This is a genomic window from Psychrobacter sp. UBA3483, from assembly GCF_002377905.1.
Taxonomy (GTDB): domain Bacteria; phylum Pseudomonadota; class Gammaproteobacteria; order Pseudomonadales; family Moraxellaceae; genus Psychrobacter.
In genome coordinates this window covers 1-57,671 of sequence record NZ_DFQS01000038.1, presented here as the reverse complement: position 1 = coordinate 57,671, position 57,671 = coordinate 1, and the positions used below count along the sequence as shown (strand labels likewise).

Here is a 57,671-nt window from a genome sequence, read left to right as displayed (position 1 = left end):
CTGTCTTGCAGCTATTAGATGAAAAAGGTTATTTATACGAAAAAGACGGCAACATTTGGTTTAAATCGACGGATTTTGGCGATGAAAAAGACCGGGTGGTACGCCGTGCCAATGGTCAAAGCACCTATTTTGCCTCTGATATCGCTTATCATAAAAATAAGTTCGATCGCGGTTTTGATAAGGTCATTAACGTTTGGGGCGCTGACCATCATGGTTATGTGCCGCGAGTAAAAGCGGCATTGACGGCGCTTGGTATCGATGCCGACCGCCTTGATGTAGTATTGGTACAGTTTGTTGCCTTATGGCGCGGTAGTGAAAAAGTACAAATGTCATCGCGCTCGGGTAAATTTGTTACCTTACGTGAGCTGCGTCATGAAGTCGGTAACGATGCTGCACGCTTTTACTATGTCGCTCGTAAGCCTGAGGTTCATGTTGATTTTGACTTAGAGCTGGCCAAATCGCAAAGTAAAGACAATTTGGTTTACTATATCCAGTATGCGCATGCACGGGTTTGCCGTGTGTTAGAAAAACTAGAAACCAGTGGTCTGCAAGTAGACGATATTACTGGCGCTGAAAAGCAAGCGTTACTAGTCGCCCCAAGCGAAGAAGAATTGATTAAATTACTTGCCGCTTATCCGGCAACCTTACTACGCTCAGCGACAGGCTATGAGCCGCATATCTTAACCAACTATCTAAAAGAGTTGGCGGCGTTATTTCATGGTTGGTATGATGGCAATCGCATCTTGCCAGTTAGCTTAACCTCAGGTGAGACGCCAAGCCAAGATGAGATGGATTTGATGCAAGCGCGTTTACGCTTATCTAAAGCCGTGCGTCAAGTATTGGCTAATGGACTGAGTTTATTGGGCTTGTCTGCACCGTCTAGCATGTAGTATAAAGGAAGACGGCTGTAACGATTATTTGATGATAATTCTTCAATTCTAATCTAATCGACAGTGCCGATTCGATAAAGACAATTCGATAACGACAACTCGACAACGACAGATATATTCAGTAGGGAGAACGAGATCCATGTTAGCCAAAAAACCAAAAGGTGCCACTGAAAAACGCAAAACCAGTAGTGTGTCAGGCTTATTATGGATGTTTGTTGGGGCGGTATTAACGCTCATGATTGGGGTGTTTTTATACCTCTCACCATTGTTTAATTTTAGTCCTGCGGGCAGCGGTGAGGGCACCGATGCCGATAGACAGGTTCAGCAGCGAGTCGATACTGATACCGATAATGGTGATTATGAGTTCTACGATATTTTGCCCAATCAAGAGATGGCAACCATTCCCGATGAAGACTTCGGCGAAGGCAACAATAGCCAATCCGGTCAAATCACTGACTTTGAGCCAGATGTAGTCGTCAATCAGCCAGAAACCACCACGCCAAGTAATAATGATGCGGGTAACTTTGGTATCTCTGAGAGCACCACGATTGAGCCTAGTCGTAGCAACAACGCGAATAATGCAGCAAACAGTAGTAATGACGACGATATTGTCATCGTTGAAGAAGATGCGACTTATGATGGCACGCCGCCAGCTGCTAGCAATACAGGTGCGGCTGCAAACAGAGCTAATACGGCGAACGCCAGTAATGCTAGCATTCAGCCAGCGAAGCCTGCGGCGACTTATATTTTGCAAATCAACAGCTTTGGTGATGCCGACGAAGCAGACCGTCGCCGTGCGCAAGTATTGATGGCTGGTGTCGATGCTAGAGTGGTGAAAAACACTACCGGTAATGGCCTGCCTATTTATCAGGTGATTTCACGCCCGATGAATAATCGTCAAGCGGTTGCAACTGCCCAGCAGCGCCTGCAAAATAATGGTATTGATTCTATTATCGTAGAGCAGCGCCGTTAAACCTAGAGTATTGATAAAAAAAGCGTCAGAGGACGCTTTTTTTATCCCTTTTTTTTGATATGTTTTTTAGCTCCTTTCGGCAAACTCAATATAAGAGCATCATGATGACTGTGAATTCTTCAGAAACTGCGTCCGTTGGTATGATGAAAGCTTTTTTCCAAAAGTATTTTATCGATGCTTTTACCGGCATGGCGTTAGGGTTGTTTGTGACCCTTATCGCTGGCCTTATCATCTCGCAAATTGGTGGTTGGTTAAGCTTGCCCGCCCTGATAGCGGTCGGCAAGCTGGCGTCAGTATTAATGGGGGCAGGTATCGGCGTTGGTATCGCTCATTATCTTAAAGCGCCAACTTTGGTGATGCTAAGCTGCTTGGTTGCAGGGATGCTTGGTGCACACTCTGAAGCTTTGATGGCAGGTAACTTATTTATCGTGCAAGAGGCCGGTCCAGCAACCTTTGCTGCCGTGCCCGGTAATCCGATTGGTGCTTATTTGACCTCAGTCTTTGCTTATCGTGCTGGTACTTGGGTCGCGGGCAAAACCAAACTCGATATTTTGCTGATACCGTTAGTAGTATGTACGGTGGCCCTAATCGTCTGTGCGCTGCTTAATCCTCCGGTCGTTGCTGCGGTCAATGCGATTGGTCAAGGCATTCAAGCCGCAACTGAATTGCAGCCATTATTAATGGGTATCGTGATAGCAGTCGTCGTTGGAATTCTATTAACACTACCGACCTCAAGCGCTGCTATCTGTATCGCTATTGGGCTTGGCGGCTTAGCGGGCGGGGCGGCTGTCGTTGGCTGTGCGGCGCATATGATTGGTTTTGCGGTGGCCAGTTTTAAAGACAACGGCGTCAGTGGTGTCATCTCTCAAGGGCTTGGCACCAGTATGCTACAAATACCTAATGTCCTTAAAAAACCGCTAGTACTATTGCCTGCTGTGATTGCTAGCGCCATCGTTGGTCCTATCGCAACCGTTGGCTTTGGGCTAGCTTGCACAGCAACTGGTGCGGGTATGGGAACGGCAGGACTGGTTGGAGTGTTTGGCGTCATTGAAGCATCACAAGAAATCATGAGCAGTACTCAGTTATGGACAGCGATTGTCTTATTGATGTTTGTATTACCAGCGCTCATTGCTGGTATCGTAGCATACGTGATGCGCCGTCTTGGTTGGTTGGTCGATGGCGATATGAAACTGCCTTAAATTAAAGATAAAGATAAAGGACGCAAATTATCCTAATCACTTATTCTAACTAGCGAAAATGCAAAAGCCCAACTATTCAATCACTGGGCTTTTTATGGTTTAACTTATCATTGTTTCTTTACCACTATATTAATGAGTAGTTACCGCTTTACGGTGGGCATTTTTCGCGTGCTTTTTGCCTTTTAATTTACGTGATAATTTGTTGATATCATTGAGTACCTGACCATAACGAGACGGGAATACGCGCTGAACGGCATCCATCATTTTTGCATCGTTGCCAATCAAGCAGCGTGGCTGGTCGGTGGCGGCGGCTTGTAAGATAATCCAAGCGGCGGCGCTGGCATCGAATTTTAAGAACTTATTAAAGCTACTAATGGCTTTGCTACCGCTACGCATACCGAGGTCGCTGATACTGTCGTTACCGCGGGCGCTATTGGCAATATTGGTCTTGATACCGCCGGGATGCACACAAGTTGCCGAAACGCCGCAGCGCTGAATGTCGAGCTCTTGACGCAGACTTTCAGTAAAGCCGCGTACGGCAAATTTGCTAGCATTATAGGCAGATTGTGACGGCTGCGCGGTCAAACCAAACAAGCTTGAGATATTAATAATATGACCATGCTCGTTAAACTGGCGTGCTTTGCTGTCTTTTTTACCAGTATCAATTTCACTTTCTTTGACACTGTTTTTAATCAAAGGTAAAAATGCCTTGGTGCCATAAACCACACCCCAAAAATTAATATCCATCACCCATTCAAGCTCGCTAATGCTGCTGCCTTCTACCGTTGAGTAGAGCGCTACGCCTGCGTTATTAAAGATAAAATTCACTTTACCATGTTCCGCCATCACGCTATCCGCCCACGCTTCGACGGCTTTATTGTCTGAGACGTCGAGTACGGTGGTGGTGACTTTGACAGCATAGCCAACGAGCAGCGCTTTAGTCTGAGCCAGTGGTTCAGGATTGATATCCGATAGCGCCAAATGGCAGCCCATTTTTGCTAAATGCAGGGCAAGCTCGCGTCCCATGCCAGAACCTGCACCAGTGATAGCGGCAACATGATTGGCATAATAAGGGGTAATATCGTGGTCTTGCTGCGAGGAAAAAGGCAGATGTTGGCGTAGAGAGTTTGCTACTGCAGAGACATTGCTAGAAACGTGATTAAGCATGATAAACAGTCCTTTGTATCATTGATTTGAAAAGTGTGGTCGTCGATAAGGATAACGTATAAAAGTCGCTTTACCTTAGCATGATTTCTGCCTGTGGCTGCTATCGATTGATAAACGCAGCTGTCATTTTTAACCCAATTATAATAATAACGCCCAGACATAAAAAAGCGCCTGAATAGCTATCAGACGCTTTTTAAATAAATAGACCATTGAGTACAATGAAGTGCTTTTACCCAATCATCACTTATGCAATTTTAGGGGTTTTGCCTTCGTTAATCACTTGCTCGTCAACCAATACCGTTTTGGCATTTTTCATCGATGGCAGCTCGTACATGGTTTCAAGCAGAGCGTTTTCGACGATAGAGCGCAGACCACGTGCACCGGTTTTACGCTCCATGGCTTTTTTGGCAATCGCATCAAGCGCTTCTTTGGTAAACTCAATTTCAGCGCCTTCCATTTCAAACAAATACTTATACTGTTTTACCAAGGCATTTTTCGGCTCTGTCAAAATCTGTACCAGTGCTTCTTCATCAAGCTCTTGTAGCGCTGCAAGTACAGGTAGACGACCGATTAGCTCTGGGATAAGCCCAAACTTAATCAAGTCTTCTGGCTCAACTTGCTGCAGTAAATCTGAGCTGCGGCGGCTGTCGTCTTTTGAGCTGACATCAGCATTAAACCCAATACCGCCTTTTTCCGTACGCTGCTGAATGACTTTATCAAGACCGGCAAACGCACCACCAACGATAATCAAGATATTGCTGGTATCGACTTGGATCAGCTCTTGCTGTGGGTGCTTGCGACCACCATGTGGTGGAATAGCGGCAACCGTGCCTTCGATAAGTTTCAGCAAGGCTTGCTGTACGCCTTCGCCCGATACGTCACGCGTGATAGAAGGGTTGTCGCCTTTTTTACTGATTTTATCAATCTCATCGATATAGATGATACCTTGCTCCGCTTTACTGACATCGTAATCTGATGCTTGCAGGAGCTTTTGCACGATGTTTTCAACGTCTTCACCGACATAACCCGCTTCGGTTAAGGTCGTCGCATCAGCCATCGCAAACGGCACATCAAGCAAGCGTGCGAGTGTTTGCGCCAGTAAAGTCTTACCAGAACCCGTTGGACCAATTAGTAAGATATTACTTTTTGCCAACTCGACCATGGCATCATCAGCACCGATTTTGGCTTTTTTGCTGTCATGGGCCAACGTTTGGCTGACTTTTAGGCGTTTATAATGGTTATAAACCGCGACCGCCAAGGCTTTTTTCGCCGCATCTTGGCCGATGACATATTCATCAAGTTTGGCACGCAGCTCTTTTGGCGTTGGCAGCTTTTTATTGACCCAAGAGGTGTCAATGTCGCTGTCGTCGTCGCCATCTTCGTCGCTATCAGCAATCAGGTCTGTACATAGCTCGATACATTCATTACAGATATTGGCGTCGTCAGCGGCAATCAGCTGCTTTACTTCACTTTTTTCTTTGCCGCAAAACGAACAATGCGGGGTGTTATCTTCTGCCATATACAGGCACTCCTAAAATTTAATACTTGGCGATATTTTGATTATGGACATCAGCGCCAAAGCGTAGGGCAGTGGATATATTTCTTCTACCGTATCGCATGTAGGCCACTGATGTTTTAAAGTGTTTTAAACGTCTACTACTACAATGTTTACAAAGAAGCAGGGCGACGTTCTAATACTTCGTCAACTAAGCCATATTCTTTGGCTTCTTTAGCATCTAGCCAATAGTCACGCTCAACGTCTTTTTCGATTTTCTCAACCGGTTGACCGGTACGTTCAGCCAAAATCTCATTCAAGCGTGCGCGAGTTTTTAGAATTTCACGTGCATTAATTTCTATATCGGTTGCTTGACCTTGCGCGCCGCCTGATGGCTGATGAATCATCACGCGCGAGTTGGCTAGAGCATAACGTTTGCCTTTTTCACCCGCTGCCAGTAAGAACGAACCCATGCTATACGCGCCGCCCATACAAATGGTTGAGACTTCAGGTTTGATAAAGTTCATGGTATCAAAAATAGCCAAACCCGCACTGACTGAACCGCCGGGCGAGTTGATATATAAATGAATGTCTTTATCAGGGTTTTCGGCTTCTAAAAACAATAGCTGGGCGACGATAAGATTGGCCATGTGGTCTTCAACTTGACCGGTCAAAAAGATAACGCGCTCACGTAATAGGCGTGAGAAAATATCAAACGAGCGTTCACCGCGCGCTGATTGCTCAACCACCATTGGAACCAATGCGGCTTGAGTCGTGCTTTGTACATTGTCATGCGCACTCATCAACATATTAAAATGCGGGTTAGCAATGATGCGATCATAATCTGTCATAAAGATATCCTGTTTATAAGTCCATAAAATAAAAATAGAGGCTAGCTGTTGGCTACAGTGTTATTGATGATTATCATTGTAAACATTATCGCTGGGTAATAAAACCTACTAGAAAATAAAACCTATTCGCGCATACATTTTATTAAATTAATCCGGCGCCAAAATATACTCAATAAAGCAGATTGGCTATGGCTGCTAAAATAGTGGGTAATAAATAATGGTCGCCGCTAGAAATAAGTGAGCCAATGGTAACTTTTTTATCAAAGCAATAGTAACGGTTTAATGTGACAAATGATAAACGACTCCCTATTAATAAGGCGTCTGTGTGCACTTATCAAGGGCAGCATGAATAATCTGTTTATAAAAAATGCTATATTCAAAATATCTTAAAAACGCTACGGTATTGCTGATATCAATTTTTTGTAGCCTCTGTCTGCGCAGGCACAGCAAGCAAGAAAAATTGATAGCAGCAGTGTGTGATGTATCAATATTACTTTTCACTCACTATATTAAGACAGTAGTTTATAACCAAGCAATAAAAATGCCCTAACAAATGTGTCAGGGCATTTTTGATAAGTTAGGTATTGAACCAGCCAATATTTACTGGCGAAACGCTAAATTACATCGCTTGTTGCTGCTGAGCGGCCAATAGGTCTTGATAGCTCACTTCTTTGTCCGTTACTTTGCCTTGCTCGATTAGATAATCGACCACTTGGTCTTCTAGCACTACTGACTCAATGTTAGCGCGTTGCTGCTTGTCATTGGTGTAGTACTCGATGACTTCCGCTGGGTCTTCGTAGTTTTCAGCCGCTTCTTTGATAAAGCTTTCAACACGCTCTTGGTCAACTTCTAAGCCTTTGGTGTCGATAACGCGAGCAACGATGATGCCAAGACGGGCAGCACGTAGCGCCTGCTCTTCAAACAGCTCATTTGGTAGCATGTCTTTATCGAAGCTATCAGCATTAGCACCGAACTGCTGAGAAAAACGTTGCATCATCATGTTGCGTTGACGATCGATTTCTTGCTCTAGCATGGCGTTTGGTACGTCAAACTCGTTCTTTTCTAATAGTGCATCAAAGGTCGCTTGTTTTACTTGGCTACGCGCCGCATTTTTGATTTCGCGTTCCATGTTTTTACGCACGTCTTCTTTTAATTTCTCAACGCCGCCTTCTTTAACGCCGAATAGCTCAAGGAACTCGTCGTCGATTTCTGGTAGTTTTGATTTTTCAACCAATTTTACGTTGATTTTAAATTGTGCTTCTTTACCAGCCAAGTTTTCAGCTTGGTAATCTTCTGGGAAAGTCACATCGATAACTTTTTCTTCGCCCGCTTTCATGCCTTTGATACCATCTTCAAAGCCTGGAATCATCTGATTGCTACCGATAACCAATTTGAAGTCTTCAGCAGAGCCGCCTTCGAATTTTTCGCCGTCGATTGAACCTTCAAAATCAAATGTGACTTGATTGTCTTTGGCCGCTTTGCCTTTTTTCTCAACGAACTCTTGACGCTGCTTTTGTAGGTTTTCGATCATGGTGTCAACATCTTCGTCGCTGACGGTCGCAGTGTGGCGCTCAACTTCGATTTCATTGATACCTTGGACATCGATTTCTGGGAAGATTTCAACAGTCGCTTGATAAACCAAGAAGTCGTCTTCTAGTTTAACGTCGTCGATGTTTGGCATGCCAACCGCACGGATGTCTTCAGATTTGATCGCTTCAAATACAGTATCACGGATCACATCGTTGATGACTTCTTGCTGAATGCCGGCCCCGTACTGTGAACGGATATGCGACATCGGTACTTTACCTTTACGAAAACCGTCAATCTTGGCAGTTTTCGCCACTTGGCTGATACGGCCTTCAACTTTGTTTTGAATTTTTTCAACGGGTACTTTAACCGTTAGCTGAGTTTCTTTGTTAGACAGCTTGTTGGTTGTGACTTGTAAATCTGTAGCCATATTCGTTACACCTTTAGGATTAAATAGAAATAGACAACCAGGCCGCAAAATACGCATGTGCTACTGGTTGCCGTTGGAATAAATAGGGGATATTGCTAGCGCGCGATTTCGCAATCTGTGAGCGTAGCAATCGCTGACGGCACAAAAATATGAAACGCTTTATTCCAAATAAACGCTCTCAGATATCAATATTAACTGCTAATCGCCCGCATAATAACGCTTTTTGCTCAATTATACAGACAAATAACGGCTTTCAACAAAATTTTAAAAGTAGAACAGTATAATCTATCTGTTTATCAAAGTAAAAATTATCTGTTTAATTGCCCCGTCAGTGATTTATAAGCTTAGCTTTGCCGTAATCTGCCCGCTTATTATCATCAAATACGCTTTATTATCGAATACGCTTATAACGGCAATTGTAACAATAACTGCTCAATGGCCTGACCACGATGACTGATGCTATTTTTGTCCGTAGCACTTAAACTCGCCGCCGTCGCTTGCAATTCTGGCAACCAGAACAGCGGATCGTAACCAAAACCACCCTCACCATGCGGCGCGTCTAAAATCTCACCGTGCCATAAACCTTGGGCGATAATCGGTAGTGGGTCATCGGCATGGCGCACCATCGCCAATACACACACAAACATGCCTTTTATAGCGGCATCAGGTTGCTGGTCGCGGATAGGCTGCAAGTCAGCGATAAGCTTGGCGTTGTTTTTGGCGTCATTGCCATGCTCGCCGGCATAGCGAGCAGAGTAGATACCGGGCCCGTTGCCCAATATGGGCACACAAAGCCCTGAATCATCAGCAATCGCTGGCAGTCCACTTGCTCGGCTGGCATGCCGCGCTTTGATAATAGCGTTCTCAATGAAGCTCAAACCGTCCTCGATGGCATCATCGATATCAAGCTGACCTTGCGGGACAATCGTCACAGCTAAATCTGCCGCTGCAAATAAGCGTTTAAACTCAGCAAGTTTGCCTTTATTATTACTGGCAAGCACCCATTGATTGGCGAGGGTCGTTTGCGTTAAATGCTCTTGTGGAGTAAGGTTTGCGCTGCTGGCTTGCGTCATATTTTCTGTCCGTCATTGATTCACTGATACTGCTATATTCTAGGCTAGCATGAGCTAAATTACCAATTAGCATAACGAATCGTTGATTCATAACATTTGGTAACTGATATTTGTCACCACTCTTGCTATAATAGGCGACAAGCTACAGTGAATTATATCTTATAGCTTGTGAACTTTTAATTAATAATTCTTATAAATATCTATCATGGTTTTTGCCCATTATATATTTATAGGTACATTAACTAATAAGTGATGCGCGCTTAAGATAATTTTAGCATGCAAGCCTTTTAGGTTTACCGCAATATGTTTAGCATATTGAGTAATGACTTTCACTAACAATAAACTAAGCCAATTTAGTCCGATAATTTATAGCGTTGATTTAAGCTATACCTAATACTAATGGCTAAACCAGCAAGGATAAAATAACTATGTCAAATATTACTTTACCAGACCTACCTTATGCAAAAGATGCGCTCGAGCCACATATCAGTGCTGAGACGCTAGAATACCATCATGACAAGCACCATGCCGCTTATGTAAACAAGCTAAATGAATTGCTCCCGGGTTCTGGTCTAGAAGACAAAACATTGCCAGAAATCATCGTAGCGACTGCGAAAGATGACAGCAAAAAAACCATGTTTAACCAAGCAGCGCAAGTATGGAACCATACGTTCTATTGGAACTGCATGACGCCTGACAATGGTGGCGGCGAACCTACTGGTGATTTGAAAGCGAAAATCGAAGAAGATTTTGGTAGCTATGACAAGTTCCGTGAAGAGTTCAAAAACGCAGCATTGACTCAGTTCGGTTCAGGTTGGGCATGGCTAGTGGCTGATAAAGTCGGTGGCAAATTGTCTATCGCCAAAACAGCTAACGCTGATACGCCACTTGCACATGACCAAGTAGCGGTATTGACTTGTGACGTGTGGGAACATGCGTACTACATCGATTATCGTAACCGTCGTCCTGACTATGTGGACACGTTCCTAGACAAGCTAGTGAACTGGGACTACGCAAACGCTAAATATAAAGGTCAAGACGCTGGTGTTGAAGAGTAATCTTTAACCGCTAAGTATTTGATTTGAAAAAAGGACGCTGAGAAGTGTCCTTTTTTGGTTTTGCTCCTATAAAAACTTAGTCGGACTTTGGTAAAGTTTTTCATTTAATTTCTTAATTACAAATTGACCTCGTTCTGATACTGCATTGGATTTATCCAAAGCAAACTGCTCTGCAAAGAATTTAACTTCATCTTGTTTTAGGCGGTCAAGATTTATAATAAGAAATTCTGCTGATACGCTGCGAACAATTGAAGATCGGTCAAACGCTGATCTATTAAGCAATTCGATTAGAGGTATATACAAATCAATTTTTCGTTCAGCAATAACAGGTATTAATTTTCTTCTGCCATAAGCTTTATCAATCCACTTCCATTCATAACCACTAATCCATGTCATTCGGGCTTCAAACAAACTACGAAACGCTTTAGCTCTTACGTAAGGCTGGATGGCATTATGAGCAATTTGATTGAGGTAATCATCAAAAATAGGCAGCTGACCAAGTTGGGACAATAAACTAGGAATAGCTCCTGACGCAAATGTGATTAAATTATTTTTCAATGATAAAGTGACATCTTTTCTTAAAGCAGTATTTAAAATGACATTTCTATTTTCTTGTCCTATACGACCCCATGAATTCCAATTTGATAAAATGGTTATCAAAGCTTCTGCAATAATTTTAGAGTCAGTTTTGCGGCTGACTAAGATAAAAGCTTCTTTGGCAGCCACACGAACTTCTGGCACCCAATCATTTAATCTGCGAGCAATTAATATAAGAAAAAAAGCATTAGGGGCGCTCTCTGACAATAATTTTAGACTTTTTTCGCGTTCGTAGCCGTCCCAACTGACCAGTCCTAGCCAAGATGCTTGCTCAATAAATAGTGATTTGATAGCTTTTGACAAGCTTTCCCACTTTGGTTGTGATACTAAGTATTTTGTTACTTCCTCACGTATGAGGCGTTCCCAGTAATCTAAATTAACTAGCTTCAGCTGTGAAGTAACTTCAATCATAGGTGTCATGTCACCTTTTGACTTTAAAACATTATTAATTGCTAAGATAAATTTATCAGTCATTTCTATTGATGATTGCATGATTTGCTTACTCCAAGCAGCAATGATTTTTCTATTAAAGCACCTCAAACCCAAACTTACTCAACGCTGCTCTAAGCATCGCAATATTATAATACGCATGAGCATTGACGGTATTTTGGAAGAAGATATACAGCGTATCAAAGTGTTGACGCTGATTGGCAATCGCCTGCGCCCAGTCCTGCATCTCCGCTTCGCTATAGCGATAGTCGTGGCGATCGCTGGCACTCATGGCATCCCACCAGTTTAGATTATTGCCATGCATGCGCAGATAGCCAGTACGCTGAGTGAATATCAGCCGTGACGGCGGCAGGCCGCTGACTTTAGGATAGTCAACGCTACACCAAATCAAACCTTGCTCGATAAAGCTATCGACCACTTGCGGCGTATGCCAGCCGTTATGACGAAATTCAACGGCTAATGGATAATCTTTAAACCAACTGACCAGATTGGCGAGATACAACCGATGCTCGCGACTACGATCAAAGCCATGTGGGAATTGTAGTAGTAATGGTGCAAGCGCATCCGCTTCAATAAGGGGCGTGAGCGCAGTGATAAAAGCTTGCGCATGCTCGCTTGTGCCTTTACGCGCATGGGTAAAGTCTTGATGCAGTTTGACTGCGAACTTCAACTCACTATCCGCTTGTACGTAGGCTTTATCAACCATACCAGCAAAGGCTTTTTGCCCGATGGGCGCATAGAAGGTACTGTTAATCTCAACCGCGCCATATTGCTTGGCGTATTCGCGTAAGAAGTCAGTTTTTTTGGTGCCGGTTGGGTACAGCGTACTAAGCAGATCGGTATCGCTATAGCCGCCAGTGCCGAGGTAGATACGCTGAGTAGGGGTACTATCCATGTTGACCACCCTTTATCGTTTTTAATGTTTATTGCTGAGCTTATTTTTTACGTGACCATAGCCATTCGATTAATGCCAATAAGGCGTTAGTGTCTGCACTGTCTTTTTTACCACTCAGCTCACGGCTGCTTAACTCGCGGATAATGGCTGCGCGGCCGTCATTAAATAGCGATTGCGCATAGCGGGTCGCTTGCTCGACGCCCATCAGTTTCACATAGGTAGATTTGTCTAACTTTTCATCACTGCCAGCAGGTTTGCCAAGGGTATCGGTGCTGGTGGTCACATCTAAGATATCGTCTTGGACTTGAAAAGCCAGACCAATATGCTGCGCGCACTCTTGTAGGGCAATACGCTGCGGCGCCGTCGCACCTGCACAGATACCGCCCATGAGCATCGCCGCTTCTATTAATGCACCCGTTTTATCACGGTGGATGGCTTCTAACTCGCTTTGCGTGATATCAGTGCTGGCTTCAGCGTTCAGATCGAGCATTTGACCAGAAACCATGCGTCTGGCACGCGGCGCAAATATCGCGATCAGCTGGCTTGCAATAGCAGAGTCATAGGGCGCAAAAGTTGGCAGCTCAGCGGTCAGTACTTCAAAGGCAAGTGTTTGTAGCACGTCACCGGCGAGTAGGGCGGTCGATTCTGCAAAGACGATATGGGCGGTTGGCTGACCACGGCGCAGCGCATCATCGTCCATACACGGCAAGTCATCATGCACCAATGAATAGGTATGCAACAGCTCTACCGCCAATGCTGCACGGCGCGCCATATCATAATCGGAGTCGTTTTCTAGTAGCGATTCTAAATCGCTATTTTGCTGAATTTGCTTAGCTTCTTTATCAGTGCTTTTATCGACATATTCATCAGTCCTATTAACATCGTCATTCGCATTGCTTTGATTGACACTGTCAAAGGCGCTGGCGACCAATAACGGCCGTACCAATTTACCTTGACCGGTCATCACATAACGGCAGGCATCAAGCAGTGGACTTGGCAGCTCAGCATAAGCAAACAGCATCTCGATATCTTGTGCCAGTTGCGCGCGCACGGCACTATGAAATTGCTCAGTATTATTATCAAAGCTTGTGAAAGGCACCGTTGTTGAAACAGCGTTTGAAGCCATTGTTGAAGACATAGGGCTTGGCATAGAAGTAGCAGAAGTGGAAACAGTCATAATCCAACCATTAATCAGGTGAATAATAAAAATAGCGCTAGTGTAACATGATAGATTATATTCCTTATGCTGCGAGTATTATCAATGACATATTTTTGGCGGTTTAATGTTAAAAATTGGCGTAAAAAAGTCCGTTGAATAATCGTAATAATACAACAAGTCCTTGTTACCTATTATTGATTTAACTTGGCGGTTAGATGTGCTTTGATAATAAAGGTTAATTCTTATCTTACACCTCAGTATACAGGCAGCCACTTAAAGCACCTTGGCAGCAAGGTAAAGGGTTGGTGTCGACTTAAGAGTGACTTGCGAGTATGGTATTAGCTTGTGACAGTCAGGGGCATAATCCCCTACACTAATTGGCGTGAAAATGGTCTGGCGCTTAAAAAGTGGATTTTTGATCTGATTTAAGTGACCTGTCATCTCAATGCTCAGTCAGTATTTATAATATCAGTACCGGTAACAAACGTATATAAATGAAGCGCCGTATTCATATCTGCTCATGCTTGATAGCGTTGCAAGAAGATGAATACAAACATGAGCGCTGGATAATAAAGACATCTTCACTGCTCACTTTATACTGACTTTGTAAGACAGTATATTGGCAGTGTTATTACTCGTTTTTCTAACAATAACTGGCTATGACCTTTAATTTTAAAGCTTTTAATTTTAAAACGTAGCTTTCGTTATATAGCAAGGAGTTTCAAATGGTATACCAAGGAAATCGCATTACGGTGACAATGCTAGAGGATGGCATCGCCAACATGCAATACAACGCCGAAAATGAGAGCGTGAACAAGTTTGATGCTGAAACCAATAAGCAATTTGCTGAAGTTGTGACAGCGCTAGAAAAAGCGGATGACGTGAAAGGCTTAATCGTCACCTCAAGCAAAGGCGTGTTTATCGCTGGTGCGGACATCACAGAATTCGTCGGTTCATTTAAGAATCCAGAAAACGAAATTAAAGATTGGGTCGTCAATATCAATGACGCTTTCAACCGTTTTGAAGACCTGCCATTTCCAAAAGTAGCGGCCATCAATGGCGCCGCGCTTGGCGGTGGTTGTGAGATGACCTTGGTTTGTGAATACCGTGTCATGAGCGACAAAGCCATCATCGGTCTACCAGAAACCCAACTCGGTATCTTCCCAGGTTTTGGTGGTACGGTGCGTAGTACGCGTGTGATTGGTATCGACAATGCCCTTGAGCTAATTGCCACTGGGACGCCGAAAAAACCACTTGATGCGCTAAAATTAGGCTTAGTTGACGCAACGGTTCCTGCCGATGATTTGCAAGATGCCGCTATTGATTTGGTCAAAAAATGTATCTCAGGTGAGCTCGATTGGCAAGCAAAGCGTGAAGAGAAGCTTGCGCCTGTAAAGCTAAACCAGCTTGAGCAAGCGATGGCGTTTAACAGTGCCAAAGGCATGATCTTTGCCAAAGCCAATCCTAAGCAGTACCCAGCGCCAGCAATCGCTATCGAAACCATTGAAAAACATGTCAATCTGCCACGTGATAAAGCAATCGAAGTCGAAGCGGCTGGTTTTGCCAAAGCGGCGAAAACTCCACAAGCAGAAAGCTTGGTCGGTCTGTTCTTAAACGATCAATTGGTGAAAAAACTTGCCAAGCAGCACAGCAAAAAAGCACATGAAATTACTGAAGCGGCCGTACTAGGCGCCGGTATCATGGGCGGCGGTATCGCCTATCAGGCAGCTAGCAAAGGCTTGCCAATCATCATGAAAGATATCAAGTCTGAGCAATTAGACCTTGGTATGGGCGAAGCCAGCAAGCTACTTGGCAAAATGGTCGAACGCAAAAAGATGACCCCAGCAAAAATGGGCGAAACGCTAAGCCGTATCCGTCCAACTTTGAATTATGGTGATTTTGCAGAGACTGATATCGTTATCGAAGCAGTCGTAGAAAATCCAAACGTCAAGCGTGCGGTACTTAAAGAAGTTGAAGGCTTGGTTAAAGACGATTGTATCCTAGCGTCAAACACCTCGACGATTTCTATTACGTTCCTAGCAGAAGCACTTGCGCGTCCGGAGAACTTCGTCGGCATGCATTTCTTTAACCCAGTACACCGTATGCCACTCGTTGAAGTGATCCGCGGTGAGAAATCATCAGAAGAAGCGATTGCGACTACGGTTGCGCTAGCGTCTAAAATGGGTAAAGTGCCAGTTGTGGTCAATGACTGCCCAGGATTCTTAGTAAACCGTGTGTTATTCCCATATTTTGGTGCCTTTGACTTGCTACTTAAGCAAGGCGCTGACTTTGCTCATGTCGATAAAGTCATGGAAAAATTCGGCTGGCCAATGGGTCCTGCTTATCTAATCGACGTGGTTGGTTTAGATACGGGCGTACACGGCGCAGAAGTGATGGCAGAAGGTTTCCCTGATCGCATGAAGCCTGATTATAAAGGTGCTATCGAGCATCTATATGAAAACAAACGTTTAGGTCAGAAAAACGGCGTTGGTTTCTATAAATATGAGATGGACAAGCGCGGCAAGCCTAAAAAAGTGGCGGATGAAGCGACTTATGAGCTACTAAAAACCACAACGGATAGCGATAAGCAAACCTTTGATGATCAAACTATCATCGACCGCACTATGCTGGCGTTCTGTAATGAGACTGTACGCTGCCTAGAAGACAACATCGTCAGCACGCCATCAGAAGCGGATATGGCGATGATTATGGGCGTTGGCTTCCCGCCATTCCGCGGTGGTCCTTGTCGTTATATCGACCAAATGGGTCTAGATAACTACTTGGCACTGTGTGAAAAATACGCATACCTTGGCAAAGCTTATGAAGCGCCGCAAAAGATTCGCGATATGGCAGCAGCAGGCGAGACCTTTTACGCCACAGCGTAATAGGCAGTCGTTACTAGGATGAAGTGCAGTACACATGCTCGATAAGATTACTGGTAATTTATTTATTTATTATCACTAACCTTCTAAATTAGATAGGCGAGCATTACGGTACTGCCACTGACAATAAAAATTGAAAAGGAAGATAGTATGACAATTTTAAGTCCAAAAGACGTGGTCATCGTAGATGGCGTACGCTCAGCAATGGGTAAAACCAAAAACGGTATGTTCCGTCATGTCCGCGCTGATAGCATGTCTGCTGAATTGGTTCGTGCATTGGTTGAGCGTAATGACTTTGACCCACGTGACGTCGAAGACATCATCTGGGGTTGTGTCAATCAGACCCTAGAGCAAGGCTTGAACATCGGTCGTAACATCGGCTTGCTAGCTGATATTCCAAAGACTGCTGGCGGCCAAACCGTGAACCGTCTATGCGGCTCATCTATGCAGGCGCTACACACAGCTGCTGCACAAATTATGACCAACCAAGGTGAGGTTTTCATCATCGGTGGTGTTGAGCATATGGGTCACGTTGGCATGATGCATGGCGTTGACTTAAATCCTGAAGCTTCAAAACATTATGCAAAAGCGTCAAACATGATGGGCTTGACCGCTGAAATGCTGGGCCGTATGAATAACGTCACCCGCGAAGATCAAGACGCCTTTGGTCTTGAGTCGCATCGCCGTGCATGGGCTGCCACCACTGAAGGTCGTTTTGACAATGAAATCATCGGTATCGAAGGTCATGATGCTGCCGGTCGTTTGCAACTATGTACTGTCGATGAGGTGATTCGCCCAGACGCTACGATGGAGCAAATGCAAAAGCTACGTCCAGCCTTTGATCCAAAAGGCGGTACAGTCACTGCGGCAACTTCATCAGCTCTATCTGACGGTGCGTCAGCGATGCTCGTCATGAGCGCGCAAAAAGCCAAAGATTTGGGTCTAAAACCCCGTGCGCGTATTCGCAGCATGGCAGTTGCTGGTTGTGATGCGGCTATCATGGGTTATGGTCCAGTTCCTGCGACCCAAAAAGCCCTAAAACGCGCTGGCATGAGCATCGATGATATGCAAACCATCGAGCTTAACGAAGCGTTTGCAGCTCAAGCACTATCGGTACTGAAAGCCTTGAACTTGACCGACAAGCAAGACATTATCAACGTCAATGGTGGCGCGATTGCCCTAGGTCATCCGCTTGGCTGTTCAGGTGCTCGTATCACAGTTACTTTGCTAAACGCTATGGAGCAGATGGATACAGAGATTGGCCTTGCGACCATGTGTATCGGCCTAGGCCAAGGTATCGCGACTGTGATTGAGCGTGTGTAAGCTTTTTAACGAGCGATTTTAATCTTATTATTTTTACTAGAGACCCTAATTGTCGTGATTGGGGTCTTTTTTATGGTGAATACTAAAAATTGCATTATTAGCTTATTTTTATAACGTGTGCAGAAGTTGTTAATAAAGAGGATGTCGATTGACGCCCTCACAAATCTATGACTAAATAACAATAAAGTTAGCTAACCTATTTGAGCAACTCTCATTCAGAAAACAGATGAGCCACTACCATTATTTAGTTATCAATGTCAGTCGTACAAGGAGTGTACTATGTCTACCATGATTACCGATCGCACTTATCGTATCGCCCGCGAAAATACCCAAGCAATGATTATCGACATCCAAGAACGCTTGACGCCGCATATCTATGACCACGAAAATATCGTCAAAAAAACCGTCACTCTCATCAAAGGTTTGCAAGCGCTTGACATTCCTATCATGCTCAATGAACAGTATAAAAAGGGACTCGGCGAGACCTTGCCTGAAATACGCGAAGTATTAGAAGGCGATAACGCTAAAAGTTTTGAAAAAGTGACGTTTAGCGCCTGCGATAATGATGATTCGTGGCATTATCTAGCGCAGCAGAATCGTAGTATCGTTTTATTGTTTGGGGTAGAGGCGCATGTCTGTGTCATGCAAACGGCGCTTGATTTACTCGATAATGGCATGCAGCCGGTTATCATTGGCGATGCAGTCGGCTCGCGCTTTCCTTATGATAAAAAGCAAGCGATTCGCCGTATTCGCCGCGCTGGTGGGGTCATTAGCACGGTAGAATCCATTCTTTTTGAATTATGCCGCAGTAGTAAAGACCCTGCTTTTAAGACCATTAGTAATTTGATTAAGTAGCTTACTTCTTCTTGCAACGATTTTAAACCATGAATAAAAAAGATAGCGCTTAAAGTTTAGGCACTATCTTTTTTCAATACTCACTTTTTCGCTTTTAAACAACATCTGAAGTTGGTTTAACAGTAGCTTTAATGACTGGTTTGTCCTTTATTTTTAAGACTAGAAAAGTGGCCAAAGCAACGGCAATAATCAGTACCCAACCAGTCGGCGTCCAACTGCCTGTCAGTCCTTTCACACCCTGCATCAGCAACACCATCATAACGCCACCGAGATTGCCCATCATCATTAGCATAGCAACTGCTTTAGCCGCTTGTGAGGCGTGTACGGTATCTTCAGCGGCGGCAATCAGTAATGGATAACCTGCCAATAAGAAAAATCCTAATATAAAGCTCAGCAGTAAAGTCGTCATTCCTGTGGTTAAATAGAGTAAAGGATAGGTGGCGCTCGCACCAATTAGCGTTGCCAATATTAAAAAAATGCGCCGTTTTTGCAGGTAATCTGATAGTAGCGGAATCAGTAGTGCGCCTAAAATACCGCCGACGATTAGCATGGCGGTAATGATACCTGCCGTCGCCTCATTAATACCGCGCGGTGCAAGTATAGGTGCAATCCAGTTACTTAGCCCATTAAAATAACCCATCGCAATAAACACCGCTAATGAGATAAACCATAGCCGTTTGTTTTTTAATAGCGATTCGATTTCATGCAGTGAGATAGCGCTATCTTGTTGTTTGGGTTTTTCAGCGACGACCAACAAAAATCCTACTACTGCCACCGCCGTAATAACAACATTGATAAGTAGCATGCCAGAGAAACCAAATGCCTTTATTAATGGGGCAGGGGCAAAAGCACCAAGAGCAGTCGCCAAAAACATCCCGCCCATAATGACGCCCGTTACCGTGGCAATTTGCGATTTATCAAACCAGTCAGAAGTCACTTGATTGATAGCATTGGTGATATACGGCTGAGCAATGGCGATCAGTAATTGCCCTGCAAATACTAGCCAATAATGATCGGCACCCAACCAGCGTATGATTGAGCCTATCAGCATAAGCAGCGCCGCTAAGCTGACGATTTTTTTATAGCCGATATTATCGAGCACTTTGCCAGAATGAATCGCGAGCAGCACAAAGACAATAGGGAACATCAAGGTTAATAAATTGGCGAAAAACTCATTAACGCCAAAATGCGATTCGGTGCTAATCACAATGGTTGCAAAGGTCAGCCATAAAAACTGATTGACCCCCAGTAAAAGAGAAAAACCTGCGATAATAAGCCACTTATTGGGCGGTTTTTGCTGGGAAATTATTGAGGTCGCGGTTGATGAATTAGCACGCGTTGCAGCATCAGTGGTGGGTGGCATCGACATATCCTTGTCTGGTGTAGGTTATTATCTATTATTTTATAACCTGCCTATCGACTTATTATGAGCATTAGTTGAGTCTTAAACAATAAAAAAATTAAGTCGCTTGCCATTATCCATGGTTTTAGAAAAACCTATATTCTTATGAGCCTAATATAAAGTCTATTATAATAAGCATCTTTGCGTAAAAATGAGATAAAGCGCTAACCATTTACCTGTTAAATTAGAGAAAGCCATGCCTTCAAATGCCACCTTAGCAACCAAGCAAAAACCATTGCCCGACCCAACGCGTGCCTCAAATATCGATATTGATGACATCACGCACTTTTTGCTAGAGCTGGATGCCCTTAAACGTGTCAATCGGCGCAGCTATGTAACGGGGACAACTCGCTTAGAAAACTCCGCCGAGCATTCTTGGCACTTGGCGATGGCATGTTGGTCAATCGCTGAATTGTTTGAGCTTGAGGTCAATCATGAAAAATTGCTCAAGTTGGCATTGATACATGATTTGGGTGAGATTGATGCCGGTGATACTTTTTTATATGCTGAGACGCGAGTTGATGCGCACAATGAAGAACGTGCCGGCATCGCGCGCTTGCAAAGCGAGCGAGGTAATGGGATTGCTGATTTAAGTGAGGTTTGGGAAGAGCAGGAAACGGGTCATAGTAAAGAAACTCAGTTGCTGAGGGTGGTTGATCGTTTATTACCGTTTTTGCTTAACTTAAACACTGAGGGAAAAACTTGGGTGGATGCTAATGTCACGCGCTCGCAAGTGGCTGGTGCGCATGGCTTTATTAAAGACAGTTTTCCGAGTATCCATGAGTGGCTAACAAAACAGATTGATTATGCGACTAAGCAAGGGTGGTTGATTGATGTTTAGGTAAATAGAACTATAATTTACCATTTAAATGCTTATAAATAGCCCGTTATTTTTAAGCATTTATAGTTAGGGCAATGAGCTGTAAAGCCCATTAAAAAGCCCAATTAAGCATGATGATTCATCCTTAATTGGGCTTATGTTTTCATCCTTAATTGGGCTTATGTTTTCATCGTTAAACAGAGGGCTTATTTAGCGTGGGCAACGCCCAATAACTGTCCCATTTTTACCATACTGTTGGCTTGTAAGCTGTCTTGCCAATCGGCTTTTGCGCCTTTTGGTAGAACGACAATCGCCGTTGAGCCTAAATAAAAGCGTCCAAGCTCATCGCCTTTGGCAAAGCTCATATTGTGTACCATTTCTTGGATATCCTCAGTGCGGCTGATTTTACCCGTCGCGACGGTTTCGATACCAGCGACAATCATCGCTCCAACCATGACCACCGCCGCTTTGCCGTACTCTGTGTCAAATAAACAGACCAAACGCTCATTACGGGCAAATAAATCCGGCACGTTTGCCGCCGTGACATTATTGACAGAAAATAGGGTACCCGGTATATAACGGGTCTTGGTCAAGGTACCAGCAAATGGCATGTGCACGCGGTGATAGTTACTCGGCGCGAGGTACACAGTGGCAAAGCTGCCATCGGCAAAATAGCTGCCATCTTCGCTATCAGCGAGTAGTTGCCCAATATCATAATGACGGCCTTTTGCTTGCAGCAACTTATGGTCGCGGATTTGCCCTAACTGCGAGATAACACCATCAGCAGGACTCACAATACCGTTTGCACGGCTATCAATGATACGCGCGTCGTCTTTTAGCTCACGGGTAAAAAAGTCATTAAAGCTTTCATAAGCGTTAAAGCTTTGGCGCTCGTATTCATCTAAGCTCACATTGTAAGCTTTGGCAAAGCTGCGGATAAAGGTGCGCTTAACATAAGGATGGCGGCTGGCGGCCAAACGTCCAGCGACTTTACTCAATTGCTGCTGCGGCACAAATTGTTGAAGGGTGGCAAATAAATTCATAATGAGGCTACCAAAATAGGGTTTGATGTAATAATTAATTAGGCAAGTTAATGGCGGTATTTTATCATGGTCAGGGTATGATTGTATGACCATAAACGGTAAGCTATTTATAAATAAGGAATGCTATAAATGAGAGCACTGATACAAAGGGTGCAGCGCGCCAGTGTCACTGTCGATGCACACTGCGTTGGTGAGATTGAACATGGTCTATTGGCCTATATTGGCTTGGGTCATGATGATAATTTGCAAAGTGCGCAGCGTATGATTGATAAAATTCTCACTTATCGCATTTTTGATAATGATGATGACCCTGCTAAGTTTGGTAAATTGGATAAAAATGTTCAGCAAGTAGGCGGTGGTTTATTACTGGTCTCACAATTTACCTTAATGGCAAAAACCGATAAGGGTCGCCGTCCTGACTTCGGCGGAGCAATGGCACCCGATGCCGCGCAATTGTTATTTGAGCAACTGATAAATTATGCCAAAACTCAACATCCCAATGTAGCGACGGGTCAGTTTGGCGCTGATATGCAAGTATCGAGCGTCAACGATGGACCGTTAAATTTTATATTAGAAGTTTAGAGATTTAACGTTTTAGAAATTAAAGCTTTAAAGGCTAAAAATTTAAAAGCTAGCGTTCAGGCTTTTGTAGCAAAGGATAGGGGTTGACAGCGCTGCCATTGATATAAATCCCGTAATGGACGTGCGGCGGCGTGCCTTTGGCATTCCCACTGTCGCCGACGTAACCAATGATATCGCCGCTATTGACCCAGTCGTTCGGTCTAATATCGGCATAATCCTCTAGATGGGCATAATAATGCCCGGCGCCGCCCGGTCCAATGATAACCACCACGCGACCGCCTAAGCTATTTTCGCCAACTTTACTGACGATACCTTGCGTCGTTGCCTGAATCGGCGTACCTCGCGTGGTAAATATATCGATGCCTTCGTGAGAGCGACCTTGGCTACGCGCAGCGCCCCATGTATCGGTTAGGTGCTGTTCTGGTAATGGCGAGGGCAGACTGTTTTCTGTCGGTAATTCTTGTTGTAATAAACTAAGCTGTTGCCATTTTGCTAGTACAAACGTCTGAGTCTGCTGACTAATACTGGGTAACAGCCTATCAAATACAAATAACAGCATCAGTAACACCGCCGCCTTAATGAATACGTTTAGTATACGGCGTAAAAGGGTTGGCTTTTTACTTGGGCTTGGCTGCGGATTATTGCCATCTGCTAGCATTGATATCTCTTTTTTAAAATTAACGCTCATAGATAGTATAAGAGCTGTCGTCGATATTCTTTGTATACCATTGTTATATTTAGCTTTTATCCCCATAAATACATCGTTGCTTTTAAAATCCACCTGTTTTTTAGATCGATGTAGAAAACCTATATTGCTACCTGTTTTTAAATAATGATGGCCAAATCTTTATGACCGATACTGCGCTGATTATCGATACCGAAACCGACCAAGGCCGTGATCCTAGGCCTATTCAAGTGGCGACAATCAATGTAGCGACAGGATTTGAGTGGATGAAATACTTTAATAGTGGGCGCTCGATATCACCCGTAGTGATTAGAATCCATGGTATTACCGATGACGATGTCGCCGGTCTTGAGCGTTTTGAGCTTGAGCAGTTTGAGTTACCACAGTATTTGATTGGCCATAATGTGCGCTTTGATTGGCGGGTGATTGGTAGTCCGTCCGCCAAGCTGATATGTACGGTGCGGCTGGCGCGCGTGGCATTTCCAGAGTGGAGTGCTTATGGTCAGTCGAAATGCATCGAGCAGCTACTAGGCAAAGGCGAAGCAAGCAGAATGACGATTGCCGCTCATGATGCGCTCGGTGATGCGCGTATGTGTTATCTGCTGTATCAGGCCTGCTGTGAGCGCCTAGAGATTGCGCCGACAGATTTTGCAGCGGCTCACGCTATCGCCAATAAAGCCAATCCGCTGAGTAAAATGCCTTTTGGCAAACATAAAGGCATGCCGATTAAAGACGTGCCAATCAGCTATGTAAAATGGATGCTGGGTAACATTCATAATATGCAGCCGTCGCTGTATTCTGCTTTAAGCAAGCGTGTTAAAGCAGAACAGGCAGCAAAAAATACCCAAGATTAAATACAGTTGCGCTTAAACGGCTGCCCTAAACAGAACTTATGGCTGCTTGGCTAGCCAGTCGACCGCCATTTGCCAAAGCTGCGGGGCTTTAGCGTTGGTTTTGCTACTAAAATAGCGCATATGACCTATACCATTTAAGCCAAATTCTTCGGGGTCAAAATAGCGTTTTTCGACTGGCATTTTGCTAAAGACGCGAATCATATCATCGATATTTTTGCTGTTGGCAATCTCATCATCGCTAAAGCCGAGCCATAATGCTGGCATATCAAGCTCATCGTAAAAATGGGTATGAATACTCTTACCAAAAGCAGTTTTAATATAGCCTGCGCCGTTGCACCACTCGCGCCATTGACGAGCGACGCCACGTGGTAGTGGCTCACCCATGCCGATTTTATCCGCTGGCGTATAGCCTAGCGTTAAGTTGGTGAGCGGAATAAAGGCGTCCATAAAACCCATCGCTTTGAGCTTATAAGGCATGTCCATATTTTTAATTTGCCCTGATGAACAAGCAACATTAAATACTGAAGTAAGCGCCTTATAATTTGGCATCAAACCTATCAGCTGACCGCCGGCGCTATGTCCAATTACATGGTAAGTGCTGTTGGCAAATTCGTCTTGTAAGGCATCAAGGACGGCTGGCATGTCATGGCGACCCCAACTGATTAAAGAAGCATCACATTTCGCCAAATTAGACGATAGCGATTCACCGATACCTTCATTATCAAAGGTTATGACCCCAAAGCCGCTTGCTGCTAAATAAGTGGCAAAATTATGATAAAACTGGCGTTTGATACCAGTAGCTGGCGCGATCATGACTGTGGCTTTCATTTCATCTTTAGGACGATAAACGGTCGCTGCCAATGCTCGATTGCGCTCAGTCATGATGCTTAGGGCATAAATATCTGTTTGATTGTGCGGGTTTTCCATGGTTTAACCTTACTGTGTTTTTTCATTTTTATGAATAAGAGTTTTTATCAGTCAGTGCTTTTTTATGAGTCAGTGTTTTGGGTAAATAAAAATGCTTGCTAGGCGCTGAGCGTTTAAACACTTATGTTTAAACATACGTATTAAGCGTGCAGTCATTAAGCAGTGATGGGTTGCTTACTTTTTAGCCTAATGGGGTGATAACCGCATGATGACCGTATAGCAACACTGCTTATGGTAAAATAAATCTTAGTGAGGAAGGTAGGCGAAAATGACTTCCAAGTTCTGAAAATCACTTCTAATTTCTATCGGCAGGCTCTATAAACAAGTGGCATCGAGTTTATTTTGAGCGCTATTTTCCGGCAATATTTTCCTCAGTATTTATTTTGACCAAATAACACACATCAACAAACCAACATACAGGAATAAACGTGTTTTAATAGCTAAGTATTCAATGGTCTATTAATTAATAGCTAGGTATTTAAGTGTTTAAGAAAAAATCGTTATAAAAATTAAGGAAGCTATATGCAAATGAAAATCAACAATGACACTTATGAAGTCATTACCAGTCAAGATATTACCAATATTGAAAAAGCAGTGGATAAATCAGCGCTCACCATGCCACTGGTGGCGGTTTATTGTGGTTCGCGTTTGGGCAATAATGAAGTCTATGAGCAGGCAGCGCGCGAGCTTGGTAGTGCGCTTGCCGATAATGGCATGGGTTTGGTCTATGGCGGTGCGAGCATCGGGCTGATGGGCGCAGTCGCCGATGAAGTTATCCAAGGTGGCGCGCAAGCGGTTGGTGTCATTCCAACCTTTATGCTCAAGCATGAAATTGCCCATGAGCAGCTGACGCGCCTGCATTTGACCGATACCATGCACACCCGTAAAACGGTGATGGCAGAGTACGCTGATGCCTTCATTACGTTGCCGGGCGGGCTTGGGACGCTAGAAGAAATCATGGAAATTGCCACCTGGCGTCAGCTATATCAGCATGAAAAACCGATGATTATTCTGAATATCAATGGTTTTTATGACTGTATGATTGAGCATTTAAAGTATACTGCCGAGCAAGGGTTTATGAAGCAGCAAGACCTTGAGCGTTTGGTCGTTTGTAATACCATTAGCGAAGCGATTGATATGCTAAAGACCGTCGTAAAGATAGATGACGCCGTTGATACCGAGAAAATGGCGGGTAATTAGCAGCCTATATTTTTTAGCAAGACGATAAAAAAGAGAGCAAGGCTAACGATAAGCTTTGCTCTCTTTTTTGCTTTGACATTATTAACATTTAAATCATTTTAATTCGTCTCGCAAATACCATGATTCACGCTCGCCATTGCCACTGGAAAGCCGCGTTGTTGTGCTAAATGACGCGCGACTTTATCAATTGCTTCGCTATTATTCTGTGCCAAATATGTCCATTCATGCGCATAACGCTGACGGTTTTCTGGTGCCTCAAAATCAACCAAACCAAGCGTCGTCAATTCATCAACGATTTGATCGGCAGCAATCAGCGTCGAGGAGGCTTTGACGTTTTCTGCCCGCGCATAGCGAATATTGGCATATAAGCTGACATCGGCAACGCGCAGCGTATCGTCTTGTCCAGGTATTTGCTGGCCGCCGTATAGCGCATTGCCAACCGTACGCGCGCTATGAAAGGTCGGTACAAATTCAGCCACGTAATCAATCGCTTGCTGGCTGCGCGCTTGCAGCGGCGCTTTATCCCAGCCGTCTTCGATATAGTGCAAGTATTGCGACGGCAATTTCGGTTGGGCGCTATTTTTGTTAGAGGCGACCAAGCCATCATCAAATAAGGTGATAAATTTACTCATGCCATGTATTTGAAAATAACCATTAGGATAAGGCGTTAACTGCGCCATGCCTTCAGGGGTGCCGCGCTCACCGTAAACGATAATTTCTGGTATTTGCCCGCCCGTATCGTCCCAATGAGTAATATAAGAGGATTTAAACTCGACCATACGCGTGACTTTGACACCGACCATATCATCGATGATACCGGTACGAAAACCACAAGCGTTGATTAAGTAATCAACTTCGATAGAATCCGTTTTAGCTTCAGTATCAGTATCAGAGCTCGCTGCTTGCTGATAATCAATGCGCCATCTGGTCACATGATGGTCAGCATTTGAGCAGTTTTCACAATCCACAGGCATGACCTGTTTCACTTGTGTATCGGTAAAGACATGCGCGTGCTCATAGCCTTCTAAAGCCACTTGTGCAGAAGCTGCCAAACGGAAAATATTCCAGCCATACTCTTGTACGACAATCAGCGGAAATTTAACCTTATTTAAATCCAAATACTTAGCAACTGGTATCATCCATTCGTCAACCGTACTCGGCACCGCGACCTGCTCGCGCTCAGATAAAGCAATCAGTTGCTCATGGCTGTAGAGCTGATAGTAGTTTTCAGGTTCGCCAAGTACTTTATTATTAGCATCTTCGGCGATAAGCTCACGATAAGCGTCAGTCAAGATATCAAGGCGTGGTAATAAATCCTCAGGCAAGCCTTCATCGCGGGTAGGCACAGCAAATACCGTCGGACGTACATCAATGGTATAAGGATAAAGGCGCAGAATATCGATACATTGTTTGAGTAGGGCAACGCAATCTTCATCAGGTATTTCACGATATAGGTTGCCACCGGCATGCAAATGACACATCGGCGGACCATCAATCAGCGAGGTATTTTTTTCAAATAAATAAGTTTCAAGTCCTAATGCGGCAAGGCGAATCGCGATGGTTGCACCCGCTGTACCGCCACCGAGAATACCAACCCGTTTGGTGCTAGGCGCTTGATTGTTCGTAACAGAATGAGTCATTGTCGTTGTTATATCCTTAATCGCATTCCTATTATCAGTCAGTAGGAATGGCTCGGCGTCTTTGTGAAATAATTCGTTGCTGAGTTGCTGAGTTGCTAAATATCTAAGTTTTTAAATTTCGATTTCTAAGCTCTTATATCCGCCGAGCTTATATAGTAAATACGGCGTTTCTTTTATGCATACTCATGTCTATTTTTTCTTATAGGACTACCGATATGCGTACAGCAACCACTAAGTTCAACAGTCATTTTGAACCGCTATAGTCACATTTACAGGCACATTTACTATTGTGTAGTAATTCTTAATTTTACTGGCTTATTCTACGAAAAAATACGCGTATTGGCATAGCAAAAACGTAAGTAGATACATAAGTTTTGTCAATGAATAGCGAGAAGAGGGCCGACTAAAGCACAAAATTAGAAAAGTTTTTCTATAGATTAAAGAGTAGATTCTACTTAATTTGTAATCTTTATGCGCTTTTGTAAATTTATATGATGCGAGAAATAACTGATTTTATGGCTGTGCTATATTAAAAACACTTAAGGTCAGCTTTAGGCAGCGTTATGTATTAAGCTTTAAAATTGCAGACCACAAGAAGCAATCTAAAAAAATTTTCCACTATTAACAAGGACGTTACTATGAAACACCTACTTATGTTATCTGTCATTTCTGGCGCGTTAGCGTTTAGCGGTTGTTCTACGTTTAACAACATGCTTGGTAAGGACGATTCGGGCATGCATGATGTGCAAGCGACCACCAAGAATACCGCGCCTGTTGCCGGTAAAAATGGCATGTTGGTCGATGCAACCAACCATATGACCTTATATACTTTTGATAAAGATGCTATGAATAAATCAGAATGTGGCTCTGCCTGTCTGCTCGCTTGGCCAGCGTTTTTGGCACCAAGTAATGCCAAAGCGTCAGGGCAGTTCGCCGCCTTTAAACGTGAAGATGGCAAGTATCAGTGGGCAATGAATGGTAAACCTTTATACTTTTACGCTAATGATACTAAGGTTGGCGATAAAGATGGTGACAACAAACTTGGCGTTTGGCATATCGTAAAAACCAAATAACTTTCCATTTTTCCAAAAGTAAGCTTTCAAAAAATAAGCTTTCCATAAAAAAGGCAGCTAGAGTGACTGCTTTTTTATGGTTGTTTATGCGATTTTTTGACTCAGCATAATGGCGTTAAGTCGAGCTTATGGCGTGGTCTTATCGTAGAAGCGGCTTGCATCGAGCAGCAAAAACCGTTAAAATCGCGGTTTGATTTTCCCGCTGGGGAAAGGCTAAGTGAGCAGCGGTATGGTGTTGGGTGCTGGAATAAGCCAGTGACGTAATTGCCAGACTGAAAGATGTCCTTAGTGCCTCAGTTACGTATGTGAGTGTGCTTGATAGTCAAAGATGCTATTAAGCCAAATGCTTTCCATACATCGGACATAGAGAGTTTATTATGCGTAAAGATATCCATCCTAATTACCAAGAAGTTTTGTTCCATGACACCAACGCTGACGTGTTTTTCCTAACGCGTTCAACCGTTAACACCAAAGCCACTCGTGAATACGAAGGTAAAGAATACCCATACTACCCACTTGATATTTCAAGTGCGTCGCATCCATTCTATACTGGCGAACAACGCAAAACGTCTACTGAAGGTCGTGTTGCAAGCTTCAACAAACGCTTTGGTGCGTTTGGTGGCCGTAGCAAGAAAGCGGCTGATTCTGCTGAATAATTTATACTTATGGTATAAAGATATTTCGCTAAGCAGTCTTTTGCTAAGCCATAAAAAAACCGCTGAACATTCAGCGGTTTTTTTGTGCAACTTTTAATATTAAGTTCTGCAAGGCTCAATCATTTGATTTAGTAACCGAACAATCCAGTAAGGCAACGATTAGCTCTGCCACTTGCTGCGCCCAATAGCCATACATCAAACTGCTCGGATGAAAACCGTCACTGGCAAACATCACTCGGATATCGATTGGGGTACCGTTAGAATGATCTTCTATCATACGAGCAAAGTCGGTTGCCATATAGGTAACATGATCGTGAGTAGCACAAATTTGCTGCAAGGTGCTATCAAGGATAGAGGCTTTGGCACCAACGAAATTATTCAATGGCGCGGGAATTGCTGGCATTTGCGCCATCGGCGGTAAGCTCAAAAAAATCAGCTCGCGCACGCCAAATTTACGCTGAGCAATAGCAATGATATTTTCAATCTGCTGTTGCCATTGATGAACAGAAACGTTGGAGGTAGTGTCATTAACGCCGACACTTAACACCATCACATCGATAGGTTGGCTTGGCACAGGCAATACATAAAGCCTGCGCAAAATATCAAAACTGGTATGCCCCGTAGTCGCTTGCAACGACCAGTTTAAGGTATCAAATGCGCTTTGGATAGCAGGCTGCTCGGTCAAGCGAGGTATCAAATGACCAACGAGCGCCTCTTGCTGGGTCTGACTACCGACGCCAGCCGCTGCTGAATCGCCAACGACCATCAGGTTCAGTGTTTGCTGTGTATCTCTTGAGGTATTGGCAGAGCTGCTATTTGCATTGTTTAATTGAACCCGACCATGCCTCTCACCATTTGGTTCAGGCAGGCGCACGGTATCGCGTTTGATTTTATGTCCTTGATACAGGTACACAGGGGCGAGCAGCACGTCTCTTGCAACCGAAGCTATCTTATTCTGCATTTTTTTAGTAGCTACCATCCTGCGCGCTCCCGAATCATAGTAAGGTTATCATCAATAAGTAATTTACCATCGATATATACATCGCGTAATAGGTTATCTTCAGCTGTCTTTAAATCATCCGCTTTAATAGTTTTTAGTGTTCCGCTGCCATTTTTTATGAGTGCCAAACGCCCTTTCTTTGAGCGTTTTGAGCGGCTAGTGACGGGGTCCTTATAGATATCTTTCCATACGCCATTGATAGAGATGGCACTGGCTTTCATCGCCCAACTCATGGTATCGCGATTGACTTGCTGTAGTAGTCCGCCGCCCATGCCAAAGGTGATGTTGTCGGCGCTAAAACCTGCGTTTAAGACTACATCGATGATTTTGCCTAAGCTTTGCGGGCTGATACCATCGCCTTGGATGACCCGTACATAATCAGGCAGCACTTTATAACCTTTACTATTAATGCTTGTACCGAACTTCACCGCCAAGCGTTCTAAGGCTTCGCGCACCACTTTTGCAGGATCGCCACTGTCAGGTCGAATAACTAAAGTCCCGCCCATATTTTTGACGTCGTCTTTTAGGCTACCGCCCCAAATATTATCAATGGCATTCCATAAGTCGTAGCTGTCAGATACCACCGAAAAACTCTTACCAGCGCCGCCAAACTGCTCAATCATATTGGCAAAGGCGGCGGTTTCTCCATCAAGGCCCCACGCCGTCATGGTACTGTGCTCAGCAGCAGGAATAGAGAAGGCTGGCATCTCTTTATCCATCTGATACCAACGACTGGCGGCAACCAACGCCGTCATCGAATCAGTACCAGCAAAGTTCACCAAATGCGCAAGGCTGCCAAGCGCCACAGATTCTTGACTAGACGCACCGCGCGAACCAAAATCATGCAAACGGAAAATCAGCGATTCGGTATTGTCGGCAGATTTTTCTAGTGCCTGACGTATGATGCCTTTGCAATAATGTGAGACGCTCGCAACCGTTGAGGGATACCAAATCGCCCGCAGTAATGCCGTTTCGAGATAGCTTGGAAGCCAATAGAACTCAGGGTCAGTATTGATAATTTGGCAGACCACATTGGATGCTGGAACCACGCTGCCTTCAGGAATGGCTTCGATACGCAGTGGCAGATAGCCGCCATGCTTATCGACCAGCAGCTCCCAACCGGCACGGTTAAAGGTCAAGCCATGCGCTTGAATGACCGTTTCGGCTTCATCAATATCTTGATGGGTGATTGGGGTGCTTAAGTATTCTTTGATAAAGGCTTGCAGACCAAAAAACACCACATCATAATCGCCTTTACGTGCTTCGATGTAGCTTGACAGATACTCGCTACCGCTTGGATATTGCACCCAATGCGAGGTCTTATAACTGTCGCTATTTAATATTAAATTGTTTAAATTGCTGGTATACATCACAGAACTCCTCTGCTTTTAGATGCCGCAGCTGTTTTTTAATAACCGCTGCAGCGGTGAGCCATTGCCGTCTATCAGCGCTGGCGTGAAAAATGGTTAATAAAAATTATATAGGTAAATGGTAACAAGCTATAAGCCAACCATTTTAGCGATAATCGCATAATGGTCTTCAAACATCATGGTGGCATCAAGCTCTGCAAGCGGTAGCCAAAACGCTTTAGCTGCATCGTCGCCACCTTTTACTTTTGGCAACCCTTTTGGGTCATTTTTTAGCTGAAAATAAAAGGCTTGGGTAATCGTACGCCCACGCGCCGAGCGATACGGGTCGTCAAAGGTATGCTGGCTGTGACAAGAGCCACGTAGTACCGGTTCAGGCACTTTTAGACGGGTTTCCTCGCGTAGCTCGCGGATACAGGCATCAAAAAGGGTTTCTTTTGGATTCAAAAATCCACCCGGTAATGCCCACAGCCCGCGTCCTGGCATACTGCGGCGTTCAACCAATAAAATATGCCCTGATTGTACGACAAGCGCATCAGCGGTCATAAAGGTTGGTGGATAAGGCGCAGACTCCCATTGTCTTTTATATTTATCAACGAAATCAGCTTCTTCATGCAGGTTTTGATAAATATCAGTCTTTTTGAAGTCATTGAGGACGTTGCGGGTTGATTCGGGGGTGCGCTCAGGCGTTGGCGTGGCGCCCATTAAATAACTGTCGCGAATAGGTGTCGCGGATAAATTGTGATAATTGGGCACAGAAACTGACGCCCAATTTGGAAATAAGGATAAATAATAAGATGAGCTGTCTTTTGAATGACCAATCAGCCCAATATCAGACTGCAAGTCGCCGGTGACGGATTTGACGCCCGCTTGCACATATTGTAGCCAACGCGTGTCATTGTAAAGCGCATCGTCGAGTGCGACGCAGTGGATACGCGCCGCTTCTGCTGACGAGTAGGCGTTCTTTATCATCGTCGCGCGCTCATCGACGCTAAATGGATTACGTAGGCTGCGCGGGAGGTTGGCAGAACCAATCAGCATAATGACGTTATCAGCACGTTTTAATGCTTCATCGACCACCGCTTTGTGTCCGCAGTGAAACGGCTGGAAACGTCCGATAAATACCAAATAACGGTAGTCTCTATTGTTGTTTTTATCCGAGCTTTTATCCGAACCTTGCTCTGCTGATTCACTCATAACGACCAACTCCTAACTTACTGCTATCAATTATCAATTCAAAATGTCTCAAAGAGGCTAATACTGACACAGCCTATATCTGGCTGACAAGTATAAAGATGTTTAGTGCGGTGACTTTATCGCTTTAGCAAATGTTACATGATGGTTTTTAAGCCATGAGTTTTATTTTAAAGGATAATATTTTTATAGATATAAAAGCAAAAACCCTTCTAAGAACTAGAAAGGTTAAGGTTAGAAAGGTTTTTGCAAACGCTCAAAGCATTAACCCTATCAAATCTAGAGTGATGTAATTTTTTCTAAGCCTTGTTGTTCAATGACGGCAGTCAAACCTTTATCTTCTTCAATACGTTTGACAAAGGTATCAAGGTTTTTATAGTCAGATAAATCAATCTCAAACTTTTTCGCCCACGTTAACGTGATGTATAAGTAAATATCAGCCGTGGTTTTGCTGCCTGTTAGATAGTCGGTTTTACCGAGCTGCTCGTTGGGCAGTCTAAGCAAATGGGCGATTTTTTCTTTGGCTTTTTGCTTTAAGCTTTCTTGTGCAGCATCGCCTTCAACGAACCCATCAGGGCCAAAGAGCGGGGCAAAGGCTTTATGCAGATCGGCATTCAAAAACCCTAGCCAATGCATCAGATGCCCTTTGCCAGCTGGCGAGGTATCTGAGCCAAAGATATTGGCATCTGGATAGCTGGCATCGATATAGACTTGGGTGGCAATGTTTTGGGTAATGATAGTGTCGCCATCGACGATAGCTGGCACCGCGCCTTGCGGATTGATACGTAGATATTCTTCTGATTTGACCGAATCATGATCTAACAGCTTGAGCTCGTAATCTGCGCCCGTCCATTCGAGGGCGGTGTGCGGTACAACGGCGCAAGTTCCTGGTATGACATATAACTGCATAAACTACTCATTTGGATTTACTATAGCGTTCAATCCAGTCTAAACAGCCAATCTGGCTAAGTCAGTTATATTGTGTGAAGTTAGTTTTAGGAGATGTAGCATTGCCATACTTTTTTTATCTTGCATGCGTCATCCTGCATGTTGCTCAATCCATGCCGCCACCGTTGGCCAAATCTCTTTGGCAGCCGTACGACTGTTTAAGATGCGGCTATGGGTATAATCGTCCAAGTCACCATGGCTCCGCGCGTATTCGCGAAAAACGTTGGCTGAGTTCTTGTTGAGCGAGTGATTAAAGTCGTTAAAAAGTGACAGGCAGCCTCGAGTAGGTGAGATAAATTTATCACCTTTAGCGCTGATGGCATAAATGGGTACAGTAATATTCGGCATATACGGTCGATAATCAAAAATTTCACCGTCAATAGTATTTTTCTGGCGAGTGCTGCTATCAAAAGCACTTTTGTTAATACCATTAGCATCTATATCACTTTGCTTAATAAAACTGCTGTGAAAGTTTCTATGCAAATTCCACTCATACCATTGGCTCATAGTGAAGTAGCTTTCATTGATAGGACCCAGTTTGAGTTTTTTGGCAGGTATATAGCCAAATAGACGGGTAAATATCTTGGCGGCGATAATTTTAAAGTAGTTCTTCGGATTGACGATGGCGCCGTACACTTGGCAGGCAAACATGCTGATGCTATTGATTTTATTGATATACTGCGGGTGTTGAATGAGAAACATCGTTAAGCAAGCACCGCCGCCGCTATGGGTGACGCAGTGTAAATTGCTGAGCTTTAATTCGTTAAATAAATAATCGAAAGTGGCGGCAAAATCATAGGTTGCAACGGTTTCGAAATTGAATTTGTCTGTTGGTGCCGAGCTTGCACCATGAGCGCGCCATTCCATGATATAGCAATGATGGCAAAGTCCAGCTAGGTATTCGGCGATTTTTAAACAGGTTTTTCTGTCCGAAAAAGTGCCATGGGTTAAGAAGATATTTTGTCCTTGATGCGCATTAAGGTTAGATAATTGATGGCTTTTTTCATTATCAAAAACTTCCCAAATAGCGATTTGTACGGCATCTTTGGTGGTCACAAAATTTATATTCTCAGTTAACATACTGCTCTCTCAAAATAGTTAAGATTCTGATATTTATTCTTCTAAAATTTTCATAAGCTCTTTGGTGCATTCTACGCCCGATAGACTTGATAAGTCTGCATGCTGTCTTTATATACTATGAAGATAGAGGCAGCTTACTATAGGTAAGCCTTATAAAAATAGCCATTGCTAAAACATCCGCCATTAAAATACCAGCGCTTAAAACCGCCACTGCTAATTCACACTAGCCCAGTCGGAATTATGCGTTAAGTGCGCTATAATGGAAGTCATAAAGAAACATTTATCATGGCTAAAGCAATAAAACGATACGCCACGATGATAGATACTCTCATTTATCCCACTCTCACACACCATTGACGACACAGTAGACGTGGCCAATATAACGCTTGTGTCATAACACATAGGAAGCATTATGAGTGAACACAATCCAACTGATACTCAAGTAGACCCTACTGCCGATTACGAGTCAGCATTAGATACTGAGCAAACCGAAGCTAAAAGTAACATTACCATCACTGAAGCTGCGCAAGGGTATTTGGCAGATTTACTGGCGAAACAAGATACCGATGGTATCGGCGTGCGTATTTTCGTTGAACATCCAGGTACACCGCGTGCCGAATGCTGCATGGCTTATAACCAGCCGGGCGAAGAAGACAGCGCTGATTTAAAACTGACTTATGACGATTTTTCGGCATTTATTGAAGCGGCGTCCGTGCCTTATTTAGAAGATGCGGTGATTGATTATAATAAAGACCGTTTTGGTGGGCAGTTGACATTCCGCGCACCAAACTCAAAAGTGCCAAAAGTTGGTGCCGATGCCAGTGTCGAAGAACGTATCAATTATGTCTTACAGTCGGAGATTAATCCAAGCTTGGCCGCTCATGGCGGTGATGTACAGCTGCTTGAATTGGTTGAAGAAGAAGGCGTTGGTCTGACCGCGATACTAAAATTCGGTGGTGGTTGCCAAGGCTGTTCAGCGGTTGATATGACCTTACGTCAAGGCGTTGAAGTGCAGCTGAAACAGCAAATTCCCGAGCTGACGCAAGTCATCGATGAAACTGACCACACACGTACAGAAAACGCTTACTATAAATAGAAAATGACGAGTCGTTATAAAAATAGCGCCGATATCATCTAAGAATATGCTTATTAGTTTCATTGCTTATGAATATTTGTCATTAAGAGATGAAAAAATTGCTATTCTTTTAATAAAGAAGCTGGGTTATGATTAACTCAGCTTTTTTTTATGACTTTTTGTTATAACCATTTTTGATAAATGAAATATGGGTTTAATAACCTATTAATACCCCTCTAAATATCCCATGAAATTTTAGGAGCACCTGATGAGTGACGGACAACCAGCTAAGCAGAATACCCAGCGCCTTGAAACCTTAGCCATTCACGCCGGCTATAGCGTCGAGCCAACCACCAAAGCGGTCGCCGTGCCTATTTACCATACCAGCTCGTATGCCTTTGATAATACCCAGCATGGCGCCGATTTATTTGATTTAAAAGTTGCTGGCAACATTTACACCCGTATCATGAATCCGACGACGGCGGTGTTAGAAGAGCGCGTTGCGGCACTTGAAGGCGGTATCGGGGCGCTAGCGGTTGCCTCTGGTATGGCGGCTATCACTTATGCGATTCAAACCATTTGTGAAGCAGGTGATAATATCGTCGCCGTATCGACCTTATATGGCGGCACTTATAATTTATTTGCCCATGCTTTGCCGCGTCAAGGTATCGAAGTTCGCTTTTTTGACCATAAAAACCCTGAAGCGATTCGTGATTTAATTGATGATAAAACCAAAATGGTCTTTGCCGAAAGTATCGGTAATCCACTGGGTAATATCGTTGATATCCAAACACTGAGTGACATCGCCCATGAATATGGCGTACCAGTGGTAATTGATAGTACGGTTGCGACGCCAGCGCTGTGCCGTCCATTTGAGTTCGGCGCTGATATTGTCATTCATTCATTGACCAAATATATGAGCGGTACGGGCACCTCAATTGGTGGCGCGATTGTTGATAGTGGAACTTTCCCTTGGGGCGATTATCCTGAGCGCTTCCCATTACTAAATACTCCAGATGAAAGCTATCACGGCGTAAACTTCGTCAAAGACGTTGGCGCAGCAGCATTTATTGCCCGTGCTCGCGTCGCGCCACTGCGTAATACCGGCGCGGCAATCAGCCCGCTCAATGCCTTCGGAATCATGCAAGGTATGGAGACGTTAAGTTTACGTATGGAGCGTCATGTCCAAAACGCCCAAGCAGTTGCTGAATATCTACGCGACCATGATAAAGTTGCTTGGGTGAAGTATGCCGGTTTGCCAGATCATCCTGAGCATGAGCTTGCGAAAAAATACATGAAAGGTACGCCATCTGCCATTTTAACCTTTGGCGTAAAAGGGGGCCTCGAAGCAGGCGCGCGCTTTATTGATGCGCTGCAACTGATTACGCGCTTGGTCAATATCGGTGATGCTAAGTCGCTCGCTTGTCATCCAGCGACCACCACTCATCGTCAGCTGAACGAGCAAGAGCTTGACAATGCTGGGGTTAGTGCGGATATGGTGCGTTTATCGATTGGTATCGAGCACATTGAAGATATTAAAGCTGATTTAGAGCAAGCACTTGCCGCTGTTTAATTGAGCGATTATTTTGTTTTATAAATGAATACTAAAAAGCCCATATCCGATCATATGGGCTTTTGCTTATTAGATGCTAAAGTTTTGTAGGCAATCCTAAATAAAAGCGCGAAAATATTATAAAGTGCTACTGGTACAAATTTTCCTTGCTTGCTGTGCGACTTCGTCGCTTCAGAGGCTGCGCAAAATTTATCCCAGCAGCACTGTTTTTATTAGGGGTAAACTAGAAATACCGTTTTAAAGCACTTAGAAACTTAGAAACTTAGAAACTTAGAAGCTTAGAAACTTAGATTTTAGCGCTTTAGTAATCAAATAATCCAGCCACTAAACCGTTAAAACGCGGCGCGAGATATCTTGATACTCGTGCGATGATAAACGTGGGCCAAACTGCTGAATCACTTGGGCGGCGATTTCGCTGGCAAGTCGTCCGCATTCTGGCAAGCTATAATGCTGCGATAAAGCATATAAAAACGCCCCAGAATAGTTATCGCCGGCACCATTGGTGTCAATGACATTAGTAACAACTGGCGTCGGAATCTCATAAATCTCAATATCAGACTCATCATTTGGCTTATGCGCGATGATAGCGCCATTGGGACCATCGGTAACCACCGCTGTCTGACAATGCTCAAGTAAGGCTCGCGCCGCCGATTTATGCTGTTTTTTATCGGTGAATAATTTGGCTTCTTCACTATTACAAAATATTACCGCGACTTTATTGCCAAGCATATTAAGTAAGCCTTCTTTGGCAAATTTTACCACGGCAGGATCAGCAAAGCTGACGGCGATTTTGGCACCATGGATACCGGCTTGTTGGCGTAGTTTGTTCATCGCAGGCTGAATCCCTTCGGACATCGCTAAATAACCTTCTAAATATAACCAGCCTGCTTGGGTTAATGCTTCAAAATCGACGTTATCAGCGGTGATATCGCTTGAGGTACCAAGGAAAGTTTGCATGGTACGCTCACCATCTTCGGTCACTGCTACCACACATGAGCCCGTCACACCGCCTGCATGAATCGACTGCGGGGAGGTGGCAACGCCCGCTTCGTGCAAATCTTTTAGGTAAAACTCGCCTTGTTTGTCATCGCCGACGCGGCAAGCATAAAAAGGTTTGCCGCCCAAACTTGCAAAGGCATACATTGCATTGGCCGCTGAGCCGCCGCCTGCTTGCTTTGATGGCTTAATCTCTGCCAATTTAAAATATGCCAGTAACTGCTGCTGTTCTTCGATTCCTGCTAGCGTCATATTGCCTTTGGTCAGGTCAGTTTCTTCTAGCGCTGCATCTGACAGCAGATATTCGTGGTCAACCAAGGCATTACCTATCGCCATCACATCGTACATACTGTTTCTCTCCTCAATGAATTTATCAGTGCTTAATTTATGAATGCTTCGCTTATTTTTTATAGTAAAAATTATTCTGCTTGTAGCTCAAGTAGGCGCTGATAGAGCGCATTCTTTTTGACGCCTGTGATATCGGCGGCCAAAGCGGCGGCTTTTTTAACTGATAAGTCCTCTAACAAGCGCTGTAATAATTTATCGTGGATACTGATATCGTCATCGTCCTGCGCCCCATTTACCCCGGCGACGACCACGACGATTTCACCGCGTTGCTGATTGTCATCGGCTTTGACAAATTCGACCAATTCGCCAAGTGTGCTTTTGTGCACGGTTTCAAAGGTTTTGGTCAATTCACGGCAAAACGTCACTTCGCGCTCGGCACCAAAGATAGCTGCCATATCTTCTAAACTAGCAATAATACGGTGCGGTGCTTCATAAAATATCAAAGTTTCGGTACGTGCATTCAGAGCCGTCAGTTGTTTTTGGCGCCCGTGGGTTTTGGCCGGTAAAAAGCCAATAAAGCTAAAGCGGTCTGAGGGCAATCCTGCAACCGATAATGCAGCAATAGCAGCAGAGGCACCAATAATAGGGGAGACGCGAACGCCAGCAGCATGGGCGGCTTGCACCAATTGATAACCCGGGTCACTAATCAGCGGCGTACCAGCATCACTAATCAGCGCAACCGAGTGACCTTGCTCAATCATTTCAATAATTTTTGGGGTTTGAATGGCGCTATTATGTTCATGATATGCCCAAAGTTTATGATGACCTCTTTGTTTAGCAGCGCCATCAGACTCGTTTTCGACGTCATGTTTATTATGGTAAGCCGTTCCTTCATTTTCATCCTTATTGCCTTTGGTATTAATGCCAAAATGTGACAATAGCTTGCCTGAGGTGCGCGTGTCTTCACAAGCAATGATAGCAACTTGATTTAGAATGTCGATTGCGTGCGGTGTCATGTCGCTTAAATTACCAATCGGCGTCGCAACGATATAAAGACAAGCTGGCATCGCGGTAGGGCTAGACATGAAAACCTCTGAGTATTAAAAACAAATATTAAAAATGTGTAGCGTCATAAGGGCTGATTTTAATAAAAAATCAATCAGCATAAGAACGCGAAAGTGGTTAGTTTAGCATGATGTGCTATGATAATTCTCAAATGTTCCGCTCACCAATAGCCATGATAATGACAGGCCGTGATGGTAAATGACAAACCCTTAAACCTAACCTCACCGACACAGCGTCAAGGCAGCCGTTTTGAGCAGCAGGCGTGTGAGTTTTTACAAGCGCAAGGCTTGATGTTGATTGCGCAAAATTGGCAGCAACCAAAAGTGGGTGAGCTCGACTTAATCATGATCGAAAAAGGGCAAGCATGGTCAACACTGGTATTTATTGAAGTGCGGCAGCGGCAACGTTCAGGATTTGGTGATGCAGCGCTTAGCGTGACGAAAAATAAGCAACATAAAATCATCAGAGCGGCGCGCTATTTTTTGCAACAGCATCCTGAATATAATGATTATGAGTGCCGGTTTGATGTGATTGCTTATGATACCAATACTAAAAATAACAGCAGTGATGCTAAAGGAACACCGCCAAAAAACACTCAACCAGAATGGCTGCAAGGCGCTTTTATCGCCTCAGCTTGGTAGTATGTTTCTTTAGATCGATTATGTTTGAAATTAAGTGGGTTTAAAGGTTAAGCCCGATAACTGGTTAAAAGTAAATAACCGTATTAAGCTGTCGTTACCAAAAGCCTAACCGCCTTAGGTAAATATTCAGTAAAGTAGCGGCATTAAAAATGGTTAGCTTAATCATACTCGTATCATCGCCGTCCACTATTAATCACTACATCATGTTCTAAGAGGTAAATCATGACACGGATGCATTTGCGCACTGCTATTTTTGGCTCATCACGCCGTAAGGCGATTGGCGTTATGTTATTGACTGGCATTGTCGCCACTGGCTGTACCACTAACTATTTGACCAATAGTACAGAAGGAACTTATGGCGTACCGGTGACCGAGCGCACCATTCCGCAGCGTTTGCTTGACCGCAGTATCGAGCATACCGTCAAAATTAACGTTTATGGTCTGCAAGAAAATTTGCAGCAAATCAGCCGTATGAGCATTGATAGTTTTAATAGTGAGGTGCTGCTCACCGGCGAGGTGCCAACGCAAGAGATTAAGACAGAAATTGAAAAAGTGGTTGGCTCTATGCCAGACGTCCGTCATGTCTATAATGAGCTTAATGTGAGCGCCTCAAGGGGCTATAGCTCAACCGTTCACGATGGTTATATTACCTCCAAACTACTGGCAAAAATAGCCTCTAGTAATGGCGTGAAAGCCTCGCAAATAAAGGCGGTCACCAATGATGGGGTGGTTTATATTATGGGCCGCATGACCCCGACGCAGCAAAGTCATCTGATTGACATCGCCAATAATACCGTCGGCATCACAGAGCTGGTGCTATTGACCACCGTCGTTGATGATAGAGGGGTGAAGATAGGCGAGGACGATATCATGTATGAAGATAATTTGGCCAATCCTACCAGAGGCCCAGTGCTCAATAGTCGGGCAGTACCTGAGGTTACAAGTGCGGTAGAGCCAGCCATCAATGCTACTCCGATTATCGTCGACGAGAATGGCGCGCCCGTTAATTAGCCATTATCAAGTTGCTGTTTTAACCTTCAAAGTTGACCTTCAAAATCTTTAAATGGCTGTTTTGCTGAAAAACACAAGAAGCCTAAACAGTCATAACAGGAAAAGCACGATAAATCCTCAGTCTGCCAGTAAGATATAAAACGTAAAAAGTAGAAGTGTGGCTTTAGCCAAAAACGCGCTAACTAAAATTATAAAAAATGAAAAAGCCGTGACTCTGCTATTGAGTTTTAATCAACTATGACCCAACGACAATCTTATAATAGGAATACTGGCGATGAAGGATTTAAGTAAAGCAACCGTACAGTCTGTGCCAAGAAAAAATCGCCTACCTAAACCTATCAGCGTCGGTGTGACAGCCGCATTGGCTGTCGGCGGTATTGCGCTCGCGACTCAGCAAGCACAAGCGTTATCGGCGCTGGTTATCGTAAATGGCATCACCTCAAATGGCGGCGTTGGTGTCAGCAAAAATATCTTGTATGGCGATAAGCCTTTGCAGGATTTAGATATTTATTACCCCAAACCTTTAGCAAAAGCCATTCAGTCAAAAAAAGCGACTTCTGATAACGCTATTGACGACAGCTATCCGATGGTGGTTTTTGTTCATGGCGGCTCGTGGGAAAGCGGAAACAAGGACGAATACGCCTTTGTTGGTCAGAGTTTGGCACAAGCAGGCTATGTCACGGCAGTGATTAATTATCGTAAAGCGCCTGAGCACGTTTATCCTGATTATGTAGAAGATACGGCGCAGGCCATCGCGTGGAGTTATAAGAATGCCGAAAGTTTACATGCTGATCCTAAGCGCTTGGCGGTGATAGGGCATTCTGCGGGCGCATTTAACGCGATTGCTGCCGTCGCTAATGAAGATTTTTTAGCGCCGTATGGGGTAAAACCAAACGATATTGCTGCGGTGATTGGCATCGCAGGGCCTTATAGTTATGACTTTCGTAAATTCAGTAGTAGAACTGCCTTTGGGTCAGATGCGACACCAGAGACAGTGATGCCAGATCACCAAATTAAAGGTGCGCAGCCACCGTATTTATTATTGACTGCTGAAAAAGACAAAGTCGTCCATATAAGCAATACTGTTAAAATGACACGGGCGTTAAAAGCGGCAGGCGTTAAGGTTGAAACAGGCGAAATAAAAGGTGCCAGCCATGCCACCAGTATCGGAGCGATGGCGCCACCTTTACGCTGGGTCAATGATGTGCGCGCGCAAGTGCTCAGCTATTTGGATAAAACGCTGTAATAGTTAACACTGCAATAGTTAAAGGCAGTTGTATAAGACAGTACTGTAAGATGGTCAAACTCTTGTTATAATGGCTAACTTTATATCCCCCTATTTAATCCTTAAGGCAGAATATTCTATGAGCATGAACGCTGACGATTTGATTGCATTTTTACAAACTCACTTTCCTGATGCTTTTATTCAAGCTGCCAATCAAGGTACCAAGTTTGATGTACGGGTGGTCGATGCCAGTTTTGAAGGCAAACGCGCAGTACAACGCCAGCAGTCAGTTTACGCATTGGTCAATGACAAAATTGCGAGCGGTGATATCCATGCGCTCAATATTCAAGCGTTAACGCCAGCCGAATGGGAAGTTCAATCTCAAGGCTAACACTTTTTATTTATGACTAGAATGTGTCGCGCCGGCAATGGATATTGCTAGTTTTATCATTTCTGGTTTTTCATATTTTTTTATACTTATCGCTAGGTTGTCACCTTTATGGATCAATTTTTAATCACCGGTAGCAGTCGTATCGCAGGGGAAGTCACCATCTCAGGCGCCAAAAATGCCGCTCTGCCGTTACTCGCTGCTATGATTTTGGCCGAAACCCCAACGACCTTACATAATGTGCCATCGCTACAAGATGTGCGTACCTTGATTGAATTGATCGCTGGCATGGGCATTGACATTCAAAAGCAGGGCGACACTGTCGTTTGCGATACCAAGAATATCGACAATTTTTATGCGCCGTATGATTTGGTCAAAACCATGCGCGCCTCGATTTTGGTTTTAGGCCCTTTGCTGGCGCGTTTTGGTGAAGCCGAAGTGTCTTTGCCGGGTGGCTGTGCTATCGGCTCACGTCCTGTCGACCAACATCTAAAGGCTTTTGAAGCCATGGGTGCTGAGATTAGCGTCGAGAATGGCTATGTCAAAGCGCAAGCGCCAAAAGGCGGCAAGCTTATCGGTTGTAACTTTTCATTCGACATGGTGACGGTTGGCGGTACGGAAAACGTCATTATGGCCGCGGCATTGGCAAAGGGTACCACCGTGCTTGGCAACTGTGCGCTTGAGCCAGAAGTGGTCGATTTGGCTAATATGCTGGTAGCGATGGGTGCTAAAATCAGCGGCATTGGTACGGCAACCATGACCATCGAAGGCGTTGAGCGCTTGCATGGCTGTGAATATTCGGTCGTACCCGATCGTATCGAAACGGGCTCTTATCTTGCCGGCGCTTTGATGACACGCGGTGATGTGTTGACCAAAAACACTTCGGCACTTTTATTAGCGCCTGTATTAGAAAAATTTGAAGACATGGGAGCGATTATTACCACAGGTGATGATTGGATTCGCGCGCAAATGCAAGGTCGCCCACTCCCCGTCAATATTCGTACCCAGCCACATCCAGGTTTTCCAACCGATATGCAAGCGCAGGTCATGGCGATTGCGTGCCTTGCTGACGGTACCAGCACCTTTATCGAAAATATCTTTGAAAATCGCTATATGCATGTGCCGGAACTCAACCGCTTGGGCGCATCCATTCAAGTAGACGGTCATACAGCTGTGGTTAAAGGCGTCGAGCATTTTACTGCGGCGCCAGTGATGGCAACGGATTTGCGCGCGTCAATGTCACTGGTCATGGCGGCGGCTTCTGCGGAAGGCGAGAGCTTGATTGACCGCATTTACCATATTGATCGTGGCTATGAGCACGTCGAAGAAAAACTGCGCGCGCTTGGGGTTAATATCGAGCGTATTAATACCAACGCCTAACGTGGTTCATTACTCATTGTTATTGGTATTGACACATAACAAATTAATAATGCCTGTTAAGTAAGGCAACTAACTGCACACGGACACGAGTCATTATGACTGAAGCAAGCAATAGCTTACCAAATGATGGTTTATTAAACGAAGTAAATGAAGCGTTTTCAGGTTTGACACTGGCGCTATCAAAGGGTCGTATCTTAGAAGAGACGATGCCTCTACTACGCGCTGCTGGTGTTGAATTACTAGAAGACCCTGAAGCGTCACGCAAGCTTATTTTCCCAACTTCTAATCCAAATGTACGCGTGTTGATTTTACGCGCCAGTGATGTGCCAACTTACGTAGAACACGGCGCTGCTGATTTTGGCGTGGCGGGTAAAGATGTGCTGCTTGAGCATGGCGCCAATCACGTTTATGAATTGCTCGATTTGCAGATTGCCCAGTGTAAGCTGATGACAGCGGGCGTGAAAGGTGCGCCGCTGCCAAATCGTCGTCTGCGTATCGCAACCAAATATGTCAATGTTGCCCGCGCTTACTTTGCCAGTCAAGGTCAGCAAGTTGATGTGATTAAGCTGTATGGTTCAATGGAGCTTGCGCCATTGGTTGGTTTGGGTGACTTGATCGTTGACGTCGTCGATACCGGCAATACGCTGCGTGCCAATGGACTTGAAGCGCGCGACCATATCTGTGATGTGTCGTCACGCCTTATCGTCAATCAAGTCAGCTACAAACGTAAATTTGCCCTGCTTGAGCCGATTTTAGATAGTTTTAAAAACAGTATTGCCAGTGCTTCTTAAATGAGCGTTTATTCAGTATTGATAAAACACTGTTATTAAACGCTAGTCATCATTGATAATATCAAGCATAACTATACAAAAATTTAAACCAGTTTGGCGCTCTAGGATAGATATAGCGTGCTAAACTGGTTTTGTTGTATTTGCTTGCTAGAAAATAAAAGCTCAGTATAATCTGAGTGAGATAACTAGCAATAAATGGAAATAAGCAGACAGACCAACTTTTTCTTATCTGCTCTTTTATCCAAACTATTTTTTATAGCCGACTTTTATGCTCACCTATAGGATTCAGTCATGCGCCAACTAAGTACCCAAGATGCTGATTTTGACAATCAACTGACCCAGCTTCTCGCTTTTGAAACCGTCAATGATGTTGAACTATTAAAAACCGTTGACGATATCATTGCAAAGGTACGTCATGGTGGCGACAGCGTGGTACTGGCGTTGACCCAAGAGTTTGATCAGCATCCCGCGAAGGCGATACAAGAGTTAGAGCTGTCTAAAGAAGCACTTGCTGAAGCGTTTGCTACTCTTGATGATGAGGTAAAAAATGCGTTAATGACGGCAGCGACACGCGTGCAAACATTCCATGAGCGCCAAGTGCAAGAGACTTGGCAATATGAAGATGAGCTTGGCAATCGCTTAGGTCAAAAAGTCACGCCGCTTGATCGTGTCGGTATTTATGTGCCCGGCGGTTTGGCCTCTTATCCATCTTCGGTATTGATGAATGCGATTCCTGCTAAAGTGGCTGGCGTTGCCGAGGTAATCATGGTGGTGCCAGCGCCAAAAGGCGTGCTCAATCCATTAGTGTTGGCAGCGGCGCATTTGGCACAAGTTGACCGCGTCTTTACCATTGGCGGTGCCCAAGCGGTTGCGGCCTTGGCGTACGGTACCGAGACCATACCAGCCGTCGATAAAATCACGGGTCCTGGTAACAAATATGTCGCTGCGGCAAAGCGGGCGGTATTTGGTCAAGTGGGGATTGATATGATTGCCGGTCCTTCTGAAGTATTAGTCTATGCAGAAGGCGAGGCGCAAGATCGTGCCGATTGGTTGGCGATGGATTTATTATCGCAAGCGGAGCATGACCGTATCGCCCAAGCTATCTTTGTCACGACAAATGAACGGCAGCTTGCAGAAGTAGCGGCGGAGATTGAAAAAGCATTGGCAGAATTACCAAAAGCCGATATCGCCCGTGATTCACTAAAAAACCGTGGCGCGCTGATTTTGGTCAAAGACCGCGTGGAAGGTATGGCGGTGATTAATCGCGTTGCCCCTGAGCATTTAGAGCTGTCTGTTGATAATCCTGATGCGTTGCTGAATGAGGTTCGTCACGCTGGTGCTATCTTTATGGGTCGTCATACGCCTGAAGCGATTGGTGATTACTGTGCGGGTCCCAATCACGTGTTGCCAACCTCTGGTACCGCGCGCTTTTCTTCACCGCTTGGTGTTTATGACTTCCAAAAGAAATCATCGATTATTTATTGTAGTGAAGCGGGTAGTAAGCCGCTGGCTAAGACCGCCGATATTTTAGCGCAGCGCGAGGACTTAGACGCCCATGCGCGCTCAGCCCGTTATCGTTATCAAAAAGATAGTTAATAAACCAGTTAGGTAGCACAGTTTTAATAATTTGATTTTAATGATTTACATTTAATAATTTATGTGGCTAATGAGTAGGATAACTTATGAGTGAGTTAAAGATAGACACCAGACTTTGGTCATCTAAAGCGCGAAATCTGTCACCTTACGTCCCTGGCGAGCAGCCTCAGCATGAAAATTTGTGCAAATTAAATACCAATGAAAACCCATTTCCACCGTCACCAAAAGTCGGCGAGGCCATCGCCAAAGTCTTAGCGCAGCAAGCCGATGAGCTGCGTTTATATCCTGCCCCTGAGTCTGATGACTTGCGCGCCGCCTTGGCACAGTTATATAACCTTAATATCAATCAAGTCTTTGTTGGTAATGGTTCTGATGAAGTATTGGCATTGGTATTTGCCAGCTTTTTCTTAAAAGAGCGCCCTGTTTTAGCACCTGATATTAGCTATAGCTTCTATCCTGTTTACGCTCATACCTTTGGTATTGAGTTGGTGCAAATCGCCCTAGAAGCCGATTTTAGTATCAGCCCCGATGCTTATCGTCAGCCTTGCAGCGGTATCATTATCGCCAATCCTAACGCGCCAACTGGCTTGCTGTTATCGCTTGCTGATATTCGTAAACTTGCTGGCGAGCATTCAAATTCTGTGATTGTGATTGATGAGGCTTATATTGATTTTGCCCAAAAAGAAGAGAGTAGCTTGGATACAGAAGTATCAGCGGTAAGCCTAATTAATGACTGCGATAATATCCTTGTCACGCAGACCTTTTCAAAATCACGCTCATTGGCTGGTTTACGTGTCGGTATGGCGTTTGGTAATGCGTCATTAATCGAAGCGTTGACGCGTATGAAAAATAGCTTTAATAGCTATCCGCTCGATAAGTTGGCGCAAGCGGGAGCGACTGCCAGTGTCTTAGATGTGGAGTATTTTACCCAGACCTGCCAGCAAGTCATCGACTTACGCCAAGCGCTCAGCACCCAGCTGACAGCACTCGATTATGAGGTGTTACCCTCGCACGCCAACTTTGTCTTTGCGCGTCCAAAAAATGGCGACGCTAAAGGCGTGGCAGCTGATTTACGCGAGCAAGGTATCATTGTGCGTCACTTTGATAAACCACGTATCAATGAGTACTTGCGTATCACCGTTGGTACGGCAGCCCAGAATCAACGTTTGATTGATGCCTTAAAAGCGCTACAAACAGAGGCTGAAAGCGTTGCTGAGTAATACCTTGTTTAAGATTTATACTTAAATGGTCTAAAGCCAAAACACCAAGTCATATAAATAAAAAAGGCCTGCTTAATATGGCGTGAGCAGGCTTTTTATTGTTGATTGAGTTATCTTTTAAATAAAGCGTAAGTTTATTTATCACTATTGTTTTGAGCTAAAACCCCTAACAGGTTGCCTACTTTATCAAGGCATTCTTGATATTCAGCATCGCAATCAGAGGCAATCGTGATACCACCGCCTGCCCATAAGGTGACGTATCTTTCTTGTTCTAATTCATCATTCGATAAGGTATGGGCTTGTAAAGTACGAATCAATACATTCCATTGCCCGCTACCATCAAAGTTCATATAGCCTAGTGTGCCGCAATAAGCACCGCGCGCTGCACCTTCTAACTCCGAGATGATTTCAACGGCGCGTTTTTTTGGCGTTCCTGTGATGGAACCGGCGGGCAAACTGCCAAACAATACTTTAAGCGGATGACTATCTGTCTTTAGCTCAGCGGTGATGGTGCTGACCATATGATGTACATTGCTAAAGCTTTCAATCGCAAATAATTGCGGCACTTTGACGCTGCCAATCTTGGCATATTTACCCAAATCATTACGTAATAAATCGACAATCATGACGTTTTCGGCACGGTCTTTTTCGCTATCGATAAGCTGCTGTTTATAAGCGTTGTCTTGTGCAGTATTTAACCCACGCGGCATCGTACCTTTAATGGGCTTAGTGCGTATATGGTGTTTGCCAGTAGTATCGTCTTTATTAAAGGTAAAAAACAGTTCAGGCGAGCAGCTTAACAATTCAAATTGATAATCTTGCGTATCAACGCTTATTTCGTTATCAACATGATTAACCGCTAAATATCCTGCAAACGGCGCTTGGGTATTACGATGCAGGGCAGGTAAGTAATCAATAAGCATCGGTGTAAAATTATCATGAGGGCTTTGATTAAAAGAACCTTGCCATGCTTGGGTAAGATTGATTTGATAGCAGTCACCCTGTTGCAGATAGGTTTGCGTTTTATCAAATGCTTGCTGATAATCCCGCTTGCTCCATTGTGCATTTAGTAATAAAGGTGTGGTTTTATATGATTGTTCCAGCACTGATTTTGCTAAAGCTTGGTTAGATAATTCCTTATCCATGATATCTAAATATGAGGTAAGCGCTTTAACCAGTGCGCCTTTGTGTTCGTCATTGTTATGAGTATCAGTATCAGTGACGCTGTCTTTTATAGTGAGCTGCCAGCTCGTTTGCTCAGCATTTGGTGTTAGATAAATATCATAATGTCCTAAGGCGGCACAAGGCTGCGCTGCGAGCTCCATTCGCGCGGCTAGGCTAAGCTCATAAGCGGCAATATCATAACCAATAAAGCCTATCAAGCCATGCTGATAACTTGGCTGCTCATTATGATATTCAATCGACTGAGAATCCTTATCATAAGTATCATCTGCGTCATGAGCCTGACTATAAGCAATCAAATTCTCTTGCCAGTCGCTATAACTCATATAAGTGCTAGTAATAGCCTGATTGGTTTTATTATGACTATATAAGCCATCACGGCAATTTTTTATGATTTTATAGATGTTCGGTTGCTGATTAGGCAATTTAGAATCAGAAAGATAATAAACTGACCAGCTCATTTTTGGTAATAAACCAATCACTGGTCGCCCATCGTTATTGAGCCAAACCAATTGCCAGTTTGCGTTAGGATTTTGTCCATACAGATGACGCTGTAGTTTTGGCAGTAACTCTGCGGCAGACAGATCACCAAAACGCCAGCTAGGGTAAGTAGCTGGCGATGGGGCAGATGCTGTCTGCTCAGTTTTAAGATGCGGTGCTACGAGCATAGTTAGGCGTCAAACTTTTTAATAATTAAGGTAGCATTAGTACCGCCAAAGCCAAAGCTATTGCTCATAAGCGTCTTAAGCTCAACATCACGCTTTTCAGTGACAATATCAAAGCCTTTGGCAGCAGGGTCTAATTCGGTAATATTGATACTTGGGGCAATAAAGCCTTCTTGTAGCATCAGTAAGCAATAAATCAATTCTTGCGCGCCGACTGCACCCAAGCTATGACCAGTCATGGACTTGGTTGAGCTGATAGCAGGTATTTGACTGACATCATCACCAAATACTTTGGCAATGGCTTTAAGCTCAGTCACATCCCCTAGCGGCGTACTGGTACCGTGGCTATTGATGTAGTCAACGCTCTCTAAACCTGCTTCAGCAAGGGCGAGTTGCATACAGCGGACAGCGCCTTCACCACTTGGGGCGACCATTTCAGCGCCATCGGAGCTCGCACCATAACCGACGATTTCGGCTAAGATATTGGCACCGCGCGCTTGGGCGTGCTCAAGACTTTCAACCACGACCATCGCGCCGCCTGCGGCAATCACAAAACCATCACGGTTTTTATCATACGCTCTAGAGGCAAGTGTCGGCGTGTCGTTATACTGCGTACTGACCGCGCCCATAGCATCAAACATACAAGATTGCGTCCAATGCTCCGCTTCACTACCGCCAGCAAGTATCACATCGGCTTTACCAAGCTGAATGAGCTCAGCGGCATGACCGATACAATGCGTTGATGTTGCACAAGCAGAAGATAATGAGTAGGAGATACCTTGGATTTTTAACCCCGTCGCCAGCGCCGCTGAGACCGAGCTGCCCATGGTTTTCGGTACGGCCATCGCGCCGACACCGCGTAGACCTTTTTCGCGCATCGCATCGACGGCATTGACGATGTTTTCAGTTGACGCGCCGCCCGAGCTTGCGACCACACCCACGCGCGGATTATTGTTTATGGTCTCAAGCGGCAAGCCTGACTGCTCAATGGCGTTTAAAGCGCTGACATAAGCGTAAAGACTGGCATCACTAAAAAAACGCTTCAATTTACGATCAATGCCCGAGGTATCAAGTTTTGCTTGATCAATACTACCGCTAACCTGTGATTTAAAGTCGTGCTCAGCATACGATTCATTGAACGTAATACCTGAACGGCCTTGTTTAAGAGCATCGGTGACAGTCGCCAAATCATGTCCGATACAAGAGACAATCCCTGCTCCAGTGATAACAACGCGGCGCATATTCTATTCCTTATGAGTAACGATTTTTTGATAATTACCTTTAACCATCGCTTTTAAATGCTTATTTGACAGTCATTATAGTACGCAAAAATGCCCAATAGGCTGCTTAAATGCTATTCGATAAATAAAAGTACAACTGTACTTTGAGTGATGGCCTATAATAACGTATCGACGATTTAAAATCTTGGCGTAAGTGTAAAATAACGACAAAATGGTCTTTATTTTTAAATAGACTCCTTATTGCCACCGACTGAGTTTTTTGGCCGCGCTACAGCAGCAATGGCAGTAAAGTTTTTTGTTAAAGTAGTACAAACCATTGTTAGCTAAGGCGCGTTTAATATATGCTAAGGCTGTTGGCGGTTTAAAATATGTGATACTTTTAGATACAAAATTGACGAGAGTGATAACATTGTAGGCACTGACAGTAATCGTTAGCATTGGCTAAAATGGCAATCAATTTGCAAAGTTCTTATAAAAGGCTCTTATTAAAAGTTCTTATAAATAATATTAATAACAAACATTCATTCATCATATTAAGGATATAAAGATGGCAAAGCGTAGCACTCTATATAAAGGCATCAGCAGCGTTGGCTCGTTTACTCGTAGTAATTTAGAACGCATGGGCGCAATGATTGATAGTGTCAATGCCAAAAGCGGCAAACCTCGCCAATTTAAGGCAGTCAATCTCGGCGATGAAGACTATCAGCAGGATTTATTTCGCGAGCAAACCTTAAAAGCAACGCAGCAATTATTAGGCACCCGTTTTGCTACTTATGGCAAGTATGCCAAGAAAATAGTGCCAAACAGTCTCTTTGATTCAACGGTCGACGGCGCTTTTGCCCAAGTGGCTAAGCTTGCGTCTAACTGGAGTCAAATTGATCTGCCAAATCAGCATCGTTTTGCCAATATTGCAAGCTTGGATGATGAAGAGCGTTATGCTCTAGCCACGGATATTGCCAATCAAAACCGCGCTTTGGCGACATTAGGGGGCTTAACAGGGTTGGCAGGGTTGCCAGGTTTGCTCGCTGATACCTTATGGTTGTTACTTGTCTCATTACGTACTGTTTATCAGTTAGGCGCTATTTATAATAAGCCATTAACGGGCAAGCAAGGCGTCAAGATGGCTTATGAATTATTAGCAAATGCTGATTTGAGCAAAATGCAAGAAAAACAAGCCTTACTAGCGGGTCTTGGTATCGGTAAAGGCTTGCTTGACAATGCACAAAGCAATGGTCTGCATAATGAGCTTAAAAACCTTGGTCTGAAAAATAAAAATGTTAATTTTTATGCCGAACAAGTAGATAATATTGCCAGCCAAGTTGGCATTGACTTAGATAACATCAACTTATCATGGATACGCCGTTTTCTACCGGCCACTGCGGTCATTGTTGGTATGCGTTACAATAGCCAACTGATTGATGAAGTGATTGGCGTGGCGCAAGCGACGTTTGCACCAGAAGCCAAACTTGCTAATCGCGCCATTACTGACGATAGTAGTAGCGAAGCGCAGGTGAAGAAAAATGCCAACAGTCAGGATGAAGAACAGAACCATAAGTCTGATAATACAAAAAAAGAGACTAAGGAAGCTAAAGACGATAAAACCAAAGCTAAAAATGATGAAGCCAAAGCTAAAGATGATGAAGCTAAAGCTGACAACACAAAGAGTAAAACAAAAGCCGCATCAGCGCCAGTATCAAAAACAACTGATGAAGAGTCAGTGGATGAAAATTACAAAAAAGCTCAAGCAAGTAGCAAAGACTAACGCCTTAGCTTAAAGCTTTAATCATAAAGTGTTTTGAATCATAAAGTGTTTTGGTTGATTTTTTACGTAATTTGCTCTATAAAATACGGAGGCATAAGCTGATACAAATCGGCTTATGGCTTTTTTACGGCAAGGTTTTGATGCTAAAAACTATCTTAAGGTAAACAGGCTACCTTGAAAAATAAGTAACCATCTCCATTAATAGGGAATATCGATTTTACCATCTTGCAATGAAAAAATTGCGCATCTTAAAATCTTTTGCTAACCATTTAGTCTGCTACAATATTTGTTCATGCACATCTATCGAATGTTGTAAAGGACAACCGCTCATAAGTGGTTGAAATAGCAGCAACAACTCTTTATAATACACTGTCCTAAAAATGGGTGTTCCGAAATCTGTCGTTAATGTCAGATGGTTGGCGCATTGGCCCATTTTTTTGTTTTATACCAAACGGGAGAAGGATGCCTTATGGCAACAACTAACCAATTGATTCGTAAAGGTCGCAAAACCATCAAGGAAAAGTCAAAAGTTCCTGCGTTGGAAGCGTGCCCACAACGCCGTGGTGTATGTACTCGCGTATATACTACTACCCCTAAAAAACCTAACTCAGCCATGCGTAAAGTATGTCGTGTACGTTTGACTTCAGGCTATGAAGTATCAAGCTACATCGGTGGTGAAGGTCATAACCTACAAGAGCACAGTGTTGTTCTTATCCGTGGTGGTCGTGTAAAAGATCTACCAGGTGTACGTTATCACACTGTCCGTGGTGCACTTGACTGCGCAGGCGTAAAAGACCGTAAGCAAGGTCGTTCTAAATATGGTGCGAAGAAGCCTAAAGTTTAATAGCTAACCGCTATTGACTTAAGTGTATTTGTATCACCCATTAACTGTGCATGGGGCTGGTGTTAGCCGTATTTTTAAGTTATTAATTGACGCTATAACATACCGCCATGCAGTAAGGCTGACTGACAACTCGATATAACGCCATCCAATATGTAATTGGTGCGAGATTGTGAATGTCAGACACTCCTGAAGAAAAGGATTATTATTATGCCAAGACGTCGCGTCGTTGCTGCCCGTGAGATCCTACCGGATCCTAAGTTTGGTAGCCAAACTGTTGCAAAATTCATTAACCATGTCATGAGTCATGGTAAAAAATCTACTGCTGAGCGTATTGTTTATGGTGCTCTTGAGACAGTAGGTCAAAAGCGCAACATCGAAGATCCAGTCGCTTTCTTTGAAGAAGTTTTAGAAAATGTCCGCCCAATGGTCGAAGTAAAAGCTCGCCGTGTTGGTGGTGCAACTTATCAAGTACCAATGGAAGTACGCCCCTCCCGTCGTACTGCCTTGGCTATGCGTTGGTTAGCTGAAGCTGCTGCTAAGCGTTCTGAAAAATCAATGGCTTTGCGTCTTGCAGGCGAATTGAATGATGCTGCTGATGGTAAAGGTAATGCTATGAAAAAGCGTGACGAAGTTCACCGCATGGCAGATGCCAACAAAGCATTCTCTCATTACCGCTTCTAAGCTGGTTTTATTCTCTAAATTTGGCTTAAATGCTTAGGATTAATCGTTCCGACCAGTTAATCCTAATATTGTTGATTTATTCTATTGATTGCCGCCATCATTATTAGATTGTTTAATTTTTCCTCAAAAGCTGAGGAGGTTTTAAGTAATCTAGATGGCGGACGTCTGTCAAGATGCTGTTTTGTAAGGGATGCTTTTCCATAAAGCCTGCAAAAAAATATGCACTGCTTAAAAAAAGTCTCCTGAATTTGATGCCGCTATATTCTTAATATTTGCTCTTTTTTTGTCCGTATTTGGCCCAATAAACAGTAAGTAATATAGCAAAGCCACGGCTTTGTCATAGAGTATGAGGTAGAGACACAACACATTAATATATACACGAATTTCCCTAGGAAAACACTATGGCTCGTAAAACTCCCCTAAAGCGCTATCGCAATATTGGTATCTCAGCGCACATTGATGCTGGTAAGACGACCACTACTGAGCGTGTTTTGTTCTATACCGGTGTTAGCCACAAGCTTGGCGAAACCCATGATGGTGCAGCTACCATGGACTTTATGGAGCAAGAACAAGAGCGCGGTATTACCATTGCTTCTGCGGCGACGACTTGTTTTTGGTCAGGAATGGCAAAGCAGTTCCCTGAACACCGTATCAACATCATTGACACCCCAGGTCACGTTGACTTCACGATTGAAGTTGAGCGTTCTATGCGTGTTCTTGATGGCGCTTGTATGGTTTATTGCGCGGTAGGCGGGGTTCAGCCACAGTCTGAAACCGTATGGCGTCAGGCAAACAAATATAAAGTACCACGCTTAGCATTCATTAATAAAATGGACCGTGTTGGTGCTGATTTCTACCGTGTGGTAGAACAAATCAAAACTCGCCTAGGCGGCAAGCCAGTACCATTGGTTATTCCAATTGGTAAAGAAGACGATTTTGAAGGCGTTGTGGATCTTGTGACCATGAAAGCTATCTATTGGGACGAAGAGTCTCAAGGTATGAAGTATGAAGAGCGCGAAATCCCAGTTGAGTTACAAGAAAAAGCGGAAGAGTACCGTGAGTATCTAGTAGAAAATGCTGCTGAAGCCTCAGAAGAGCTCATGAATGAGTATCTTGAAAATGGCGAATTGACGGTAGAACAGATCAACGACGCTATTCGTCAATTGACCATCGACAACGAAATTATTCCACTTCTTTGTGGTACTGCCTTTAAAAACAAAGGTGTACAAAAGATGTTGGACGCGGTTATTCAGTATCTGCCGGCGCCAATGGACGTACCTGCTATCCGCGGTATCCTTGATGACAAAGATGAAACTGAAGGCACGCGTGAAGCCTCTGATGATGCGCCGTTCGCAGCACTAGCGTTCAAAATCATGAACGACAAGTTCGTCGGTAACTTGACCTTCGTTCGTGTGTATTCAGGTGTTCTAAAACAAGGTAGTAGCGTTTATAACCCTGTTAAAATGAAGCGTGAGCGTGTTGGCCGTATCGTTCAGATGATGGCAGATGCTCAGGTAGAACTACAAGAAATCAGCACGGGTGATATTGCAGCCTTAGTTGGTATGAAAGACGTAACCACTGGTGATACGCTTTGTGACGAAAACAACGTCATCACTCTAGAGCGTATGGAATTCCCAGATCCAGTTATTTCTCTAGCCGTTGAGCCTAAGACCAAAGCTGACCAAGAAAAAATGTCTATCGCTTTGGGTCGCTTAGCAAAAGAAGATCCATCATTCCGCGTCCATACTGACGAAGAATCTGGTCAGACCATCATCAGTGGTATGGGTGAGCTACATTTAGAAATTCTTGTTGACCGTATGAAGCGTGAGTTTAACGTTGAGGCAAACATCGGTGCGCCGCAGGTTGCTTATCGTGAAACGATTCGTAACGTGGTTGAGCAAGAAGGTAAATTCGTCCGTCAGACTGGTGGTCGTGGTAAATTTGGTCACGTTTGGTTACGTCTTGAACCTATGGATCCAGCGGGCGACGTTCTATATGAATTCGCTGAAGAAGTGGTTGGTGGTACGGTACCAAAAGAATTCCACGGTGCAGTAGACAAAGGTATCCAAGAGCGTATGAAAAACGGCGTACTTGCAGGCTACCCAGTCGTTGGCGTTAAAGCAACCTTGTATGATGGTTCTTACCATGATGTTGACTCGGATGAGTTATCATTTAAAATGGCAGGTTCTATTGCATTCCGTAAAGGCTTCATGGCTGCAAACCCAACCCTACTTGAGCCAGTTATGAAAGTAGAAGTTGAAACGCCTGAAGATTACATGGGCGATATCATGGGTGATTTAAACCGTCGCCGTGGTATGGTTCAAGGTATGGAAGACTTACCTGGTGGTACTAAGCAGATTCGTGCAGAAGTTCCATTAGCAGAAATGTTTGGTTATGCGACCCAAATGCGCTCAATGTCGCAAGGCCGTGCAACCTATTCGATGGAATTCCAAAAGTACGCTGAGATTCCAAAATCAGTTGCAGAATCTATCATCTCTAAATTCAATTCTAAAGATGAAGACGAGTAAGTATTACGTATTAGTAGGACAATATTGAGTAATCTCTCTATTGTCCGCAGAGATTGCGCCAATAATTGGTTAAAAGACTTGTTATTGGTCGCGATTTTCTTATAATATCTGCACATTGTATGTGCAACCTTTTAACAATTATCTTAATGTGGTCGGTATCCCTTAACATGTGTATGTTTAGCAGTTAACTACCTGGCCCCAAATAAAGAGGAAATACCCATGGC

50 protein-coding genes (1 of these 50 running past the window's edge) are annotated in these 57,671 nt (G+C 44.1%); 28 read left to right on the top strand and 22 right to left on the bottom strand.

Going from position 1 to position 57,671, the window contains the following annotated elements; genetic code table 11:
- The 3 genes from argS to B2866_RS06630 all read left to right on the top strand — a co-directional run.
- Window positions 1–890, top strand: the end of a protein-coding gene (gene argS / locus B2866_RS06640) for an arginine--tRNA ligase (protein ID WP_296191847.1). It extends 940 nt beyond the left edge of the window; the window shows 890 of its 1,830 coding nt (coding positions 941–1,830); its start codon lies off the left edge, out of view; its stop codon occupies window positions 888–890.
- A gap of 139 nt (window positions 891–1,029) precedes the next feature.
- Window positions 1,030–1,863 carry an SPOR domain-containing protein gene (locus B2866_RS06635; protein ID WP_296191846.1) on the top strand — a complete coding sequence of 278 codons (834 nt, stop codon included), beginning with the start codon at window positions 1,030–1,032 and terminating at the stop codon, window positions 1,861–1,863.
- A 104-nt stretch (window positions 1,864–1,967) separates the two neighbouring features.
- Entirely contained in the window at window positions 1,968–3,062 is a 1,095-nt protein-coding gene (locus B2866_RS06630) for a PTS transporter subunit IIC (protein ID WP_409520865.1), read from the top strand.
- 129 nt (window positions 3,063–3,191) lie between these two features.
- Here B2866_RS06630 and B2866_RS06625 read toward each other — a convergent pair whose 3' ends face one another.
- The 5 genes from B2866_RS06625 to rdgB form a co-directional block, all read right to left on the bottom strand.
- Entirely contained in the window at window positions 3,192–4,229 is a 1,038-nt protein-coding gene (locus B2866_RS06625) for an SDR family NAD(P)-dependent oxidoreductase (RefSeq protein WP_296191843.1), read from the bottom strand.
- 244 nt (window positions 4,230–4,473) lie between these two features.
- Window positions 4,474–5,748: an ATP-dependent protease ATP-binding subunit ClpX gene (clpX, locus tag B2866_RS06620; protein ID WP_296191841.1), complete on the bottom strand. Its 1,275-nt coding sequence runs from the start codon at window positions 5,746–5,748 to the stop codon at window positions 4,474–4,476.
- A 149-nt stretch (window positions 5,749–5,897) separates the two neighbouring features.
- On the bottom strand, window positions 5,898–6,533 hold the full coding sequence (clpP, locus tag B2866_RS06615; RefSeq protein ID WP_409520866.1) for an ATP-dependent Clp endopeptidase proteolytic subunit ClpP: 636 nt from the start codon (window positions 6,531–6,533) through the stop codon (window positions 5,898–5,900).
- Window positions 6,534–7,194: 661 nt separating this feature from the next.
- Complete coding sequence (tig, locus tag B2866_RS06610) at window positions 7,195–8,532, bottom strand: trigger factor (RefSeq protein WP_296191839.1); 1,338 nt, start codon at window positions 8,530–8,532, stop codon at window positions 7,195–7,197.
- A gap of 404 nt (window positions 8,533–8,936) precedes the next feature.
- Entirely contained in the window at window positions 8,937–9,605 is a 669-nt protein-coding gene (rdgB, locus tag B2866_RS06605) for an RdgB/HAM1 family non-canonical purine NTP pyrophosphatase (protein WP_296191837.1), read from the bottom strand.
- Between the two features lie 428 nt (window positions 9,606–10,033).
- On the opposite strand from rdgB, the gene B2866_RS06600 reads away from it, so the two are divergent.
- Complete coding sequence (locus B2866_RS06600) at window positions 10,034–10,663, top strand: superoxide dismutase (protein ID WP_200663481.1); 630 nt, start codon at window positions 10,034–10,036, stop codon at window positions 10,661–10,663.
- 66 nt (window positions 10,664–10,729) lie between these two features.
- Here B2866_RS06600 and B2866_RS06595 read toward each other — a convergent pair whose 3' ends face one another.
- Genes B2866_RS06595 through B2866_RS06585 form a run of 3 tightly spaced genes read right to left on the bottom strand, consistent with a single transcriptional unit; the run spans window position 10,730 to window position 13,731 of the window.
- On the bottom strand, window positions 10,730–11,752 hold the full coding sequence (locus B2866_RS06595) for a hypothetical protein (protein WP_296191833.1): 1,023 nt from the start codon (window positions 11,750–11,752) through the stop codon (window positions 10,730–10,732).
- A 34-nt stretch (window positions 11,753–11,786) separates the two neighbouring features.
- A complete protein-coding gene (locus B2866_RS06590; protein ID WP_296191831.1) occupies window positions 11,787–12,605 on the bottom strand; it encodes a DUF72 domain-containing protein in 819 nt (272 codons plus the stop codon).
- Window positions 12,606–12,645: 40 nt separating this feature from the next.
- Window positions 12,646–13,731 (bottom strand): polyprenyl synthetase family protein, encoded by a 1,086-nt coding sequence (locus B2866_RS06585; protein ID WP_296191874.1) that lies wholly within the window; start codon window positions 13,729–13,731, stop codon window positions 12,646–12,648.
- Between the two features lie 758 nt (window positions 13,732–14,489).
- Here B2866_RS06585 and fadB point away from each other — a divergent pair.
- The 3 genes from fadB (at window position 14,490) to B2866_RS06570 (ending at window position 18,824) form a co-directional block, all read left to right on the top strand.
- Window positions 14,490–16,649, top strand: a complete 2,160-nt coding sequence (fadB, locus tag B2866_RS06580; protein ID WP_296191829.1) for a fatty acid oxidation complex subunit alpha FadB — start codon at window positions 14,490–14,492, stop codon at window positions 16,647–16,649.
- A 147-nt stretch (window positions 16,650–16,796) separates the two neighbouring features.
- Window positions 16,797–17,969 (top strand): acetyl-CoA C-acyltransferase FadA, encoded by a 1,173-nt coding sequence (gene fadA / locus B2866_RS06575; RefSeq protein ID WP_296191827.1) that lies wholly within the window; start codon window positions 16,797–16,799, stop codon window positions 17,967–17,969.
- Window positions 17,970–18,248: 279 nt separating this feature from the next.
- Complete coding sequence (locus tag B2866_RS06570) at window positions 18,249–18,824, top strand: isochorismatase family protein (RefSeq protein ID WP_296191826.1); 576 nt, start codon at window positions 18,249–18,251, stop codon at window positions 18,822–18,824.
- Between the two features lie 94 nt (window positions 18,825–18,918).
- On the opposite strand, the gene B2866_RS06565 is transcribed toward B2866_RS06570, so the two are convergent.
- Entirely contained in the window at window positions 18,919–20,187 is a 1,269-nt protein-coding gene (locus B2866_RS06565) for a CynX/NimT family MFS transporter (protein ID WP_296191823.1), read from the bottom strand.
- Between the two features lie 235 nt (window positions 20,188–20,422).
- Here B2866_RS06565 and B2866_RS06560 point away from each other — a divergent pair, with 235 nt between their 5' ends.
- Entirely contained in the window at window positions 20,423–21,067 is a 645-nt protein-coding gene (locus B2866_RS06560) for an HD domain-containing protein (protein WP_296191822.1), read from the top strand.
- A 185-nt stretch (window positions 21,068–21,252) separates the two neighbouring features.
- Here the strand turns inward: B2866_RS06560 and asd are convergent, their stop codons facing one another.
- A complete protein-coding gene (gene asd / locus B2866_RS06555) occupies window positions 21,253–22,089 on the bottom strand; it encodes an archaetidylserine decarboxylase (RefSeq protein ID WP_296191820.1) in 837 nt (278 codons plus the stop codon).
- 129 nt (window positions 22,090–22,218) lie between these two features.
- Between asd and dtd the strand changes: the two genes are divergently transcribed.
- Complete coding sequence (dtd, locus tag B2866_RS06550; protein WP_296191817.1) at window positions 22,219–22,671, top strand: D-aminoacyl-tRNA deacylase; 453 nt, start codon at window positions 22,219–22,221, stop codon at window positions 22,669–22,671.
- Between the two features lie 49 nt (window positions 22,672–22,720).
- Here dtd and B2866_RS06545 read toward each other — a convergent pair whose 3' ends face one another.
- Complete coding sequence (locus tag B2866_RS06545; RefSeq protein ID WP_296191814.1) at window positions 22,721–23,329, bottom strand: M23 family metallopeptidase; 609 nt, start codon at window positions 23,327–23,329, stop codon at window positions 22,721–22,723.
- A gap of 191 nt (window positions 23,330–23,520) precedes the next feature.
- On the opposite strand from B2866_RS06545, the gene B2866_RS06540 reads away from it, so the two are divergent.
- Window positions 23,521–24,210: a putative quorum-sensing-regulated virulence factor gene (locus B2866_RS06540; RefSeq protein ID WP_296191813.1), complete on the top strand. Its 690-nt coding sequence runs from the start codon at window positions 23,521–23,523 to the stop codon at window positions 24,208–24,210.
- Window positions 24,211–24,246: 36 nt separating this feature from the next.
- Here B2866_RS06540 and B2866_RS06535 read toward each other — a convergent pair whose 3' ends face one another.
- Window positions 24,247–25,137 (bottom strand): alpha/beta fold hydrolase, encoded by an 891-nt coding sequence (locus tag B2866_RS06535; RefSeq protein ID WP_296191809.1) that lies wholly within the window; start codon window positions 25,135–25,137, stop codon window positions 24,247–24,249.
- A 522-nt stretch (window positions 25,138–25,659) separates the two neighbouring features.
- On the opposite strand from B2866_RS06535, the gene B2866_RS06530 reads away from it, so the two are divergent.
- A complete protein-coding gene (locus B2866_RS06530) occupies window positions 25,660–26,337 on the top strand; it encodes a TIGR00730 family Rossman fold protein (protein WP_296191808.1) in 678 nt (225 codons plus the stop codon).
- 98 nt (window positions 26,338–26,435) lie between these two features.
- Here B2866_RS06530 and B2866_RS06525 read toward each other — a convergent pair whose 3' ends face one another.
- Entirely contained in the window at window positions 26,436–27,977 is a 1,542-nt protein-coding gene (locus B2866_RS06525; RefSeq protein WP_296191806.1) for an FAD-dependent oxidoreductase, read from the bottom strand.
- A 638-nt stretch (window positions 27,978–28,615) separates the two neighbouring features.
- On the opposite strand from B2866_RS06525, the gene B2866_RS06520 reads away from it, so the two are divergent.
- The 3 genes from B2866_RS06520 (at window position 28,616) to B2866_RS06510 (ending at window position 29,706) form a co-directional block, all read left to right on the top strand.
- A complete protein-coding gene (locus B2866_RS06520; RefSeq protein ID WP_296191804.1) occupies window positions 28,616–29,050 on the top strand; it encodes a hypothetical protein in 435 nt (144 codons plus the stop codon).
- A 96-nt stretch (window positions 29,051–29,146) separates the two neighbouring features.
- Window positions 29,147–29,314 carry a hypothetical protein gene (locus B2866_RS06515; RefSeq protein ID WP_296191802.1) on the top strand — a complete coding sequence of 56 codons (168 nt, stop codon included), beginning with the start codon at window positions 29,147–29,149 and terminating at the stop codon, window positions 29,312–29,314.
- A gap of 113 nt (window positions 29,315–29,427) precedes the next feature.
- A complete protein-coding gene (locus B2866_RS06510) occupies window positions 29,428–29,706 on the top strand; it encodes a type B 50S ribosomal protein L31 (RefSeq protein ID WP_068405148.1) in 279 nt (92 codons plus the stop codon).
- A gap of 115 nt (window positions 29,707–29,821) precedes the next feature.
- On the opposite strand, the gene B2866_RS06505 is transcribed toward B2866_RS06510, so the two are convergent.
- The 5 genes from B2866_RS06505 to B2866_RS06485 form a co-directional block, all read right to left on the bottom strand.
- The gene (locus B2866_RS06505) at window positions 29,822–30,685 is read right to left on the bottom strand and encodes an SGNH/GDSL hydrolase family protein (protein ID WP_296191800.1); all 864 of its coding nucleotides are present in this window, start codon (window positions 30,683–30,685) and stop codon (window positions 29,822–29,824) included.
- Window positions 30,679–32,076, bottom strand: coding sequence for a nicotinate phosphoribosyltransferase (locus B2866_RS06500; protein ID WP_296191798.1), 1,398 nt, complete (start codon window positions 32,074–32,076; stop codon window positions 30,679–30,681). The genes B2866_RS06505 and B2866_RS06500 overlap by 7 nt, the downstream gene beginning before the upstream one ends.
- 129 nt (window positions 32,077–32,205) lie before the next feature.
- Complete coding sequence (locus tag B2866_RS06495) at window positions 32,206–33,270, bottom strand: bifunctional nicotinamide-nucleotide adenylyltransferase/Nudix hydroxylase (RefSeq protein ID WP_296191795.1); 1,065 nt, start codon at window positions 33,268–33,270, stop codon at window positions 32,206–32,208.
- Between the two features lie 276 nt (window positions 33,271–33,546).
- Window positions 33,547–34,176 carry a glutathione S-transferase family protein gene (locus tag B2866_RS06490; protein ID WP_296191792.1) on the bottom strand — a complete coding sequence of 210 codons (630 nt, stop codon included), beginning with the start codon at window positions 34,174–34,176 and terminating at the stop codon, window positions 33,547–33,549.
- 129 nt (window positions 34,177–34,305) lie between these two features.
- Complete coding sequence (locus B2866_RS06485) at window positions 34,306–35,295, bottom strand: alpha/beta fold hydrolase (protein WP_296191789.1); 990 nt, start codon at window positions 35,293–35,295, stop codon at window positions 34,306–34,308.
- Window positions 35,296–35,707: 412 nt separating this feature from the next.
- Here B2866_RS06485 and nfuA point away from each other — a divergent pair, with 412 nt between their 5' ends.
- Together nfuA and B2866_RS06475 are read left to right on the top strand one after the other, a co-directional pair.
- The gene (gene nfuA / locus B2866_RS06480; protein WP_068405139.1) at window positions 35,708–36,391 is read left to right on the top strand and encodes a Fe-S biogenesis protein NfuA; all 684 of its coding nucleotides are present in this window, start codon (window positions 35,708–35,710) and stop codon (window positions 36,389–36,391) included.
- A gap of 247 nt (window positions 36,392–36,638) precedes the next feature.
- Window positions 36,639–37,943, top strand: coding sequence for an O-acetylhomoserine aminocarboxypropyltransferase/cysteine synthase family protein (locus tag B2866_RS06475; protein ID WP_296191785.1), 1,305 nt, complete (start codon window positions 36,639–36,641; stop codon window positions 37,941–37,943).
- 324 nt (window positions 37,944–38,267) lie between these two features.
- Here B2866_RS06475 and B2866_RS06470 read toward each other — a convergent pair whose 3' ends face one another.
- Window positions 38,268–39,287, bottom strand: a complete 1,020-nt coding sequence (locus B2866_RS06470; RefSeq protein ID WP_296191782.1) for an adenosine kinase — start codon at window positions 39,285–39,287, stop codon at window positions 38,268–38,270.
- Window positions 39,288–39,358: 71 nt separating this feature from the next.
- Window positions 39,359–40,312 carry a 16S rRNA (cytidine(1402)-2'-O)-methyltransferase gene (gene rsmI / locus B2866_RS06465; RefSeq protein WP_296191779.1) on the bottom strand — a complete coding sequence of 318 codons (954 nt, stop codon included), beginning with the start codon at window positions 40,310–40,312 and terminating at the stop codon, window positions 39,359–39,361.
- Window positions 40,313–40,483: 171 nt separating this feature from the next.
- Here rsmI and B2866_RS06460 point away from each other — a divergent pair, with 171 nt between their 5' ends.
- The 8 genes from B2866_RS06460 to hisC all read left to right on the top strand — a co-directional run bounded on the left by B2866_RS06460 (window position 40,484) and on the right by hisC (window position 48,544).
- A complete protein-coding gene (locus tag B2866_RS06460; protein WP_296191776.1) occupies window positions 40,484–40,933 on the top strand; it encodes a YraN family protein in 450 nt (149 codons plus the stop codon).
- Window positions 40,934–41,155: 222 nt separating this feature from the next.
- On the top strand, window positions 41,156–41,944 hold the full coding sequence (locus tag B2866_RS06455; RefSeq protein WP_296191773.1) for a BON domain-containing protein: 789 nt from the start codon (window positions 41,156–41,158) through the stop codon (window positions 41,942–41,944).
- A 274-nt stretch (window positions 41,945–42,218) separates the two neighbouring features.
- Window positions 42,219–43,190, top strand: a complete 972-nt coding sequence (locus tag B2866_RS06450) for an alpha/beta hydrolase (RefSeq protein ID WP_296191770.1) — start codon at window positions 42,219–42,221, stop codon at window positions 43,188–43,190.
- Window positions 43,191–43,308: 118 nt separating this feature from the next.
- A complete protein-coding gene (locus B2866_RS06445; protein WP_082894293.1) occupies window positions 43,309–43,560 on the top strand; it encodes a BolA family protein in 252 nt (83 codons plus the stop codon).
- 108 nt (window positions 43,561–43,668) lie between these two features.
- On the top strand, window positions 43,669–44,937 hold the full coding sequence (murA, locus tag B2866_RS06440; protein WP_296191762.1) for a UDP-N-acetylglucosamine 1-carboxyvinyltransferase: 1,269 nt from the start codon (window positions 43,669–43,671) through the stop codon (window positions 44,935–44,937).
- Window positions 44,938–45,032: 95 nt separating this feature from the next.
- Window positions 45,033–45,728 carry an ATP phosphoribosyltransferase gene (gene hisG, locus B2866_RS06435; RefSeq protein ID WP_102077686.1) on the top strand — a complete coding sequence of 232 codons (696 nt, stop codon included), beginning with the start codon at window positions 45,033–45,035 and terminating at the stop codon, window positions 45,726–45,728.
- A 291-nt stretch (window positions 45,729–46,019) separates the two neighbouring features.
- Window positions 46,020–47,324: a histidinol dehydrogenase gene (gene hisD, locus B2866_RS06430; protein ID WP_296191758.1), complete on the top strand. Its 1,305-nt coding sequence runs from the start codon at window positions 46,020–46,022 to the stop codon at window positions 47,322–47,324.
- 86 nt (window positions 47,325–47,410) lie between these two features.
- A complete protein-coding gene (hisC, locus tag B2866_RS06425; RefSeq protein ID WP_296191755.1) occupies window positions 47,411–48,544 on the top strand; it encodes a histidinol-phosphate transaminase in 1,134 nt (377 codons plus the stop codon).
- A gap of 134 nt (window positions 48,545–48,678) precedes the next feature.
- Here the strand turns inward: hisC and B2866_RS06420 are convergent, their stop codons facing one another.
- Together B2866_RS06420 and B2866_RS06415 are read right to left on the bottom strand one after the other, a co-directional pair.
- Window positions 48,679–50,394 carry an anthranilate synthase component I family protein gene (locus B2866_RS06420; protein ID WP_296191752.1) on the bottom strand — a complete coding sequence of 572 codons (1,716 nt, stop codon included), beginning with the start codon at window positions 50,392–50,394 and terminating at the stop codon, window positions 48,679–48,681.
- A 2-nt stretch (window positions 50,395–50,396) separates the two neighbouring features.
- Window positions 50,397–51,632 carry a beta-ketoacyl-ACP synthase II gene (locus B2866_RS06415; RefSeq protein WP_296191746.1) on the bottom strand — a complete coding sequence of 412 codons (1,236 nt, stop codon included), beginning with the start codon at window positions 51,630–51,632 and terminating at the stop codon, window positions 50,397–50,399.
- Between the two features lie 547 nt (window positions 51,633–52,179).
- Between B2866_RS06415 and B2866_RS06410 the strand changes: the two genes are divergently transcribed.
- From B2866_RS06410 to fusA, 4 genes are all read left to right on the top strand, one after another.
- Complete coding sequence (locus B2866_RS06410; RefSeq protein ID WP_296191744.1) at window positions 52,180–53,394, top strand: EcsC family protein; 1,215 nt, start codon at window positions 52,180–52,182, stop codon at window positions 53,392–53,394.
- 469 nt (window positions 53,395–53,863) lie between these two features.
- Window positions 53,864–54,238 carry a 30S ribosomal protein S12 gene (gene rpsL, locus B2866_RS06405; protein ID WP_011281154.1) on the top strand — a complete coding sequence of 125 codons (375 nt, stop codon included), beginning with the start codon at window positions 53,864–53,866 and terminating at the stop codon, window positions 54,236–54,238.
- Window positions 54,239–54,445: 207 nt separating this feature from the next.
- Window positions 54,446–54,919: a 30S ribosomal protein S7 gene (gene rpsG, locus B2866_RS06400; protein ID WP_068405119.1), complete on the top strand. Its 474-nt coding sequence runs from the start codon at window positions 54,446–54,448 to the stop codon at window positions 54,917–54,919.
- 401 nt (window positions 54,920–55,320) lie between these two features.
- The gene (fusA, locus tag B2866_RS06395; RefSeq protein WP_296191739.1) at window positions 55,321–57,447 is read left to right on the top strand and encodes an elongation factor G; all 2,127 of its coding nucleotides are present in this window, start codon (window positions 55,321–55,323) and stop codon (window positions 57,445–57,447) included.
- The last annotated feature ends 224 nt before the right edge of the window (window positions 57,448–57,671 follow it).

What these genes read in the sequence shown, in the direction of transcription:
- B2866_RS06635 (WP_296191846.1), top strand. Translation starts at nt 1,030, where the DNA reads ATGTTAGCCAAAAAACCAAAAGGTGCCACTGAAAAACGCAAAACCAGT.
- B2866_RS06630 (WP_409520865.1), top strand. Translation starts at nt 1,968, where the DNA reads ATGACTGTGAATTCTTCAGAAACTGCGTCCGTTGGTATGATGAAAGCT.
- B2866_RS06625 (WP_296191843.1), bottom strand. Translation starts at nt 4,229, where the DNA reads ATGCTTAATCACGTTTCTAGCAATGTCTCTGCAGTAGCAAACTCTCTA.
- clpX (WP_296191841.1), bottom strand. Translation starts at nt 5,748, where the DNA reads ATGGCAGAAGATAACACCCCGCATTGTTCGTTTTGCGGCAAAGAAAAA.
- clpP (WP_409520866.1), bottom strand. Translation starts at nt 6,533, where the DNA reads ATGTTGATGAGTGCGCATGACAATGTACAAAGCACGACTCAAGCCGCA.
- tig (WP_296191839.1), bottom strand. Translation starts at nt 8,532, where the DNA reads ATGGCTACAGATTTACAAGTCACAACCAACAAGCTGTCTAACAAAGAA.
- rdgB (WP_296191837.1), bottom strand. Translation starts at nt 9,605, where the DNA reads ATGACGCAAGCCAGCAGCGCAAACCTTACTCCACAAGAGCATTTAACG.
- B2866_RS06600 (WP_200663481.1), top strand. Translation starts at nt 10,034, where the DNA reads ATGTCAAATATTACTTTACCAGACCTACCTTATGCAAAAGATGCGCTC.
- B2866_RS06595 (WP_296191833.1), bottom strand. Translation starts at nt 11,752, where the DNA reads ATGCAATCATCAATAGAAATGACTGATAAATTTATCTTAGCAATTAAT.
- B2866_RS06590 (WP_296191831.1), bottom strand. Translation starts at nt 12,605, where the DNA reads ATGGATAGTACCCCTACTCAGCGTATCTACCTCGGCACTGGCGGCTAT.
- B2866_RS06585 (WP_296191874.1), bottom strand. Translation starts at nt 13,731, where the DNA reads ATGGCTTCAAACGCTGTTTCAACAACGGTGCCTTTCACAAGCTTTGAT.
- fadB (WP_296191829.1), top strand. Translation starts at nt 14,490, where the DNA reads ATGGTATACCAAGGAAATCGCATTACGGTGACAATGCTAGAGGATGGC.
- fadA (WP_296191827.1), top strand. Translation starts at nt 16,797, where the DNA reads ATGACAATTTTAAGTCCAAAAGACGTGGTCATCGTAGATGGCGTACGC.
- B2866_RS06570 (WP_296191826.1), top strand. Translation starts at nt 18,249, where the DNA reads ATGTCTACCATGATTACCGATCGCACTTATCGTATCGCCCGCGAAAAT.
- B2866_RS06565 (WP_296191823.1), bottom strand. Translation starts at nt 20,187, where the DNA reads ATGCCACCCACCACTGATGCTGCAACGCGTGCTAATTCATCAACCGCG.
- B2866_RS06560 (WP_296191822.1), top strand. Translation starts at nt 20,423, where the DNA reads ATGCCTTCAAATGCCACCTTAGCAACCAAGCAAAAACCATTGCCCGAC.
- asd (WP_296191820.1), bottom strand. Translation starts at nt 22,089, where the DNA reads ATGAATTTATTTGCCACCCTTCAACAATTTGTGCCGCAGCAGCAATTG.
- dtd (WP_296191817.1), top strand. Translation starts at nt 22,219, where the DNA reads ATGAGAGCACTGATACAAAGGGTGCAGCGCGCCAGTGTCACTGTCGAT.
- B2866_RS06545 (WP_296191814.1), bottom strand. Translation starts at nt 23,329, where the DNA reads ATGCTAGCAGATGGCAATAATCCGCAGCCAAGCCCAAGTAAAAAGCCA.
- B2866_RS06540 (WP_296191813.1), top strand. Translation starts at nt 23,521, where the DNA reads ATGACCGATACTGCGCTGATTATCGATACCGAAACCGACCAAGGCCGT.
- B2866_RS06535 (WP_296191809.1), bottom strand. Translation starts at nt 25,137, where the DNA reads ATGGAAAACCCGCACAATCAAACAGATATTTATGCCCTAAGCATCATG.
- B2866_RS06530 (WP_296191808.1), top strand. Translation starts at nt 25,660, where the DNA reads ATGCAAATGAAAATCAACAATGACACTTATGAAGTCATTACCAGTCAA.
- B2866_RS06525 (WP_296191806.1), bottom strand. Translation starts at nt 27,977, where the DNA reads ATGACTCATTCTGTTACGAACAATCAAGCGCCTAGCACCAAACGGGTT.
- B2866_RS06520 (WP_296191804.1), top strand. Translation starts at nt 28,616, where the DNA reads ATGAAACACCTACTTATGTTATCTGTCATTTCTGGCGCGTTAGCGTTT.
- B2866_RS06510 (WP_068405148.1), top strand. Translation starts at nt 29,428, where the DNA reads ATGCGTAAAGATATCCATCCTAATTACCAAGAAGTTTTGTTCCATGAC.
- B2866_RS06505 (WP_296191800.1), bottom strand. Translation starts at nt 30,685, where the DNA reads ATGGTAGCTACTAAAAAAATGCAGAATAAGATAGCTTCGGTTGCAAGA.
- B2866_RS06500 (WP_296191798.1), bottom strand. Translation starts at nt 32,076, where the DNA reads ATGTATACCAGCAATTTAAACAATTTAATATTAAATAGCGACAGTTAT.
- B2866_RS06495 (WP_296191795.1), bottom strand. Translation starts at nt 33,270, where the DNA reads ATGAGTGAATCAGCAGAGCAAGGTTCGGATAAAAGCTCGGATAAAAAC.
- B2866_RS06490 (WP_296191792.1), bottom strand. Translation starts at nt 34,176, where the DNA reads ATGCAGTTATATGTCATACCAGGAACTTGCGCCGTTGTACCGCACACC.
- B2866_RS06485 (WP_296191789.1), bottom strand. Translation starts at nt 35,295, where the DNA reads ATGTTAACTGAGAATATAAATTTTGTGACCACCAAAGATGCCGTACAA.
- nfuA (WP_068405139.1), top strand. Translation starts at nt 35,708, where the DNA reads ATGAGTGAACACAATCCAACTGATACTCAAGTAGACCCTACTGCCGAT.
- B2866_RS06475 (WP_296191785.1), top strand. Translation starts at nt 36,639, where the DNA reads ATGAGTGACGGACAACCAGCTAAGCAGAATACCCAGCGCCTTGAAACC.
- B2866_RS06470 (WP_296191782.1), bottom strand. Translation starts at nt 39,287, where the DNA reads ATGTACGATGTGATGGCGATAGGTAATGCCTTGGTTGACCACGAATAT.
- rsmI (WP_296191779.1), bottom strand. Translation starts at nt 40,312, where the DNA reads ATGTCTAGCCCTACCGCGATGCCAGCTTGTCTTTATATCGTTGCGACG.
- B2866_RS06460 (WP_296191776.1), top strand. Translation starts at nt 40,484, where the DNA reads ATGGTAAATGACAAACCCTTAAACCTAACCTCACCGACACAGCGTCAA.
- B2866_RS06455 (WP_296191773.1), top strand. Translation starts at nt 41,156, where the DNA reads ATGACACGGATGCATTTGCGCACTGCTATTTTTGGCTCATCACGCCGT.
- B2866_RS06450 (WP_296191770.1), top strand. Translation starts at nt 42,219, where the DNA reads ATGAAGGATTTAAGTAAAGCAACCGTACAGTCTGTGCCAAGAAAAAAT.
- B2866_RS06445 (WP_082894293.1), top strand. Translation starts at nt 43,309, where the DNA reads ATGAGCATGAACGCTGACGATTTGATTGCATTTTTACAAACTCACTTT.
- murA (WP_296191762.1), top strand. Translation starts at nt 43,669, where the DNA reads ATGGATCAATTTTTAATCACCGGTAGCAGTCGTATCGCAGGGGAAGTC.
- hisG (WP_102077686.1), top strand. Translation starts at nt 45,033, where the DNA reads ATGACTGAAGCAAGCAATAGCTTACCAAATGATGGTTTATTAAACGAA.
- hisD (WP_296191758.1), top strand. Translation starts at nt 46,020, where the DNA reads ATGCGCCAACTAAGTACCCAAGATGCTGATTTTGACAATCAACTGACC.
- hisC (WP_296191755.1), top strand. Translation starts at nt 47,411, where the DNA reads ATGAGTGAGTTAAAGATAGACACCAGACTTTGGTCATCTAAAGCGCGA.
- B2866_RS06420 (WP_296191752.1), bottom strand. Translation starts at nt 50,394, where the DNA reads ATGCTCGTAGCACCGCATCTTAAAACTGAGCAGACAGCATCTGCCCCA.
- B2866_RS06415 (WP_296191746.1), bottom strand. Translation starts at nt 51,632, where the DNA reads ATGCGCCGCGTTGTTATCACTGGAGCAGGGATTGTCTCTTGTATCGGA.
- B2866_RS06410 (WP_296191744.1), top strand. Translation starts at nt 52,180, where the DNA reads ATGGCAAAGCGTAGCACTCTATATAAAGGCATCAGCAGCGTTGGCTCG.
- rpsL (WP_011281154.1), top strand. Translation starts at nt 53,864, where the DNA reads ATGGCAACAACTAACCAATTGATTCGTAAAGGTCGCAAAACCATCAAG.
- rpsG (WP_068405119.1), top strand. Translation starts at nt 54,446, where the DNA reads ATGCCAAGACGTCGCGTCGTTGCTGCCCGTGAGATCCTACCGGATCCT.
- fusA (WP_296191739.1), top strand. Translation starts at nt 55,321, where the DNA reads ATGGCTCGTAAAACTCCCCTAAAGCGCTATCGCAATATTGGTATCTCA.